Origin of the sequence: Clostridium sp. 'deep sea' (assembly GCF_014931565.1) — a bacterium.
In the GTDB taxonomy this organism is placed as follows: domain Bacteria; phylum Bacillota; class UBA994; order PWPR01; family PWPR01.
This window is the reverse complement of record NZ_CP063353.1, coordinates 115,343-173,013: the sequence shown is the minus strand read 5'-3', so window position 1 is coordinate 173,013 and position 57,671 is coordinate 115,343. Positions and strand designations below refer to the sequence as shown.

Genomic DNA, 57,671 nt, shown 5'->3' with positions numbered 1-57,671 from the left:
TATATCTTTTTGCAAAGGACATTTGCTTTTGCAAATCTAGATTAAAAGCAGTTATATTCTCTAATCCAGTTGAGGGATCAACCGTTACAAACTTATTTACTTTTTCCTCCATGGCAGTTAAACTTACTTTTAACTGTTTGATATAGCTTGAGTAACTACCCAAAGTAATAAATATTAATGGGCTAATAAACATTATTAAATAGCTACCTAAACTTATATTTATGTTCATTAAACTTAAGTACAGCAAATATGTACCATAACCTACAGCAAAAATTAATGCTGAGTAAAGTGAAAATATTTGGCCAAATAAATAAGCTAAAGTTGAACCTGTAAATATAACACTGATAAGAATAAATAACTGTCCATTCATACTAGTCTTAAATTCATAAAATAGGGTTATGGTTAAATATAACTCTACAATAAAGGCAATCAAAAACACCTCATTTATTAGTCTTTTTTTCATAACTACCTACCTTCCAAAGCAAGAATAGCCTGCAAATTATCAAATGAATATGCCTGTAAAGATACCTCATCTGCAAAGCCACCATAAACTTTGCTATTTACATTCTTTACTTGTAATTCAAGCATTTTAGCTGCCAAGTTATGATATAGTTCTATTTCATTTATTTCATTACATATCCTCATCGCAATAGCATATACAGCTGTACTTTCATATGAGTTTTTACTAGCAATACCTGTTTTGGGATTGTAGCTAGACATAATTTTACCATTATTTTTAAGCTCTTTTTTTAACCATATAATTGAATCATAATCTATCTCTTTTACTTCAGCTAAATGTAAAACAGTTAATAAAGAATCTATCATGTTAATTTGATTAACTAAAACAATGTGATCATTGCTATATGTTTTATAGTACAACGGAAAATCTTTACTTACTTTAGCCATTTTAATGATTCTTAAAGAATCATTAAAAACATTATCCCACTTTTCGCTACTATGAGTCAATAATAACATGGTGTAGAGGTCTAAATATGATAGAGTTATTTCTTTACTTTTTTTACTTTTATCATAAAAATCTACTAAGCTTTCATTAACTAAGCTCTTAACTCGTAAGTTTTTCTCTAAGTGTTGATACATTATTTTATGCTCATTTTTGTTCCAAAGCTTTATGGCATAATGAAGTGCCCTTAAAACCCTTAAATCATCAACTGAAGCAGAAATAGTTGTTTTAATACTGTTGTTATTAGTTACTCTCCAGCTTAATCCATTTTGTTTATTAAACATATTATTTTTTACGTAGATAAAACTGGTATCAAAAAGTAAAAAATCTCGATTGTATACAGCATGTAACATCATAAGTCCCTGTGATTCTGCTAAAACTTCATGACCTGTGGCATAACTTTTGCTCTCATTATAATTTAGATAGTTGGTATAAATGCCACCCTCATTATTAATCATGTTGTTTTTCAAAAAACTTAAAGCATTTTTTAAATCGATTTTATATTCAACATTTATATTAGCTTTAGGCACCTTGTTTTGAAAGTTATAATTTATTAAAATAAAAACACTAAAAATAAATAATAATGCCATAGTAAATTTTAAGATTTTATTCATGTTTAAACCTCAATTTTTAATTAAATTACCTGTATATACTATCTTAATCATTGTACCTAGTTAACTATAATTCTTTAAGTATTTATTATTAGCTATAAAAGAATTATTTTCCAATAGATAGTTAGGACTAAAAAGCTTCCGTCTGTTAAACAACATACTTATCCTCTATTTTATTTGCCTCTTTAAAACAAAAGGAGTTCAGTGATAGTTCTAGGAACTTATCAATGAACTCTTGATAACTTTATTATAAGCATTTTAGATAAAGAAATTTAACTTAATAAAATATCACCTATATATTTGCTTTTAGATAGTCTGTATGTTATATATTCTGGGTTATCCCAGCCTAGCGGATCAAAGTCTATAGGTGTAACACTTTGTTTTTTGAAATTTAGTTTATTTAACAGATTAATGGATCTTTCATTCTTAACACTAGTCCTAGCCTCTATTATATTTAATCTCATCTCCATAAAAGCATAATTAAGAACCTCTGAAACTGCTTCTTTCATATAACCTCTGTTTTGATACTCTGGTAATAACTCATAGCTTATTTCGGCGCTACATTCAGTATGAGATATATTCCAAATACATATATTACCAATTAGTCTATTGTTACGGGGTAAAGATAAGGCCCATATTATCCATTGCTCTGCTTCAATACCTTCAGCTACTTTATTAATATAATTAAATGCATCCTTCTCACTTTTGGCATAAGGACGCTGAAAAAAACTAGCCACATTTTTGTTAGACAATAGTGCAAATATTTCGTTACTATCACTATCTTTAATATTCCTTAATATTAACCTATTAGTTGTTAAAAAGGGAAATGACTGAAAATTTATTTTAACCATAAAAAGCCCCTGACTAAAATACTTGTTAATTTATAAAAAGCTTTTGTATTTATGTATTCATTATAACAGCGTTCAATGGTTTAAACAAGCCAAACATCTAACTACTAATCCATTATTAGTAATATTACTCCTTTTTTTTACTTATATAAAGCTTACCTCACCATCTTTTATCTTAACAACTTTGGGTTTTACCCAGTGATAATTAGATTGCTCATTTATAGTATTTCCATAAAGTCCACCACTTGAAAAGATAGTTATAAGAGTGTCGTTAAAATGATATCTGTAACCTTCTTCTACGGCTTCATGTCCCCTAATTAATAAATCTATATTAAGCTTATTTTTAAAGCTTTCATATTCTGCTTGAGAGTAACTAAATCTGCGATTCCCTAACCTTAACTCTCTACCTTCCCTACGAGGATCACTCCATACTAAGTTATTACATATTACTGAACCTAAAAAATCTACATTATCATTATTAGTAATATCAGCTAAACAATTAATATACTCATAAATGTCTTCCGAAAAATATTTTGGTCGTGGTATTCCAGCATGAACTACCATAATAACTTTATCGGCATTTAATATTAAAGCAACATAGGGTAGCTTATTAAAAAAATTGAGGTAACTACGTATCATTTGTTTATTAAATGTAGAATTTTTACGACTTAAGGTTAACAAATAGTGAGAATAGTACATTTCATTTTCATCTTTATCAGGTATTCGATATGTTAATGTAAAACTATCATCATCGTGCATTACGCCACCATCGTGATTTCCTCTTAATAAAAACACATTCTTAGCAAATAAAAACTGGAGTATTAGCAATAATTCAACCAGTTGTAAATGGCTGTGGCCTCGATCCACGTAATCTCCTACAAATACTAAATTAATAGCTTGTTTACTAATATACTTATTATAGAAATCACTTACTTTTAAAGCCCTTGTTAACGAGTTATAATCCGAATGAAGATCGCCTATAATAATATTTTCATAGTTTTTATTTAAGATATAAATTTTATTGGTTATAACACCGTGTTCTGCATTATGAAGTATTTTATAACAATTGATCTCATTGTTAATTAGTTTACTATTACTACTAGAGTCATTAGTATTTATAATATTACTAACATGTTTAAGTAATTCATAATGAAAGCTACTTAATTCTGTTAAATCCTGATTATATAAATCTTCGTTTACTAAATATTTGGAACCTCTCCAAAATTCATTAATAAAACTGTATATATCATTTGCTAGTTCATCACCTGTTGTATACTTCTTATTGCGTAAATTGTTTTTTATTAATAACAATTTATTAAATCTTTGTGCCATATTATTGCTCCCAAACTATATAAGATTTTCTTTTTTTAAAATACCTTGTAACAGATTAATAGATGGCTGAATTTGATTATTACCTACCAACTTGTTATAAGAATGTATTTCATTAAGATCCACCCACTCAAAGCCTATTATTTTTCGATATAACACAGATTCTTCACCCTTTTGAAATTGGCTTATATCGTTTACAAGCTGAGCAAAAGTTACATATCTTTTATATGTATCTTGGCCGTTACCTACTCTATCATCAATTAAACGTAGGTTATTGAGTTTAATATGACACTCTTCCAGTAACTCTCTTTTAATTGCAGTATGTAGATTTTCACTTGGCTCTAAATTTCCACCAGGATACATCCAGTATTCTTGTTTATTTTTAGAGTTATACTGTTTAAGAAATAGTACTTTCTTTTTATGTATTAAGATAGCTTGTACTCTTGTATGTCTCATTATCATCCCTCATATGTATTAGATTTTCTTAATTTTAGCAACTTTAAGTATTGTTTCACCTTTTTTGGATTAAGGTCTTGTAAAATTCCATAAAAGATTTCAATATCCTTTAACTGAGTTAAAGAACTATTAACATTTTTTTTTAATAATAAGGGGCAATAGGGAAATATAATGTTTTTTTTCTAATAAGTCAGAACATTAATGGCACGGTAATGAACCAAAAGGTACATGTATTACATAAAAAAAGACAGTCAGCAAATTAAAAAACTATTTGTCAACTATCTCCTTTATGTTATTAGTGTTTTTTCAACTCTCTATGTTCTTAATAAATCTAATAAACTATAATAATAGTACTTTTTATTCCTTCTTTTGTCGTCAGCATAAATAATTTTTCTTTCCACAAGCTTATTTAAGTATCTTCTACAACTACCATCGTTTATTCCAGTTAAGGTACTCATAGTCTTTACGTTAAAAATTGGATGCTTGAAAATAATATTTAGTATTTTAACAATATTATTATTTTTTTCAATACTCATAGCCTCTGCTAAATCTTGTTCGTATAACTTATTAATATTATTAATTAATTTAATATTTTTTACAGCCTGTTTATTAACACTTTCTAAAAAGAAAAGAATCCACTCATTCCATTCTGCTTTATGTCTTGTACCATTTAGCAAAGTATAATATTTATATTTATCTTTTTCTAAAGATTCACTAATAAAAAAGTTTGGCGAATTTATTATATTATTTTCATACAAGTATAATGGTATTAAAATACGTCCAATCCTACCATTGCCATCCAAAAAAGGGTGAATAGTTTCAAATTGAGCATGGATAATTGCTATTCTAACCAATGGATTTAAACTATCTGTTGGATTATTAATATAATTCTCTAAATTGGACATATGCTCATCAACTAATTGAGGTTCTGGTGGCACATACTTTGCTGTCTCTATAGTACAGTTTTCTGGACCAATAAAGTTCTGTATTCTTCGATATTCACCTGGCGAACGATTTCCACCTCTTACTCCACTACAAAGTAAAATTTCATGAAGAGATTTAAATAGTCGTGAGCAAATTGGTATTTTATGCACTTGTCTTTCACCATGTTTTAATGCACTATAATAATTTAGTACTTCTTGAACATCATTAGTTTTTTTATCTTCTATCTGTGACTCGAACACCTCATTCAATGTAGCTTGTGTGCCTTCGATTTTAGTTGACTGAAATGCCTCTTGTAATATTAATGGATTTATTAGAAAATCCTCGTTAATTTTTGAATTTTGAAGTATAACTTGAAACTTACCAATATTTGTACTTGCTTCAACAAGAGTATTTAAGAAATACAATTGATTTATATGTTGATCAAAGGGCAGTTTTAATGGGACAAATGGTTTCATATTATAAAACCCCCTATTATTATTTTCTATTATAATATAATATTATAATATACTTTCATATTTTAGGCAATTATTTTTAAAAGTATACTATTTTAAAAATAATAAGCACAAAATAGCCATATATCTATTTTGTGCTTTAGGTTATTACTGTTTTGCTCTCATTAATATTTCTTCTAATTGCTGATAATGCTCTGAAGTTAGGTTTTTATACATCTGACCTTTAAAGTCTTTATGAAAGTAGATATCTCTAAAGTAGCTATGACCTGTTATATCATTACGTTGTGAGTCAGCTTTCATTTTTTCGTAGGTCTTAGATACCACTGGTGTATAGCCAACGCTATCAACATTTGTTAGTACATTATCGGCATCTAAAAAAAAGTTGACAAATTTGTGAGCTAACTCTATATTTTTAGATGTTGTAGGTATAATCATGGCATCTACCCAAATATTTGTGCTTAATGGTGTCATAAAGTTAAATGTTAACTCATCACCCTCATCAAGTACCACATAGTATGAATCAAAAAAATCGCCGGAATAAACTAAAGCAATATCTAAATTGCCAGCAATAATCTCTCTTTTAAGGTTATCATCACCCCAAAGAGTATAGTCCATATTTTTAAGTAACTCTTCTGCTTCTGTTAATTGCTTAGTATCTGTTGTGTTAACATCGTAACCTAAATGCAATAAAGCAGCAGAAACAGAATCTCTACCTGAATTATACATACCAACCTTAGTATCATCAGGAAGAATTGATCTATCGAATAAAACCCTAAAACCATGTTCTTTTACTAGGCTCTCATATTCATTTCTATACATAATACCTATACAACCATAAAAATATGGAACAGCATTATCACTTATTTTAGCTTGCTTCATGAGATTAGCAACAATTGGCTCTAAAGTATTTTCACTTAAGTTTGGCACCATTGTTTTATCAACAGTATTTAGTAGGTTTTCAGAAGCAAGTTTTTGAATCATGTACTCACTTGGAATAGCGATATCATAAGCTGTATTTCCTGACTTAATTTTTTCATACATTACTTCATTTGAATCTACTTCATCTGTTACTACCTTAACACCAGTTTCAGATTCAAACTTTTCAATAAGTTCAGTGCTCATGTACTCTCCCCAGTTCAGTACATAAAGTGTTTGTTGATTAGAACAACCCGCAAATAGTGAAATAACTAAAACAGAGATTAAAACACCCACCAATTTTTTCATTTACAATCCTGCCTTTTTTTTGATTTTATGTTTATTGCCAAAAGTATGGCAAAAGTGACCGTAGTAATTAAAGTATTATATGCATAAGCCGCTGGCGAAAAGGTTCTTCTGCCAAGCCTAGCATAAAGCCAAATAGAGAAATTAGAGTAACCATTACCAGTAGTAAAATAACTTATAACAAAGTCATCAATGCTCATGGTAAAGGCAATTAAGCTGCCTGTTATTATGCCGCTTTTTATTGCAGGTACAATAACCTTTAACACTGCTTGCATTGTAGTACAACCTAAATCTATTGCGGCATTATACAAATCTTTATCTAAAGCCCTTAGCTTGGGTAAAACGCTTAAAACAACATAAGGCACTGAAAAAAAAACATGTGCTAACAACATGGTCGGAAATCCAAACTTAAGTTGAATAAAGGAAAACACAATCATTAAAGATAAACCAGTAACAATGTCTGGATTAACAAGGGGTATATTATTGAGTAATAAAATACGTTTTTTATCTCTTTTTCTTAAGGAATTAATTCCTATAGCAATAAATGTACCTAAAATAGTGCTAATTATGGTTGATACAACAGCTACAGTAATGGTATTTGTTATTGCCCCAAAAAGAGAGCTATTAGTAAATATTTCACCATACCATTTTAGGGAAAACCCCTTAAAAACATGAGCAAATTTAGATTCATTTATAGATAAAATAGCAATGATTATTATTGGAAAATACATTAAGAAAAAACTTATTGCAATAAGTGGCCATTTTAGGTATTTAAAGGCTTTTAAAATCATACTAACATACCTCCGTCTTCATCACCTTTATTAAATAAGCCTATAGATGCAAAAATTATTGTTATTACAAATAGAGATAAAAGACTACCTAGATTATAGTTAAATACTTTTTTAAACATATTTTCGATAACGTTACCAATTAATAATATATTACCGCCCCCTAATCTTTGGGGTAAAGCAAATGCAGTTGCACTTGGCAAAAGAGTCATTAAAACACCGCTAGCTACTCCACCAAGTGATAAAGGGAATATTATCTTAGTAAATACTTGAACAGGACTAGCTCCTAAATCTCTACTGGCCTCTAATAAAGATTTATCCATTTTCTCAAGAGAAGTATAAATAGGAAATATCATAAAGGGCAGGTAAATTGAAACCATGCCAATTACAATAGCTGTTTTTGTACCTAATAAATTAAGGCTAATACCAATAATATTTAATAAACTATTAGGTTTAAACAATTGCTCCCAAGCTATCACTCTTAAAAGCATATTAGACCACATAGGGCAAATTAAGAGGATTAATACTAACCACTTTTTTTTACTTTTTAAATTGGCAATTATATAAGCCATAGGATACCCAATTAATAAACAAATTAAAGTTGCTATAGATGATAATACAACTGAATTAATAACTGCATCTAAATAAATTGATTCACCAAGTTTTTTAAAATTGTTTAAGCTAAGTTTAGCATTAGCCAAATCTATACCTTGAGTATTAGTAAATGACAAAAATATCATTATTAAAATAGGAATCACCACTAATAAGATCATTACCCACTTATAGGGTAGAGCTAGTTTACGCAGCTCTTTCATTAGCTTACCTTCATTAAATGTATTTCATATTTATCTACATTTAGCCCGATAATATCTCCTATATTTGGGCTTTCTAAGGTGTGTACAATCAGCTCTTTATCTTCAACTATTACACATAGTTCGTAATGAACACCCTTAAATACAATATCATCAACACGCCCCGTTATTTTACCTAAATCGCTAACAACCACATCAAAATCTTCGGGTCTAATTACCACATCTACCTGTTCTCCTGCTGTAAAATCTTCATCTACACAATCAAATACAACCCCAGAAAACTCTACCTGTTTATTGCCTTTATAAACACCTGGCATAATATTGCTTTCACCAATAAATGATGCCACAAATTTATTAATTGGTTCGTTGTAAATATGCTGAGGAGCTCCTATTTGCTGAATAACACCATCGTTCATAACAACAATTTTATCCGACATTGTTAAGGCCTCTTCTTGATCATGTGTTACATAAATAAAGGTAATACCTAAGTCATGTTGCATATCTTTTATTTCATATTGCATATCTTTTCTTAATTTTAAATCAAGGGCAGATAAAGGTTCATCTAACAATAAAAGTTTAGGTCTATTAACAATTGCTCTAGCCAAGGCAACTCGTTGTTGCTGACCACCACTTAAAGCATGTATTGAGCGTTTATCATAGCCAGTTAGTTTTACCATTTTTAGTGCCTTTGTTACTCTATTTTCAATTTCATTTTTAGGTAGTTTTTTTAGTTTTAAACCAAAAGCAATATTATCGTAAATGTTTAAATGTGGAAATAAGGCGTAGTTTTGAAAAACCGTATTTATTTGTCGCTCATGGGCAGGAATATTATTTATATCTTGACCTTGAAATAATATAGTGCCACTAGTTATTTCCTCAAAGCCTGCTATCATTCTTAAAATAGTAGTTTTACCACAGCCACTTGGGCCTAACAAGGTTATGAACTGATTTTTATAGATATCTAAATTAATATTATTTACAACTAAGTTATCAGCATATTTTTTTGACAAGTTTTTTAATTCAATTAATTTTTCAGCCATATTTAGCTCTCCTAAAAAACTGGGGGTGTTGATACCCAAATAAATTTTGATGTTTTACTTGCAGCGTTAACAATATGATGTACCTTTCGGGGTCGTAAAAGATAAAAACTCTCACCACGTGATACCCTATATTTTTTTGTACCTAGCCATAACTCAATTCTGCCTGTTAGTACATAAGCAAATATTTCACCTTCGTGGGGATGTAAATCTTTGGTTCTGCCGTTCTCTGCTAGTTCGAATAATATAGGCTCCATGGCATTTTTTTGAGAGTTAGGGATTAGCCAGCTTATATTGTGTTTAAGCTCTTCTTCTTGTTTTACAAACACATCTCTTTTTTTATATACAATTTGTTTGGTTTCTTTTTCATTAAAAAATTCTTGTAAGTCTGTGCCTAGCACTAATAAAATATCTTTTAAAGTTGCTATAGATGGACTGGTTAGGTCATTTTCGAGTTGAGAAATAAAGCCCTTAGATAACTCACACCTGTTTGCAAGCTCTTCTTGGGTAAGGCTTTGTTGAAGTCTTAAATTCTTAATTTTATTACCAATATTCATAGTACCTCCAAAACTGCAAAAAGGTTTACTAATACTAAACTTATAACTTACATACTCTAAACAAATTAAAGAATACACTGCAACGTGAATTTTGTCAATATTTAATTTTAGGATATTTTATTTTAGTGGGTAAAAATATTAAAAACCCTGTTAAGACTTTCGGCAAAGTTTTAACAGGGTTTATTATCTACTTATTTATTAGGTATTTATTGATAAATTAATATGGACTAATATCATATTTTTTTAGAATATTTAGTGCTTCTTCACGATTTTTAGCTGAGGTTACAATACAGTAGCCAAACTTACTACTCCAACCACTATTATCTTGTTGTTCATAAACTAGGATTACCATTTTTGATAACAGGGGTTTACAAATCATTTTTCCGAAGTTATAATGCTCGTAATTTTCATGACCATCTGCATCTGTACCAGTTGTATACACATAAGACATAACTGCTTCATTACCTACATCTCTTATAAATTGTAGTTTTTGCATTTTCTTCGCTGTTGTTGGATATTTAGGAACAAAAATTTGACCTTTAAAAATGTTATCTTTAAATAAATTAAATCTATAACTACCTTTAATCTGTATTGTTCGTGTCTCTAAATACCCAGGATCATCGAGCTTTATTTCTACAGCTGTAAGTTCTCTATTAATTGGTATTGGCACTGTATACACCAAAATTATAGCAATAAAAAGAAAACCTACTACTCTTTTAATTAATTTATAGTATAATATTACAACCCTCTCCTTTTTATTAGATATTCCACTACTAAATTACATTATCACATATAGAATATAAGTGTAAACATATTGTGCATTTTTAAATTTCATATCTTATTTGAAATTTAGCTAAGAAAACATCATTATAAATCTGGAAAAAATGCAATGCATTATTGTTTTAATAAATATATAATTACATTAAGATATCTTATTATAGTATGGTGATTTAGATGAATAAAAAGCTGTTTAAACAACTTCAATCTGTTATTGATTATATTGAAGAAAATATCTTAGAGACTATTAAAATAACTGATTTAACTAATTTAGTTTATATGTCAAAATCATCGTTTTATAATGTGTGCTCTTTGGTATTAGGTGTGCCTATAAAAAAATACATTAGGCAACGTAAGCTTTCCCACTCTGCTTATGATTTAATATTTTCACATAAAAATATATTGAATATAGCTCTTAAATATGGCTATAGCTCGTCTGCCAGTTATTCAAGAAGCTTTAAACAGCTATATGGCTTATCACCTCAGCACTATAAAAATTTCGGTAAATATTATGATGCTTTTCCTAGGATTATTTTAATCAATCAAAATACTGGAGGGAAATTAATGAATTGTCATATCAAAAACGTTGCCATTTTAAATAGTGTAATAAGTAACTCAGCAAAAGGATATTTACTAGATATAGATATTGACCATTTTCTTAATATCAATAAAGAGTTTGGTAGTGATATAGGGGATATGGTAATAGTTAAAGTAAAGAAGAGTCTGGAAGAAGTTTTAGTAAAATATAGTATAAAATCAAAGGTAATAAGAATACATGGTGATGAATTTGCAATTGTAATAACTGATATTAACACAAACCACTTAGAACAATTGTGTAAAGACATGTTAATAGAAGTGAATAAAGGTCTTAAACATAATATTATTTTTGTACCTATCTCCATTAGTATAGGTATTACTTCAATTTCTAATGACGATAATATAGATTTAATTGATCAAGCTCAATCAGCCATGTTAGCTGCCAAAAAAGCAGGAAAAAATCAATATAAATTTGTAAAGTAACATTTATTAATATAAAAACCTCTTACCTAATAAGTAAGAGGTTAATATTTAGGCTGTCACAAACGAAAATCTACTTTTAATATCAATCGCTAAACCATTGCTCTAACAACCGTTCTACTATCGTTTTGTCTCTAATTGTTAAGCAATTATGTTTATGTAACTACTTTAACTTCTCAATTTTTTCTAGCAAATTTTTAGGGTTAACTAATAGACCAAGTTTTTCTTCATTATTGTATTTTAGTATATCCGCTGTATTGGAAGCCTCTTTCCAGAAGGTTTCTGGTGTTACATTTTCATTTACTTGGCAAGCTAAAGCATATAAACCAGCAACATATGGTACAGTCCAACTACAGCCACCAATTCTATTAAAGACATAATCATTATTACCTGTAGGACTAGCAAAACACCTAGAATCCATTGGAACGAATATTGAATCTCCATATTTTAATTTTATTTGATTTTTCCAGTGTTCATTAGAGGATTCATATCCTGTTTTTATAAGTTTTTGCAAGATTTTACCTTCTGTAAATGATGTACTATTATCAGCACTTTTTAAAGGGTCACGTCCCAGACCTGAAAATTTATTACTACCTACAAACACAGTATGAATACCCTCTTTTTCGGCTCGTTTTATTGAATTAAGTACATATTTCTTTCCTTTTCGCCCTGATTTAATACCAAATGAGATTGATATAACTCTAATCTTATTTTCATTTGGTAAAGTTCTATTGATTTCTATAATACGATCAATTGATTTTGAGTACCATTTTAGGTCATGCTCAAACCCACCTTCCTCTTTATAAACACCGTGAGTACAAGCAATATAATAGAGATCTGCTTCGGGTGCTACTCCAACAGTCTTACCAACTGCTATTGATGCCACAGCTGGGCCATGCATAGATGCTGTATCTCCGTTCAAAAGGTGAATCTCTTCATAGAGTTTTAACTGATCTTTATATTCAATGTGGTCAACTAACAGGCTCCCATCAATAATTGCAATACCAATTCCCTTACCAGTAATTCCTTTTTTATGAATATCATATAAACCTAACCCAGGATTTTTACCTAACTCCATAATTTTTTGAGGATCAAATCCTTCAGGTAAATTACTTGGCCATTGTGTTTTACTATCAAAATCAGCATGCATTAAGTCATTATAATTATTACTTAAATCAAGTTTTGTCAAATCACCACTTCTTATATCCACACTGAATGATTTTTCAGATCCATAATATTTTGGCATTTTAGTAATAACTCCACGGTTTATGTATAGGTTTTCAGGTTTAGTTACAATACTCAACTCACCGTTTTTTGAGAGTATAGTATTATACTGATCTTGGTCTTCACTACCTCTTTGGGCATTTGGTTGTTGTGTACATCCGGTTAATAGAATAGACACAACAATAAAGAAACATAATATTTTTTTCATTTTATATCCTCTCTTTTAAAATATGTTTATGTATTTCTCATTTTTATCCCACTCTAATTACCTTTTTAGTTATCATCTTCTTTTGAAACTTAACCCCTGTATACTAAAGTGTAAATTAGTGAAGAATTAAAAATCCTTATATAATAGCTGTGAGTACTACAAAAAAATGTCTCCATAATCACACCCACATCTATGGAAGCTTTTATTATTGCCATCAAAGCAAAAGAAAAATAAGCAAAAAAATATTAGTACTCTCCAATGATATTCTTATATAGTGTTATACCCTAGCATTACCTTATCTTAACAATAATCTTAAACCTTTTAAAAAGGATACGAAGAAAAAAATGAAAATTGAAAATAATATCACTCATTACAGCAACTATCACCATATATGGTTTAATTTTACATAAACCCGTGTAAGTCATTAGGAACAGTGTAATAAAAATAGAATAAAAAAGATTAGTGAAACCACGAAGAACACCAAGAACACGAAGAGTTAAGTAATTTGTAGTTCAATTTAAATATTAAAAGGCTGGCACAAGACCAGCCACTACAACATATACAACATTCGTACATCAAAGAACTTGAAATTTATACTGCGTAAAACCACCTTTAATAACAATCGTCTTACTATCGTTTATTGAAACCACAAATAATACCATAAGCTAGGCATACAAGCAATTTTTTACATGTGAATAAATCTTACAGCTGTACCGTAAACAATTACTTCAGCAGCACCCGACATCACAGCACTTGAGGCGTACCTTATATTAACTACTGCATCTGCCCCTAGCTTTTCTGCCTCTTGCACCATTCTTTTGGTGGCAATTGCTCTAGCTTCGTTCATCATTTCCGTATAGGCCGTAATTTCTCCACCTACTAGGGTTTTAAATCCACTTAAAATATCTTTACCTACATTTTTAGATTGAATTGTAGAACCCTTAACAATGCTTAACATTTCAAACTTTTTACCTTCAATATAATCAGTATTTACTAAGATCATCTTTATCCTCCCTATCAATTTCATTAAATCGCTCTACTAAAGTATAGATTAGTGAAATAATTAAAAATCCAACTACAAAAGCTGCCAATACTACAAAAAATGTTTCGATATTAAATCCAAAAAGCAAAGGTGCTTTTAGAATACTAGCTAAAGCAAAAGAAAAATACGCAATAAATATTGTCACAATTATAGTAGAAACAATTTTTTTACCCATTTTTTTGCCCCCCAATCATACTTATATATTGTTATGCCCAAATAAAACTTGTCTTTAACAACAACCTGAAGTTTTATTTAATTATATTATTAATTTATATCATTAATAACATACCATTATCTATATTAGTTGTTGTAATATTTGTTTAGCTTTCTTTTTTGTTTTAGGACTAATGCTATTAGCACATTGATATATATAGTTTAGTAGTTCTTGTTGATTAGGGTAATTATGATAGGCCATTTCCAGCAACACCAATATATCGTACTTAAGCAGTTCTAGCTGCTTATTTGAATAATCACTTTGTAAGTGAATATAAAGTAATTGGGGTATTACTGCCATAACCAAGTTACTCTTATAATTAAATATCTTAGCTAAGTTTTTAATACAACTTTTTCCTGTATTAAACTTTTTATCGTATATTAATAGTAAATACTCATTAAAAATACTATCTAGCTTTTTTTCTTGATCAACCTTTGCTAAATTAGCAAGTATTGTTAAAGCAATATCTCTATGATAAGAATTTTTATGGTATAAAAGCTTCGCAAAATTGTTAAAATAGCAGTAAAACAATTCCGGAGACTGTAGACTAGCTAAATCTACTACATAATAGCAGTGATAGTAAACCATAATATGTTCATTATTTAGTAAGTTATCTATCACTATATCCCTAGCCACTCCATTAGTAATAACTAAATTAACAAAGTACTGTTTATTAAAATCTTTTTGTTTAATAATGTCAATTAAATTTATCAAGTTCAAGTTTTCACTCCCTATTTAAAAATTATACGTTTATAGAGCTACCATAGTTCATTTTTTACAAATATTTTTAATGTTACATATATAATATAGCTTAATATAACAAAGCTAATACGACATGTGATTGTCCCATTAGCTTTTATTTATAAAACTTTTTAATAAAGTAATGTATAGTAGCAATTGGTTCATAAAACAAGATTCTAGGTCCCGAAAATCTCATTACAGCCTTTATTTTTTCTTGCATATCTTTAGCGTAACACTTTATAGTACAGCGACCACAAGAGGGTTTAGCTTGTTTTAAGGGGCAGCTATCTAATTTTAAATGACAATACTCTAAGAGTTGTAAACACTCACTACAAATATCATTTGGTGGGTGATGGTGTTTGGCACAATATATCTGTATCATTTTACTAACTAGCTGTTTCTCTGTTAGTGATTTCATGTTAGGCTCCATCTCTACGAACTTTAATAAGCTCTAACTCTTGTTTAACTAACATATCAACTTCTACCTGTGATAAACTCAATATTTGCTTAATATGTTGTTTAATAAAATCAGCTACCTTAGTTTTAAAGTGGGTTAATTGAGGTGTGTACATTAAGTACATTGCCACAATTTTTATTAAATCATTAACTATTAAGCCTTGGCAAATATCCTCAAAGTCAATGGCAACTAACTCATTATTTAAGACTAAAAAGTTTCTAAAGTTCATGTCATTAAAACATAAATAATTTTTTTTTATATAGTTTAAATTGCTAAACTGAATAATATAATCACATAGTTTTAGTAACAACTCTTTTGCTTGTTCTATCTTATTATTAGCTTCACATATCTCGAGTTTAGTTAATAAGGTCTGGGCATTTATATACTCAAGATAAAGTGTTGTATTTTCATCATCGTATTTTAGTAGCTGAGGTTTTGATATAGCTTCAAAACAACTGTTAATATAAAATTTTTTCTCTATACTGTATTTGATATTATTATTAAACTGTTTTTTTACTAGTTCTTTTCCATGATATTCTACCAAATACACCCTATTTTTTTTAGACTTAAATCTTTTTAATTCTTTCATAGTTTAGCTCTGTTTATAATTTGATTTATCGTAACCAATTTCTATTTTTATATTAGCGTTATTTTGGTAGCCATCAAGTTCACCAACTACTGCTAATACGGTTTTTTTTACTAATTTAGCCACAAAAGGAACCATTTTTATGTTATTATCGTTTATTTTTAAGGATATATTATTATCGCTTATAATACAATCACTTCGCTTTTTTTCACCCTTTATTATTAGTTCACACATTTTACGACAGTTAAAACCACAGGCTCCACAGCATTTTTCATCAAAATCTGGTAGTATTTCAAAGGCTGTTTTTTCAATTAAGTCTACCAATTCTGTGACATTTGTTAAAGCATTTATTGCTTTTAAACCTTGATATTGCTTTAACTCAGCAGATATCCTGCCAGAAATTGCGAATGCTCTATTATCTATTTTTCCATCAAGGTCCAAGGTGTTTTTGCCTGTAACAATTTTAGGAATATTTGCTTCATCATAACCCTCTACTACTAAATAATCATGGTCGTAAAAACTTGCAATTTTATAAATATCTAATTGATCTTGATATAAAATATCGGTTTCATGTAAACCACGGGCAGTAACTAATTGTGAACCTGCTAGTTTATGCCTATGAGTATTGGTGCCATCTTTATCTATTTTAAATTGCTCAAAATGAATATCTTTTACACTACCAACTGTATAATTTCTGCGCCTTAACTCTTTAATTATTTCTTCTATAGTGGTTGTTTTACCAGACTTTGTAAAGCCTGTAACTGCAAATACTTTCATAATGGCCTCCATTAAATAACTTTTAAGTTTATATAAATTATAGATATGGTAATAATTACACTAATAAACATTACAAAATAATCTAATGATTTTAACTTTAATGAATAAAGGCTTGTTCTACGGGGGTAAGCCCTAAAACCCCTTGTTTCTATAGAAATAGCTAAATACCTAGCTTTGTTTAAGGTGCTAACTATTACAGGTGTAAAAATATAACTATATACCTCTATTTTTTGTTTAAGCTTAAGTCTTTTAATATCTATACCCCGCAATTCTATTGCCCTTAAAGTATCTTGAAACTGTTCCATTAATAAAGGCACAAACTTAATGCCTATTGAAACCATAAAAGCAATGTCATAAGGCAACTTTATTTGAATTAAACCTTGAATTAAATCTCGCATACTAGAGGTAGATATAATAATACCCGATAAAAAAATAATTAAAACTCTCAATAAGTAACCTAAACCTTTTATCAAACCTATATCTGTAAGCAGCTTAAACTTGCCTAAAGCAAAAATAACATTACCATTAGTTATAAATATACTTTGCAAAAGAATAATACCTATTATTAAAAAGAGTATTTTACGCAATTTTTTAAATATAGGCAATACCTGAGCTTTAAGCATTAAGGCAAATAATATTTCTAAACATAAAATAGTTACTAAAACTGCTAGGTTTTCAAATGTTATGGCTAAAGTAGATAAACATACAATAACAAAAAGTTTAGTACGGGGATCAATTTGTGTCATTAATAATCTCCCCTTTACTTAACTCAATTGTTCTTGTTGCATGTTTATTAATAAACTCAGAATCGTGGCTAATCATAAGTGTACCTATCCCTAAACTAGTCATTTTTCCTAAAAGTATACTAAGCTGTTGTTTGCGAAGCGAGTCAAGACCAGTTGTAGGCTCATCTAAAATAAGATATTTGGGCTTATTCAGCATAATAGTAGCTAATGCCAGCCGCTGTTTTTCACCCTGACTCAAAAAATAGGTCTTAGCTTCTGTAAGGTGGTTTAAATCAAATATATTTAGCATATCATCTACCTGCTCTTTACTAATAGGCGCAGAACAAAACCTATTAACAAAGGTTAGTTCCTCTATTACGGTAGGGGCAAATATTTGGCGATTAGGGTTTTGAAATAAATAACCTATTTTTCTGCCAATGTCGGGTAATGTTAATGAGCTAATATTCTGCGAATCAATAACCACTGTGCCTTCTGCTTTAATAATAGCTACAATTACTTTACCTAAGGTAGTTTTGCCACTACCGTTATGACCAATTAATGCTGTAAACTGATCCTGAAATAGTTGCAGGTTAATATTTTTGAGAATTTGATTATTTTTTATGTTATAGTTAACATTTTGCAAGGTTATAAAACTCATTTTTTCATGTCCCCATTAAAGAGTGTGAGTTGTCCATCTTTTAGATGATACACTTTATCTGCTAAACTCAAGTTATTATAATCATGCTCCACCATTATTATGGTAGTTTTATTTTGTTTTAGTTTTTTAATAGCATTCATGATTAACTCTTTACCTTGAGTATCTACCTGAGTCATACACTCATCGAGGATTAAGAGCTTTACATTTAGACTTAAAATAGCTGCAATTACTACCAGTTGTTTTTCTCCACCGGATAAAGTGTTAGGGTTACGAGGTAATAAATGTTCAATATTTAAAAGCTGTGTTACAGATTTTATTCGTTGTTTTATTTCTGCTGGTTCTACACAAAGGTTTTCTGGGCCAAAGGCTATTTCATCTTCAACTCGTGAAAAAAACAACTGGTTATCTGGGTCTTGAAATACTGTGCCTACAATAGTAGCTAGCTCAGATAAATCTTTGCTAGCTATATTAATATTATTAATTTTAACAATACCCGTAAACTCTCCGTTAATTCTTTGGGGAATTAAGCCGTTTAAAACATGCATAAGAGTAGTTTTACCACAACCACTTAAACCAACTACTCCAATTACTTCACCTTGTTTTACTTGAAGATTTAGGTTGTTTAAAATAGGTATGTTACTGTTTTTATAATTAAAGCTAACATTATTCACATCAAGCATAATATTTTTCCTTATTTAATATCAACAGAAACAGCATACTTACACCAATGTTGACTAAACTGATCCTTACTAATTATCATTTGATACGGACCTTTGCCACCAGATTGTTTAGTCCCTATTAACTTACCTTCACGTTTATAGGCTAAGTAGACATTGCCTTCTTGATTAAGTTTTTTCATCTCTACAACAGAGGCATAACCATCTACAGCCATTACAGTTGCCATAGTTTTTCCTTCTAAAGAAACTCCCGCTTTTTCAACAATAGTTTTTAACAATACCCCTGTATATTCATATTCTATAGGAGGTTTACCATTGGTTTTGTAATTTGCTTTAAAAGTTGTCTCTCCCATTTCACTAATTTGGGGCATGGTAAATTTAGCAACCTCTTGACCATTTTCCATAACAATAAACTCGGCATTATCTATAAGGGTTTGTTTTTTTGCTGCATTATCACGGTTTAAAAATGCCATTATAGCAACAACACCTACCAATAAAACAATAGCAAATATAACTAACTTGTTGCTTTTTTTCACTAGTTTTTTCCTCCCTCAAATACTGCATAAGGAATAAATAAATCCTCTGCTCTAAACTCTCCATGGCTACCACCATCTGCTGTAGTATGCATACCATGATCAGCAACTAAAATTACTTTACCACTCCATTTTTCAACCAATGTTTTAACATAAGAATCAATTAATTTAATATTGGCTAGTGTTTTAGCGTTCATATCACCATAGTTATGACCATAGTCATCAACACTATGAAAATGTACAAAAAATAAATTATATCCTTGATCAATTTCTGCTAAAGCAGTATTATAAATTTCATCATCATTTGAGCCACTATTGTTAAGGTCAATATTTAAGGTAGGCATTAAATTAGTCTTTAAAATATTTATATTGCCCTCTATTAATATGGCTTTTTTATTTAACTCACTAGCTTTGTCAAATATGGTAGCTACCTTTAACTCCCGATAGTCTCTATTTAACACACCATTTACTTTGGGTGGTTCACCAGTAATCATTGCAGCAAAACCAGCATTGGTAACAGGTTTAAATACAGTATTTGCTTTTTTTACATTTTGCAAATTGGCAATAAACAAATCTTTATTATCCTTAATTGTTAAATACTGATTATAAGAAAATCCATCAATAAATAGTACCATTACATCGGTATTTTGTTTTAAATAATGTAGACTATCATTAAAGCAATCCATTACAGTGGTTTGAGGAGGGTTAACCATTATACCCACTATATCTCGATATGTTTTATCTTGCGTAATGTAGTTAATACCTTTATCACTTACTTCAACTAAACCATTACAAGTAATATACTCATACTCACCTTGACTATCCATAACTAACGTGCTTTTAATAGGCTCTTTAACAAAATTAGTTAGCTCTAAAACTTTACGTTGCTGCATTACATCTACTGTATATACGGCTCCATCAGCCTCTTTACGTGAGATACCATCCGAAAAATTTTGAACAGTATAGGGCATTGTTAGTAATTGACCAGTAGAGTAATGTATGGTTTTATTTGCTACAATTATATTAAGACCCTTTTCATAGTTTTTTTCTTGTGAGCTATTAACAATAATCATTTCACTGATATTTTTTATGCCACTATTTACAGGGTGTTTTTTAGATATATATACCCATTTTTTGGTAGGTGAGTAGCCTATATACGTATTACTCATGGTTTTTGCAGTTAACTTTATGGTAAATCTATCAACTGCCTTAAAATATATCTCGCTCTCTGAGCTAAGCAACTCTATTTTATTGAGTAAATCCTGTACTTTAATTGCCATTATTTTTTCGCTATTGTATTCAATTTTTTCTGTTTTAAGCTCTTCCCAAATGTCATTTAACTTTATAACTTGGCTAATATCTCCCCTAATTGTTAAGTCTGGTAAAACATCATTACTTGATTTACAACCTGTAAACAACAAGAATATGGTAATTACTATTATTAAAGTTTTTTTCATTTATTTACACCTTCGTATCGATCAAATCCTAAGTCTGCTATTTTCTTGGAGATATAATAAGCAATAATCCCGCCTAATCCTCCTGATAAAGCCCCACTAGCTAAACTCAATGTTAAAGGAATCGCTGGCAACCTGAAAAAGACTAGGTTAGATAAATATGTGCCACTTAAATTGGCAATTATACCTGCTACAAAAAAATCTAAAGGTATAGTTATTTGTCTTCTAAATACTAAAAAACATAAGTCAACCATTAAACCAGGCAATGTATAGGTTAATACACTTATCGCTCCATGGCTACCAAATGACCCCATTATCATAATCATTAATGACTGGGCAAAAGCAGTTAAGGTAGCTGCTCCTCTTTTATTAACTAAGGCAGCTGCTAACACTATCCACATCATATAAAAGCCACCTGCAACTGCACCACCCGGTATAAAAAGTGGAGCTGTAATCATATGCGCTAGGGGTACTACTATTGGCTTTGAGGCTAAACCTAAAGCCGCCATTAAGGCTATTATGACAATCTCAAATATACTAAAGTTACTAATTATACCTTTGCTTTTCATTACTCACTCACCCATTTAGTGTAGCTATTTTTTTTACAACTTTTAAAAATATCAACAGACGTAATTTTTCAATTACATCTGTTGATTGTATGTTTGTTTACTTTACAGTAACTTTATTTACACTTTTTATCCATTTTGTAGCAAACTGTGAATCTTGCACCAAACGCACTAAATCTTCATCTTTCATAGCCTCATCATTTTTGGCTACTGCAAAAATAGTATTTTCAGTTATTTCCTCTTTGCTAAACTCTAATGCATAACCATCACTAGCTGTTAAAACCAATTTATTAAAGTCTGTAACCTTTAAAAACTTTAATATATCTAACACTCGATAACCGGAATAACTATCTTTAACTTCTTTATCATTTTTAGTAATAGTTGTATCGATATTTACTAACTCTAGTTTGCGCTCAGCTCTATCACTGGTAAACTCAAAAGAGCCATCACTTAATCCCTCAAACATAATAGACCATTCACCTGCAACAGCATCTGAACCAGTAGGTGTTGAGTCGCTTTTTGCGGTAGTAGCTATCGCGTTTTTACCATCACCTTTGCTAAAGCTGTGAATATATTTAACTGTTGTAGATTTTGGCATGGTTTCATCAAATGTTATTTTATATTGACCCTTGTCATTAATATATAAAATACCATGCTCTAAGCTTTCTTTAGTTACCTCAACTGCATAACCATCATCTGCTGTTAACACATAAAACTCTTCGTTTAAATTCACTAACTTCATTACCTCTTCAAGCTTAGCACCGGTAGTGCCATTAACGTCTCGTGTTGGTAAGGTGGCAATAGCCTGTTCAGCAGATAAAAATACTTTATTATTAGTACTAACTGTAACAATATTTTTAACATGCATGCCTTTTGGCAAATCTGGTGAAAGGAATAATGGCCTTGCTTCACCCGTAATTTTAAAGAAACCAGTAGTTAAAACATTGTTTTTTTCTGTTTTAACAAAGTTTTCGGTAGCAATAATTTTAGCACTTAAATCAGCACTTACATTATACTTGGTAAACAAATCTGCTACTTTTATAGCTTTATCGGTACTCTCATAATAAGTGTAGTCGTGTTGTTCTAGATGTTTAGCCTCTGTCTCTAAAATAATGACTTTATCAACTTTCTCTACTTCGCCATTATTGGGTGCAGTATTCAATTGAATTTCAACTAAATTAGATACAAAGTACATAGAACGGACATCATCTATAGCAGGTCTTAGTGGTTGTTTCTTTTCTTCAAGAGGCTCACCATTAAATTCATAGCCTAAAATAATTTCTTTTTGTGAAATTATTTCTTTAGGAACATCTATTTGATAACCATCACCAGCTATAAATCTAATAGAATGGTAGTCCTCTCGTTTTAGGTTTTTAGTTGCTAATAAAGTGTTTAATAAAACACCTTTAACTTCACTTGTTAATTCTTCACCACTAGAGCTTACTGATTTAACTGTTTTTGTTACAGACTTCATTTTAAATATATCATTAAAAGCAATCTCAAAACTGGTATCGCCATTAACTATTTTTAGGTTACCATCATACTGAAATACTACATCTGTCTGCTTATTAGAACATGCTGCTAAAGAAAATACTAAAATAATTGCTAAAAATAAAGAAACACTCTTAATTATTCTTTTATTCATCTTTAAGTCCTCCGTAATTATCTATACATAAATTGACACCATCAACAACAGCTTGTGAAGATATTGTTGCCCCTGTAACAGCAACAACATCGTTAGCATTAACTTTATTTATTTTTATTAGATTAAGCTTGGGAGTAATAGGCAAACATAAGCGATTTAAAAACCATTGTTCTTTAATATATCCACCATAGTCCTCGGTTTCATGCTGGCTAAGTATATTTACCTTTTCTACATAATTATTATTTATAGCTACTAAAAGCTCTATTGTGCTTTTGTAACCTTCGCTATGAACTATTTGCACGATACTGCCCTCTTTAGTTTTATAGACTCGAATAATATTACTTGTTTCGGCCTTTTTAACTCTATGGACTACACTATAGCCTTGCTCTTTCATAACATCTTTATAAGAGTCTGTATTACTATAGCAAAGTATTAATACAGTAAACAATATTGTTAAAACTAAGGCAATATAAAATGGCTTTTTAGTTATGTTTCATTCCTCCCCATTAATAATTAAAACCAAAAAATCTTCCAAAAGGAAGATTTTTAACAAACAAAAAATTGCTATTTGTTTAAATTTCCTTTCCACACTGGGAGGCCTAATCGTTTCCAATTACACCCTATCGGCATATGAATCATGTGTTAAACATTTAGACTAATATGCTCGGAATCATTGATTTTTTAGTTTTAGATATCTTAATACTATAATACAATAACAAATATTATAGTATTTATTGCTTAAGTACAACGAAAAAGGAACATGTTATACAAAGCAGACATTACTATATTCTCTTTAATAACAATATTCCCTTTTAGCTTATGAGATTTTATTTATATTTAATTTTCTTTTACCGATTTATACCACAAGAATTAGCACTTACAATAGCTTATCAGCTTTTAACTCTGAGTACCACTTTGCAAACGAAGTAAATATGTCATTGCTTTGTGTTTGGTTTATACGCCAATTGTATAATTTACTTAAATTCATTCCTTTAATAAATGGGTCATAATCAATATTTATTACCCGAGGTTTACGGTAACATATTTCGTTTTCAATTAGTTTAATTATAGCTAAATAATCATCAATAAATAGCTGTTTAGTGGCTGGATTATTGGCAAAATTATGGATACCATACATTCTAACACCTATTTCATGAAAACAAGAATTGATTAAATCTTGTTCATTAATATTTGATGATATAACTACTTTTTCGGGTCCTAAGCTACTAGCCATAGATTTTGTTTGAGAGCAAAAAACAATCTCAAACTTGTTATAGGGATAACTTATGCCTAAGTCAGTTTTCCATTTACTAAATGGTTTTAGTTTATTAAGTAGCTTGCTCACTGAGTTTTGCTTTTGTAGATTTCTATTTTGATAATATATAGGGCTATAATCATTCCAGATATCTTGCAAATAATCCAAAAATTTTTCAATAATTAGTATTGCTTTACTTTTATTTAATTTTAATTTTTGATGTAAATAATTATTCCAAGGCTGAGTATACCATAACTGCCAATAGGCTGTTTTAATAGGCCAGGTCTTTAAAAAATAAGTAATTGTACAATCTTCAATATACTGTTTAATACCAGTTAAAACCTTTTCAAAGTCAGCTGGACTAGCATCTAAATAGCCCGGTATTTGATACAAAAGTGAAAAAATAGGACCACCCGCCATTGGTGATTTAAAAGCAAATTCATCACCTAAAGCAGCTAGTTGCTGTCCAAAGCTTAGGTATTGGGGAATTATGTCCGACTTAACCAAACCTGCTTGTTTTAATCCGTAATAACAACACGATACATACTGAGATGAACTAACTTTTATTATTTTCATTTATTTCACCTGCCTTATTAATTTTAGGTAATTAACTAATAAATTCATTCGAGATTTTTCCAGTGAAAATGTTACCTGTCGCCCATTTCTATAACGAGATATAATTCCAGCCTGCACTAAGGTATTTAAATGATGAGAAACTGTAGCCGGTTTTAAACTTACTCTTTCAGCAATTTCTTTGCTCTGAATTTTTGGATGTTGGCAAATCAATTCTATAATAGCTAATCTCTTTATTTCACCTAAAGCGCTAAAACCTTGAGCTATAATATTAGTTGGTGTATTTACACTTTTTTGCTTAGCAAGTCCAAGCAATATATAGGCATTATTATTAATGAAGTTAAAGCCAATTTGTGGGTAAATATACAGTGATGGTATGATAAAAACCTTTTTAGATTCTAAAATTAAATCGTAATGCTGTTTGCTAACTTTTTGACCTGTTTCATTTTCAATAAAACTAGGTACCTCAGCTATGCTATTTATGCAGGTTTCTTGCCACCACTTAATATAAAAATGTTTGTTCTTAGTTAAGGCTAAATAATTTTTATTAACCATGTTATGTAATAACGTAAGCAATTTATGTTTAGATTTTGAGTTATCATCGTTAATAAACTCCCCTTTAATAACTTCAATTAAATTTTCTTCTGCAACTTCAAGATTATTTTTAGGAATAAAACTTGATATTTCAGTTAATATACTATTATCTATTTCTTCTTCGTTTTCAAAAAATACACCTGTATTTTGTTTTGCTAATAAATACAAAAACAAGTCTAAAACAGTTGATGTTTTAAGCTCAACATGTAAATTACTAAAAATCATGACATCACTCCTTAATTAGATATTCATCTAATTATCTAATTAATTTAAAAATACTCTACCTAAAACAAAATGTCAATAATGATTGTGAATTTTTTAATTATTCTTGTATAATAATAATATCTAACACTATGAAAGTAGGAATTAAGCTTGAATCAATTTATAGAAATAATAAACCTAAAGATTAATGAGCTACCTAAACGTAAAAAACCCAAAACAGGTGATGTTAGGGCATTATCTGCAAAGATTTTTAAAACCATAGAAAATAAAAGTATAGAGAATGTTTTTAGGTTATGTGAGCAGTTGTTGGAGCAAAAAAGCTGGGCTTTAGCTGTTATTGCTTACGATTGGGCATTTAGAATGAAAAAGAGCTATAATGATAGTACCTTTAATATATTTGAAGACTGGCTACATAAATACGTAGTGGATTGGGGCGACTGTGATGACTTTTGCACCCATGCTTTTGGAGAACTGGTAAGCCAGCGTAATCAATATTTTGATAAAATACTAAAATGGACAAGCAGTGAGAACTTTGCAGTAAGAAGAGCTGCAGCAGTTGTATTGATATACCCTATCAACAAGGATAAATACCCTAGTATTAACCCTCTATTAGTATCGGATATTTTAATGCACGATACTCATTACTTAGTACAAAAAGGTTATGGCTGGATGCTAAAAGTATTATCTGTTAAAGAACCCGAAAAGGTTTATAAATACTTAAAAAAGCATAAAACAACTATGCCAAGAACTGCCTTTAGATATGCCTTAGAAAAATTAGCTAAAGATCGTAAAAAAGAGCTAATGGCTAAGTAACTAAATGTAACACACTTATGTCTATAATTAAGGGTCAGTATGCAAACTGACCCCTACAAATAATAAACTTTTAAGTGTTTTTTAATAATGAAACAAAATCTTCATAACCTTGCTCTACCATTTTTTCTAGTGGCACAAAGCGTAGTGATGCACTGTTTATACAGTACCTCATACCACCTTTAGATTGTGGTCCGTCATTAAAAACATGTCCTAAATGGCTATCACCAAACTTACTTCTTATTTCTGTTCTATTCATACCATGGCTTTTGTCTTTTTTTTCTGTTACTGAATCTTTTATTGCTCTTGTAAAGCTAGGCCAGCCACAACCTGAATTAAATTTATCTTTAGATAAAAAGAGTGGTTCACCAGTTACTATATCTACATAAATGCCCTTTTTACTAAAATTATTATACTCATTATCATAGGGTCTTTCGGTAGCATTTTGCTGGGTTACTTTGTATTGAATGTCTGTAAGTTTTTCTCTAAGTTTATCGTCACTTGGCTTATTATATTTATTGTTACTGTCTTTATCACTGATATTTGCTACTGAAGATATATCTATATGGCAATAGCCTTTAGGGTTTTTCTCTAAATACTTTTGATGATATTCTTCAGCCAAATAGTAGTTTTGCAGTGGTTTAATATCAACTACTAGAGGCTTAGTATATTTTTTTTGCTCTCGTTTAAGGGCTTCTTTAATAACAGGTAAATGAACTTCACTGTTATAGAATATACCTACCTGATACTGGGTTCCTACATCATTACCCTGCTTATTTTTAAGGGTTGGATCAATTATATTAAAAAAATGATGTAATAATACAGCTAAGCTTACTATGCTTTTATCGTATTTAACATGCACTGTTTCTACATGACCTGTACGGGCTATTTCTTCATAAGTAGGGTTTTCGGTTGTGCCATTGGCATAGCCAACTGTGGTTTCATAAACCCCCTTTACTCTGCTAAAATAAGCCTCAACACCCCAAAAACAGCCACCTGCTAGGTATATTTCTTGTTTGTTTTGTTCTTCAACCACGTAATTGTTGATTTGTTTACTTTTAGGTTTTAATCCAAAGAATTTTTTTAAATTAAACATTAGCAATCACCCCATAAATATAGTTATTCCCCGTATAGTATTTATTATAGGAGTATTATTTATGAATAATTTATGTATTACTATATAGTATGATTGTTAAATAGAATAAACCTTGAACCGTTACTGCCATCTAAAAAATTTCACCGAAATTGTAATACAAATAAATGCAATAGCTGTCATTATTACAATTGGCAGTAAAACATTATGCATGGGTAAACCTAATGATGTAGCTTTTAATATTTTAATACCCTGTGTGAGGGGCAATATGTCGGCTACTTTTTGCATATTACTGGGCATTGCTTCATAGGGAAGTGTAGCGCCCGTAAATATTAACATTGGAAAATATAACACACTAGCTACAACACTTGCTATTTTGCTATTGGCAGCAATGCCACCCACCATCATACCAATGCTAAACATACACAGCATCACCAAAAAGTAACCACCTAAAAACTGAAGCCATGACCCGCTTAGTTGATATCCATACATAATTTTAGCAGTGAAATAAACCATTATTAGTGATAATAAGGAGTAGATTGTGTAAATTACAACTTGGACTATTAAAATCATTGCTGGGCTGGTGGGTGTGACCTTAAATCGTTTGAGAATTTTCTTGTTACGATAATCCGAAACAACTAATGGTAAACCCATAACACCTCCAGCACAAATGGCAATGGTAACAACTGCACCGAATGACTGCTGCAAAAATGTATACTCTGCTCCCTCAAAAGCTGGCTTATTACCATAGATAACTCCAAGAATAACCATTACCACTACAGGAACACAGAGTGCAAAAATAACCATATCCATTCCACGTAGAGATATCTTTAACTCGCTTTTAAGCATAGTACTAAACGTTTTCATATTCTGTCTCCTCCTCTGTATACCAAAGGTAAGCGTCTTCTAATTTTTGATATGGACTATTTTCTATTGCTTGTTTTACTGATCCCGTAAATATTAATTCACCTTTTTTTAAAATAGAGATATGGTCACATAATACCTCTACCTCATCCATATAATGAGATGTAAGAAAGATAGTTAGTCCTTTTTCTTTTAATTTTAATAAACTATTCCAAATATCTCTTCTTGCTCTTGTATCAAGCCCGGTAGTTAGCTCATCTAAAAACACAATTTCAGGGTTGGGTATGAGGGCAAGGATAATAAACAAGCGTTGTTTTTGACCTCCCGATAATTCACTTACCAAGCTGTTTTTCTTATCTACCAGGGCAAATTGCTGTAATAAGCATTGATAATCTGTTGTATTTTTATAAAGAGAGGCAGTTACCTCACATAGCTCAGAAACTGTAATTTTATCTTGGTAACAGTTTTCTTGAAATTGAACAGCTACTCGCTCATAGAGTTTTTTCCTATCTTTTAAGGGATCCATGTTTAGTATGCTAACAAAACCACTATCAAACTTTTTTGTACCTAAGATACATTCAATGGTAGTACTTTTGCCTGCTCCATTAGCACCTAAAAGTGCAAATACCTCACCCCTATTAACTTTTATTGAAACATCTTTAACAGCAGTTAAATCACCATAAGACTTCACTAAATTATTTACCGTAATAACGTTTTTCATATGCAAAACCCTCCTTTAAAAAAATTATAACACCATTTAAAAGCTTGGTGTTATAGTGGAGGGTTGAGTATTTTTCTTTAGTTTTTTTAGTAGTATTAAAATTGTTTTGGCATCGATTATTGTATTTTTTAATGAAACTAACAATTTGTCACAAACTGAAATAATGTCTTCATTGCAGTTTGGAGTATTAAGAACTTGACCTATATTAACATCTACTTGCGTAGCTATACTGTTTAGCAGTCGATTAATAGCACTTAACGAATAATTGGCACATCTTAATGTGCGTATAATTTTAAGCCTAGCAATATCATAATTGTCGTAAATTCTATATCCATTTCTTGCTCTTTTAACAGTAATTAAGCCATTAAGCTCCCAATTCCGTAAGGTATCTACTGTTATATCTAGTAAATTAGCAACCTGCTTTCTTGTAAAAACAATAGTTTTATCATAACTATTAAAGCCCTGCATAATTTTCTCTACAATCACTATTGCTTGCCTTGCCTCACTTGCCTCATTTTGTAGCTTATCTATATATTGTTTTGTTTGTGATATAGCTTTATCAAAATCTCTCTTAGCTGTTAACTTAATAATATTAATAGCTTTTTTTCTAAGCCCATTTTGCAAAAGCTCACCTTTTAAAGCCAAACGAGCAATTCTCATTTGCTCAAGGTGAATTTGGGTAAACACCCGATAGCCATTTTTAAGCCTTTGTGGCTTTTCAATAAAGGCAATGCGCTCGTACAACCTCACTGTGTTAGGATGTACACCTATAATTTTAGCTATTTCATGTGTTTTATAAGTTTTCATCCAAATAATACTCCCAAATATTATTGCTATTATATTTATGATTATCTCTTAACTGGTATATTTGAAGGTTCTCCTAGTCTATCATACAATAACTACATTTACTGCCCTACTGTATTCAAAACTATTTCTAAAACAAAGCTTTTTTAAAGCTAAGAGGCGTAACCTATTGGCGTGAAGTACAGCTAATAGATATGCCTAAGGAGGCGAAGTGTAAGATTGAGTAAAGTGGCTGGTTATTTTCAATTTTAACCTCCAAGTGAATTCTTTTTTAGGGGTTGGTTTCCATGCCAACCCTTTGATTGTTAACTAGTTAAAGTATCAGTATTTCTTTTTAGGTCTTTCGTTACGTTTTATTTAGTTTTGGAACACAGATTCATTTGCAATTATATCTCCATTAAGGACATATTACATATCAACTTCTATAAATACATTATATTTACAACAAAAAAAACAAGTCTCCGTTGTGGCATGGAAGCCTCTGATGTAGCAGAGTTAGTTTTATTACAACTGTACATTTTATTTATATACTCTTTCTTCAACCTCTTCTATTGTTGGCAATGAAGCTATTCCACCTAAGCTCTCTATGCAAAGTGAGGCAGCTGCATTAGCGTATTTAAAGATTTTTGTTAAGGCTTCATTATTAATATTATTAAGATTAACTTTTTGTTCTAATATTTGGTGAACTACTGCTCCAAAAAAGGCATCTCCTGCACCAGTGCTATCTTTAACGGTAGCCTTAAACCCTGCTACTACTGCATTACCATTTTTATGGTAATAAAAAGAGCCCTGCTCAGCTAAGGTAATACAAATGAGCTTTATACCATAATCACTTAGCTTGATAGCAGCAGTTTTTATATCTTTTTCATTCGTTAATAATTGAGCTTCTTCTTGTGAGACCTTTAAAATATCTGCATACTTTAGTCCTTTTTTCATGCCCTTTATGGCACAAGCTACACTCTGCCACAAAGCAGGGCGGTAATTAGGGTCATAGGTTATTAACTTACCCTGTAATTTGGCATAATTAATTGCTTCTTCTACAGCAAACTTACTTGGTTCGTTGGTAAATGAAAGTGAACCAAAATGAACTGCTTGGGCCTTATTTATTAGGCTATAGTTTATGTCATTTTTACTTAACATAATATCAGCACAGCCTTTACGATAAAAGCTAAAGCTACGGTCATTTTGCTCATTAAGATGAACAAAGGCTAGGGTTGTATTATATTTATTATCTATAACTAAGCCACTTAAATCAACACCATGTTTTTGTAAAACATCTGCCAAAAACACCCCAAATTCATCGCTGCCAACCTTACCAATAAAGGCTGTTTTAGATCCTAAATTACTTGCCATAGTTAACATATTGCAGGGAGCACCGCCAGCGTTTTGTTTATATAAGATGCCATCTGCTGTTTTTATAGGGGTGAAGTCTATTAATAACTCCCCTAAGGCAACAATATTATACATAGCTTACTCTCCTAACACTCGTTTGTATTCATTACATAGGGGGTGTAAAATGGCTTCATCTTCTATTACTTGGGCAAACCTGCTGACCTCTTCAGCATTGTAGTTATCTATATTGTCATCATTAATTGATGATACCTCACCACAAATTAAATCTCCACAGCCCTCTTTAGCCCCAAAAAGATGATACATAAATGGTCTTAGGGTTATGCTATGTCCATTTGTTATATGAACCTCTTCTCCGGCTTGATAGATGTGTTTTAAACCATCTAAATCTACTTCAACAGGGTTATTATAATCTACACTACCATCTTTTAAGCTATTATAGAGCTTAATAGCTAGTACTCCACCAGCTCTATTAATAATATCTTCGGTTTTACTAGCATGATAATGCAAAGGCAAACGCTGGCCATCTTTTAATAAAATTAGTTTTTCAGCATAAGGTGTACCTATTTTTTGATTAGTTAAAGAGCCATTTCGTAAGGTAAAAAGCACTGCACCTAGCTCATTAAAGCTATCTCTGCCATAGTCTGTAATATCCCAGCCTAACATAAGTTCTTTTATAGTATTTAGCTTAGAGTTATTGTTTTGCCACTCACTCAACGACCAATAAGCAAAGGCCGGAAGACTAATATTATTGCTTTTTAAAAGCCCTTTTGCCCATTTTAATTCACTATTAATTAAAGATCTTTTCATTTTGCTCTCCTTATAAGATAGGTTTAATACTTACATATAATTTCGTGGTAAGGTGTGTTTGTCCTCTTTTTAGTTACTCTAATGAAAGGATACTATTATTTTAAATCAGTGGTCGATTAAGAAAAGTTAGGTTATACCTGTTAGTTGGATTTTTAAAGCTTAAAATTATGATTTGCAGTTTTTAAAAATGCTACTTTAATTTTATGCCTTACTGGTTTTGTATGACCACAAAGGACTCGAAGGATACAAAGGGGTTTGTGGTTTAGCTTTAGTTATAGCTTTATAAATGATAGTACAATTTAATAAAAAATTGAACGACACAGAGGTCGTTCACTACAGTTAAAATTTAAGTTTTAGATTTTAATCAAGTGTATTTTTTTTATACTAGGCGGTGACTTTTTTCTCTTTACTAATATTGCACCCTTTTTTGTGAAACAAAAAAGACGAATACATTACTCGTCTCCACTACGCTGTTTAATACCGAACTTCTGCTTTAACTAATACTGAGTTTTTAAGCATGAAATTGCGTATTATCATGTTTACACTGTCTGTCTCTTCATTAAGATTTACCATCATTACATCACCTTCATGTAGTGTTAATGGTTCGCTACCTATAAAGTTTATTTCTACCTTGCCTACTGCACAGTATAATACTACAGATGTATTATTAAATCCACTTAAGTATTTTAGTTTTAAGTCAGTAAGTTTAGTATCTTTAACTTCTAAAACTTCAACTTTGCCTTCACAGTTATCGGTATACATTAAGTTAAAGTCTTTTACTTTACTAAATGATTTAGTATTGATTGATCCCTTAAAGCTATATGGTTTAAAGGGTTGTAAATGAATGGGGTTATTGCTCTCATGTTGTAAAGTTAACGTATTATTAAGAGACAATATTATTCGATTTATATTTGGTAAAATAGTAAAATCTGATTGTTCAACGTCTACAGTAGCAGAACTAATTCTCCACCAAAAATCTCTCTTACTGTATACAGAGTTTTCTGGATAAATTGCTAATTCAGTAGTTGTTCCACCCGACCAATTAGCTGATACAAGCTCAGTTACTCTTTTTACATTTAATTTGTACATGCACACTACCTCCAACACTGTACTCAATTTTAATGATATATTGATGTTTTAGCAAGTATTTTTATAAAATTTATCATAAACAATAACTTTATTAATCATTTACTACTTAAAAGCAACTAATCATAAACTATAAAAATCATTTATTACTAATACCGTAACTACTCAGTTAATATTAATGTTTATCTATTTTCTTAAGGTAAACACTATATTATGTTAGAATACTCTTAGCAGTAATTAATGTAAAGGTGATTAAATGAGAATATTTATAGATGGTGATGCCTGCCCTGTTATTAAAAACACTATTAAAATTGCCAAACAATATTCAATACCAGTAGTTATTGTGAAAAATCATTTTCATGTAATAAAAGACAACTATGCAGAAATAATAAGTGTAGATTTTAGCAAAGATAGTGCAGATTATTATATTGTAAATCACCTTAAAAAGAACGACATTGTTGTATCTCAGGACTATGGTTTAGCAGCAATGGTTATAGCCCGTAATGCCTACTTTATAACTGCTTATGGTAAAGAGATTAATGATAATAATCTAGCTAGTTGTTTGAACTCTAGGTATATTACCCAAATGCTTAAAAGCCAAAACAAACGACCTAAAGCTAAAAAAGCCAAACGAAAATCTAGCGATAATATTATATTTGAAAAAATGCTTATTAATTTAATTGTTAAAGTAAAAAATAAATCATAATTAAAATAACTTTATATTTCTGCAAATTAAACATTATTTAAACATTTACGTATATATATTTTACATTACATTAAATTTTGGATTTATTAAACAATATTTATGCTTTTTTTTATAAAAAAAGTACTAAAAATTCATTTTAATATTGAAGTGCATGCTTGTCATATCATATAATTCAAGTATGAAATAATATATGAAATAAACTTGTTCTAAAGATTCTAAATTACTAAAAGAAATTTAGTGTTTTTTTATGAAATACTATAAAAATAACATAGAGCATAATAGTTTTACATAAATCGAGAGGACTTTGGAATATGAGATTTGTACCCGTTCAAAGCATTAAAGATAACTCAATATTAATGAAATCTATTTATGGTACTCATGGTGAGATGCTTTTAAATGCTGGGGTAGTGCTTAATCAGCATTATAAACGAAAGTTAATTGAACTAGGATTAAATGGGGTATATGTACATGATAATATCTCGGATAATATAGAGGTCGTTAGTGTTATTAATGATAGTTTAAAAAATAATGCTGTACAAAACATTAAAAATACCTTTATCTTTGCTGCCAAACCTAATACCTCTAAAATGGAGAAAAGAAGAAGCTTAATAAACATTTCGGATATAGTAGATAGCGTAATTGATGATATCTCTAAAAACAAAGATATGATTATTAACATGATTGACCTAAAGGTATTTGATGATTACACTTTTTATCATTCGGTTAATGTGGCCGTTTTATCTATTGTAGTTGGTATAGCCTTAAAGCTACCCCGTACTACCTTACATAATTTAGGCACTGCCGCAATTTTACATGATATAGGTAAAGTTTTTGTACCAAAACATATTCTAAACAAGAGTGGTAAACTAACCCCAGAAGAGTGGCAGATTCTTAAGAATCATTCAGCTAATGGTTATAACTACTTAAAGGATGAGTTTGAGGTACATCACAAGTGTTATCAAGGGGTATTACAACACCACGAACGTTGGGACGGCAGAGGTTATCCTTACCAACTAAGTGGTAAGCGAATTTCGCTTTTTGGCAGGATAATTGCAGTGGCAGATGTATATGATGCACTTATCTCAGACAGAGCCTACAGAAAGGGTTTTTCGCCGTTTGAGGCAATGGAATACATAATGGGTGGAGGAGGAACAATGTTCGACACCGAAATAGTTAAAATTTTCACAGAACGTGTTGCCCCATACCCAGTAGGAACTATTGTTAGCTTATCTAATGACTTAGTTGGAATAGTAGTTGAAAACCACCCCGGTAGAGCTACACGACCAGTTGTTAAGGTTGTTAAAAAGGATGGCAAAAAAATAAGACCATTTGTGCTAGACCTGTGGGATCCTGGTACAAAGGCAATAACTATTGTGGACCAAATAAAGGACTATCAAGAAAATATATTAGATTTATAATAGATAACTGTTCATTTTTATGAACAGTTTTTTTATATTGTTTTAGTGGTAGAATTTTTAATTAGTCTAGTTTAAATAGTAAGATGTTAAAACACTACGTTTTGTTTATTGCTATAGGTTAAATGAATACAAATACAAGCAACATAATTATTTTCACATATCAATTCTATATTAATCTTTTTATAGGCTAAATGTATTTTGTTTTTATCTTTAGTATCTAAAACAATCTTAAATGCTTTGTTTTGCAGGGTTTGTACTATTTTTTCCTTATGATCTCCTACCCCATAGCCATAAATTTTGAGCTCTTTATCACTAGTTTTGATATATCTTAAAATATATTTATCTAAAACATCTGGAAATCCCGCAAATTTTATAGTGGTAAGTTTATTATGGCTCTCAAAAACAGAACACCCCCAACCACCCTTAAAGCTATAGTTTTTTTCTATAATTTTTTTAATTTGCTCTGACTGTGGGTCAACTAATAACTTTGTATTAAAAGCAAGGCTGTTATTAAAAGTATGTATGTAGTTATATTTATTGCTTTCATATATAAAATAAACTGAGCTACCAACAGCAATTATAAGAAACATTACAAAAATAGTTTTTTTAATTTAAAACACCTTCTTACAAACAGTTGAACGACACAGAGATCGTTCACTACAATGATAGTATACTACATATATTAATTTAAAGATTAAAAGAAATGTAAGAGATAGGGTTGTTTTTATTAAGCAAAACTTTATAACAAACTTAGTAATATTAAAGCATTAACTGATAGTATCATTTATAAACCAATAATTAAAGCCAACCTATAACTCTTTGTGTCCTTCGAGTCCTTTGTGGTAATACAAAATCAGTAAGATATAAGAGTAAAGTAACATTTTTAAAACTGCAATACAAAGCTTTAAGGTTTAAACATCAAACTAACAGGTATAACAATAGTTTTTTTGATAAACCACGAAGAACACCAAGAACACGAAGATATTTTTTTCGAAGAAAATAAAGAACCTTACAAATAAATGAAAGAAACTTTGCTGTTAGTTAAACATAACTAAGCAACAAAGTCCCTAAAAGCATTAGTTAAATACAGGAAGTATCATTTAATAACAATAATTAAATCTAACCTATACTCTTCGTGTCCTTCAATTCCTTTGTGGTAAAATATAATGCGACAGTTTTATCACTTAAAATAATTCTTCTAGTTCAGTGATTAATCCGCCAACATAATTAACAGCTTTTCTAATGGGCTCAGGTGTGGTCATGTCTAATCCAGCAAGCTTTAATAAACCATGAGGAGTTAAAGTTCCACCGGCTTTTAGTACCTTAGTCCATCTATCTACTGCAGGCTGTCCCTCTTCACTTATTTGCTGAGCTATAGCTGTAGAGGCTGTTAAACCAGCTGAGTATGAATAAGGATATAAACCCATGTAATAGTGTGGTTGACGCATCCAAGTCATACCTGCTGCATCGTCAATATCTACGCTATCACCCCAGAATCCTTTAATAACTGCTAGCTTAGTTTCACACAGCATTTTTGCTGTTAAGGAAACACCCTTTTCAGCAGCCCTGTAAACTCTACGCTGGAACTCGCCCTCTAATAAATGGGTAACAAAGTTATGATAATATGTTCCTAATAGCTGTAATATTACCCAACGCTTCATTTCAGGTGTATCATATTTTTTTATTAAGTGTTGGCCAACCAATAACTCATTCATAGTAGAAGGAGCCTCTACAAAGTACATAGATGGTCGGGTATTAAAGACACGCTGTTCATTATTAGCATAATAGAAATGACCTGCATGACCTAACTCATGGGCTAATAAAAAAGCTGAGCGCATATTGTTAGTAAAGGTAGCTAAAACATAGGGATGTACACCATATGGAGATGAGCAGAAAGCACCTGTGGATTTACCTACGTTATCACTATAGTCAATCCAACGGCTATCAAAGGCTGTTTTTAACATACTTTGATACTCTTCTCCCATTACCTCTAAGCCCTCTAAAATAGTTTGTTTAACGCTTTCAAAAGTAGCAGGCATATCTACACCAGCATTTATAGGTGCTTTTAAATCGTGGAAACAAATTTTGTCTAAACCTAATAGCTTTTGCTTTAGCTTTGCATAACGCTGCATATGAGGAGCTAATTCTTTGTAAATTATATTTAGCTGATTTTCATACATCTCTAAGCTAACTTTTTGATCTACTAATAACATCTCTTCGGTAGATTTATGGCCCCTTAATTTAGCCTCTGCTACCTGCTTTTTAACCTCGGTAGAGTATACCGCAGCATAAGTATTTACATACTGTTTAAGAGTTTTTACAAATGAGGCATAGGCATTTTCTCTCACAACTTTACTCTCTGATTGCTCATATTTACTCTCAAATAAAGCAAAAGAGTTTGGTAGCTCTTCACCTTTTTCATTCACAAATGAATCAAATTTCATATCAGCGGCTTTGCTAATAGAGTAAATGCGATATGGAGATTCAGTTAACTCTCCTAAAGAAGCCAATACCTGTTCAGTCTCTGGTGTTAACATATATTGTTTTTTATCATGAATGTCTTTTAAGTAAATTTTAAATACCTCAAGACCCTCTTCTTGTAGTAAATTATTAAATTGTTTATCACTTAAAGCAACTATTTCAGAATCTAAAAAAGACGCAGCAGCCTGAACCTTAGTATTTATTGCATCAAATACCATGCTATCTTCTTGGTTTACGGGGTCTGTACCGTCGCCAGCTTGTTTAAGGCTAGCATATGTACCTAATTGAATAATTTTTATGTAGGCTTTTTCAATTTGTAATACACACTCTAATAGTGTTTTACCACTCTCACAAGAGCGACCTTTAAAAGCTGTAATATTGCCAATATCGCCTTCTAAATCTTTTAAACCCTTTTGCCACTCTTCACGTGTTTTAAATAAATCAGTTAAATCCCAAGTCATTTCTACTGGAACTTCAGAACGTAATAATCTCTTTGCCATAATATACACCTCCATTAACTTTTTCTTCTAAATTATACACTTAATTTGTAAACTTTTGAATAGTTATCTAAAAAAACCTAAATATTTAGACTAACTAATTAACTAAGTAGTATCTCTACTGGCGGTCTCTAATGAAATATTTACTACTACTTAATAAAAAAACTTACCAAAGAATTAACACTCTAGCAAGTTTTTTAGCTACTTATTAAATTATTAATCAGCTATTTTTTCATAAACACGATAGGTCCAATCTACTAATTCCGAAATAGATATTTGCTCAATTGTTCTTACATAGGTTTTAAGGTTATTACCTAGTGGCTTTACCCACTGCTCTGGTAAACCACTTTTATGGTTTATAATTCCCACTATATTACCAATTTGTGCGGCATTGCAGTCTACATCTAACCCAGCTTTGGCCACTATTCTCATGGTTTCGGTAAAGTCTGTTTTACCAAAATACAGGGCGACTACTTCTATTGCAGCATTGGGTAGGGCATGTACTAAGTTATATTGCTGGTACTGCTCTTCAATAAAGTCTAGTACTAAATCTTCGTTGTTTAACTCTTGGCACTTCTTAAAGCAGGTTTCAACTACGCTATAATACAAGCTATTATTCGGTATATAGCTAATAGCTAACCTTATAAGCTCTTTTATATCACTAATCTCAAAGGCTAGTGAAGCCAGTACAGCATTAAACACTTCACCCAAAATACCATTATTAAAATGAGATATTTCACCATCCATCCAAGCAATTTTAGCCGCTAACAACGGATTATTTGGGGCTAACATACCACAAATAGTGCCTCTCATTTGGGCACCTATCCACTCTCTATAGGGGTTAGAGACTATACCACTATGGGGTGGATATATTCCTAAGCGGAGATTTTTTAGGGCAATATCTTCAGCCGACCAAGCAAATGGTATTAGGGCTACCCACTGCTCGGCAATATGATGAGAGTTTGTTTTTTTACCATGTTCATCAAACGCCTTTAGTAAAGCCAGTTCAAAGGTAATATCATCGTTATAGGTACTAGGTTGTTTTAAATAGCTAGTAACCTCTCCAAAAAAAGACTCTATACTCTGCCTATTATAACCCTCTAAGGCTGTTCCGAAGGCACCAGCCGCAATTTGGCCGATAAAACCCCATTTTATTTTTTGCTTTATGTTATCAGTGTTAATAACTTCATGATTTACTATTTGTTGTTTTATTTGCTGCTCATACTGCTGCCAGTTAGTATAACAACAGTAGTTCCAGTAATCTGCACTTTTATTGATTGGGGCATTGTTTAGTTCATAAAAGATTTTAGAAAGGTATTGATTAAGTTTAGGTATATTGTTTAAATCTGTTATGGCCTCAAAAAAAAGTTTCTCTGCTTTAGTGACATCATAACCGAGGTTTTGGCTTGCTTGAATAGCTCCAGCTAAAACCGAGCTTGGGGCACCAGAACCTGGAGCCTCACTTTGCCAAAGAATTTGGGTACGCTGATCATCTATTTTTTGAGATACACTTTGAGTCCAATCTTCTTCTGTTTCATGTACAAGCCTTACGGTAGCATTAGCAACCAACTGCTTGTTGTACTCAATTATATTCATAATGACTCTCCCTTGTTAGCTACATGTGTTATCTAATTTACTAAAAGCATCAAAGAGTAGTTGTACAAAAAACTCTCTATCTATATCAAGCAATACCTTTACATTAGGCTCATGGGCAGGCTTTGGGCGATTATCGGCTAAGGTTTGCCCCCTACAGCTATCACTATCTGTTATTACTTGTACATACAAATCTTTTGCCTTAAATAACTGGGGCTGTAACAAATAAGCTATGGCACAGGGGTCATGCATAGCGTTGCCTGTATATCCAAAGCGCTTACCATAAATAGAATAAAAGTCTAATAATTCGCATACAAAGTTACTTATTTTGCCTTTACTGCGTAAGGATTCGTACTCGGTATTTAAGATATAGGCTTTATTGGTAACATCTAAGCCACTCATTATAAGAGGAAGTCCACTCTTAAAGACAATAGCCGCGGCCTCTGGGTCAACATAAATATTAAACTCTGCCGCACTCGTAACATTACCCTGATATAAACCACCACCCATTAAAGATATTAGCTCTATCTTATTAAGTAAATGGGGATATGACTTAATAAATAAGGCAATATTTGTTAACGGACCAAGAGGTACTAAGGTTATTTTATGCTTAGAGTTTTGCACTACCTCTGCCATACGTTTTACTGCATGAACAGCACTTGCTTGTAACTGAGGGTTAGGTAAAATAGGTCCATTCATGCCTGTATCACCATGGGCCTCGGGAGCAATTGTTAAGGGTCTCACTAAGGGTCCTAGCTGACCTTTAGCTACCTCAATGTTATTATTAGTAAGCTCTAATACTTTTAGGGCATTTATTGTTACTTTATTAAGACTTTGATTTCCACCAATAGTAGTAATAAGCTCAATTTTTAGTTCATTTTTATGGGCCAGTGCTAAAAGTAGGGCTATAGCGTCATCGTGCCCTGGATCACAATCTATTATTATATGTTTCATAACGACAGCCTTTCTTTACTTCTTTTTTATATTTTTTTTGCGGCTTGCTTTAATAGAGTAAAAAGTCAAACCCAATACAGTTGCCAAGTAGGGAACTGTGTATACTAACTCGTTAGGTAAGTTAATAACCTGTAGGGCATTAGATATAGCCTTAGCAAAACCAAATAGTAGTGATGAAAGGGTGGTTCCGATAATAGTTCCCCTACCCATTGCCTCTGCCGCAAGGGCTATCCAACCCCTGCCTGCCGACATATTGGCTGTAAAAATTGAGACATATCCCATAGATAAAAATGCCCCACCCATGCCAGCAAATAAACCACTTAGCAGTAATGCTAGGTACTGAATTTTACGTACGTTTATACCCACAGATTCGGCTGCATGATAGTTTTCACCAACAGCCCGTACTTTACGACCAAGTGCAGTTCTATTAAGCATTAAATACAATGCTATTGCTGATAAAATTGCTAAATAGGTTATTAAATGATGTCCCGAAAGTATTGCTCCTAGGATAGGTATATCTTTTAATAAAGGGATATCAATATTAGGCAATACCTTAGATGCTAAGGCTGCTGATGTTCCTTTATCTCCAGTTACTAAATACAAAATAAATACCGATCCACCACTAGCTAATAGGTTTAGAGCTATACCACCTAGGATTACTTGGGTTTTTAACTTTAAGGTAAAATAGGCCAAAATAAATGCCATAAATACTCCGGTTAACAAAGCAAAAATAAAGCCAATTAACGCACTACTAAAATAAGCACTAAAAATTACTCCTGCTAAAGCCGCCATGAGCATAATGCCCTCTAAACCAATATTAGCAATACCCGCTCTATCGGATATTAGGGCACCTAAAGCAGCCAATAAGATGGGTGTTGTTACCCTAATAATGGTGTATATAAAGCTAGTTGAAAAGATAATAGTAAATAGGGTTTTCATACTACTTAGCCTCCTTTAAGAGCATTTTATGGCGCCAGTAGAATAAAAATCTTTCTGCTGATATTAATAAAATAATTACCGCCTGAATAATAGCTACCATTTCCGCTGGCACATTAGTTAAACGAGCCATGAGGTCTGCTCCTATGCGAATATAGGCTAAAAATAGGGCTGCCCCCACAGAGCCAAAGGGTTTATTTTTGCCTAACATAGCTACCAAAGCACCGTCGAAACCCAGCCCTGGTAAGGCTGTCCATCTAAAACGAGTATACATTCCTAATACCTCTACTGAGCCACCTATGCCAGCAATTAAACCAGCCAACAAATGAGCATAAATAATTACTCTAAATGTTTTAACACCCGAATAGTTGGCAAACTTTTGGTTGATACCTGTCATTCTTAGGGCATAACCCCATTTTGTTTTATAAAGAAATAAATACACTAAAATAGTTACAGCTATTAATATAAATATACCTGCATGAATACGGGTACCCGGTACTACTTTTGCTAACCTAGCAGATAACGGAAACTTAGAAGACACTATAGCAACCTGTGAAGCATCTCTAAAATAGTAATTAAGAATATATAAACCAATACCAAAATATATGCTATTAAACATCAGTGAGGTAACCAAAACATTGGCATTCCACTTCGCCTTTAAAAACCCAGGTATTACACCCAATAACATCGAGAGCAAAGCAGCAGCAATAATAGCAACTGTGGGCAGTAAAAATCCTGTAAGAGGTAGCTTTAATACCACTATAGTAGCAACTAAACCACTAATGTAAAACAAGCCCTCTGAGCCAAGGTTAAAGAGGTTTGTTTGAAACAAAATTGAGGTAGCTAAGCCCGCAAAGGCCAATGGTATTGCCGCCTCTATAACATTGCCAATATATCGTTTATTGGTTAAAGGGCCTATAATAAAAGCCCTAATTGTAGCTAAAGGGTCGTCGGAAACAAAAAGGATAATTGCAAAAGCAATAAGCAAGGCTATAGCAATAGCCAGCAAGGTTCTTATTAATTGATATCTTCGCTCGCTAATCATGGTATGCTCTCCTTATTAATTCTGGCGTATGCCTTTCTATACCTAACATAGCCATTCCTAGTTTCTCTTCGGTGAGGCTTTTGCTGTCTTCAAAATAGGCCACAATTTCTCCTTCGTACATCACAATTATTTGATCACTAAGCTCCATAACTTCGTTTAAATCGGCTGAAACTAATAAAATTGCCGTATTGTTTTTACGCATTTCTAATAGCTTATGATGAATAAACTCAATAGAGCCTACATCTACTCCACGGGTTGGCTGCTCTGCTATTAATACCTGAGGGTTTATAGAACACTCTCTGGCTACCACTACCTTTTGAATATTACCACCCGAAAGGCTATTAACAGCTTGGTTTTTAGAACTGCATAATACCGAATACTGCTCTATTAAAGAGTTAGAAACAGCTGCCATTTGTTTACCCTTTAACAACACTTTTTTTGCCATTTTATTGGCTAAAATTCTATTTGTAATTATATTCTCTTCTATTGAAGCGCTGCCAGCTATACCCAATGACATACGGTCTTCGGGTATATACGAGAAGCCTTTGTTTCTTAAAGAAATTATATCTAAATTGTTAATTAGTTCATCATTAACAAATACTTTTCCACTTTGAATAGCTTTATTTCTGGTAATCATGTTAATTAGCTCAGTTTGTCCATTGCCTTCTACTCCTGCAATACCTAGGATTTGACCAGCCTTTACAGAAAAACTAATGTCTTTTAATATCTGCTTATTATCATTAGAAACAAAGCTTAAATTGTTGACTCGTAATTTTACATCTCCTGTTTTTTGAGAGGGTTTATCGTAAGATAACACTACATCTCTACCCACCATTAGGTTAGAGATTTTACGCTCGCTTACCTCACTTATCTTAAAGGTACCTTTTGTTTGCCCTTTACGAATTATTGTTACTCTATCGCTTATCTCTTTAACCTCTTTTAGTTTATGAGAGATAAAAATTATGGTATGTCCCTCTTCTTTGAGCTTTTTTAACTGCACAAATAACTCCACTGTTTCTTGGGGAGTTAACACAGCTGTGGGCTCATCTAAAATAATTATTTTTGCACCCCTCAATAACACCTTTAGTATCTCAACCTTTTGTTTCATTCCAACAGTTAAGTCCTCTGCTTTAAGATCGGGGTCGATTTTAAAGTTATACTTCTTAGCTAAATCAAGGCTTATTTGTTTGGATTTTGCTAGGTCAATAAAGAGGCCTTTGTTAGGCTCTAATCCTAACAAAAGATTTTCACTTACAGTAAACGAAGGCACTAACATAAAGTGTTGATGAACCATACCTATGCCTAACTCTATGGCTTTATTGCTATCATTTATCACAGTTTTTTGACCGTTTAATAAAATCTCTCCACCGTTTGGCTGTTCCATACCAAATAGAATTTTCATGAGAGTAGATTTTCCTGCTCCGTTTTCACCAACTACGGCGTGTATTTCGCCTTTTTTTAAAGCAAAATTTACATCTTTATTGGCTACTACACCATTTCCATAAACCTTAGTAACATTTTTTAATTGTAATATATATTCACTCATAAGCTTTCCCTCACAAACAAAGTTATAGCTTTGTAATTGCATTTTTAACTGGCTTAACAAACTGTTACTGTTAGTATTTTATAAGTAATTGGAGGACATAAAGCCCTCCACTACATATTTTTACGAATCTAAACTATATTAGTAATTAAAATAAATAATATGTTTTTATCCTTATTTCTTTTTTTATTAATTTACTGGCTTAACTGAATCTCTAATATCTTTTACTTCCTGTGTTGTCATACCAAAGGCAGAGCTAATGGTAATTTCACCATTGGTAACAGCCTTTTCAACCTCTTCAATTTTAGCTTTTGCTTCATCTGTTAAAAGGTTATTGTAGTATTCGTTTTTAGCTAAACCAACACCATTTTCTTTTAGTCCCATTTCCTCATGTGTACCATAAGCTAATGTACCTTCAACATGCTTTTTAACGGCTCTTAAAATAGCTTTGTCTAAGTATTTAACAGCAGAGGTTATAATATGGTCAGCCTTTTCTGGGGCTGTATCTTTAAACATTTCGGCTTGATCTGAGTCTACACCTAAGGCATATTTATTTGAATCTTTTGCGGCTTCAATAACGCCTAGTCCAGTTTTACCTGCTGCACTAAATACTACATCTGCGCCAGCATTATATTGAATTGTAGCTAACTCTTTACCTTTAGCAGGATCAGCAAAATCACCTGCATAAGAGATATACATTTTAATTTCAGGATTAATATACTTTGCACCCTCAATATAACCAACTAAAAAGTCGTTGATACCAGGTAAATCCATACCACCTAAAAATCCAATAGTAGATTCTTCATTGGCTAACTCCATGTTAGAATCGGTAACTAATGCAGCACATACACCTGCCATAAATGATAGTTGATTGGTGCTATAAAACATTGAATAAACATTATCAGGATGCTCAGTAATTGATGTATCAAAGTTAATAAAGCGCTCTTCTGGATATTCACCTGCTAAGCGATTCATTAATTCTGTAGTACTGTTACCAGAAATGATAACATCATAATCACCATCAATTACGTCTAAGAAATATGGCTCCCACTTTGTAGAATCTGTGCCCATTTCAAAAACCTTGGTGTCAGCATTTAACTCAGTTTTAACTAATTCTAAACCCTTATTAGCCGCATCAAAAAAGGACTTATCTCCTAAAGTACCGGCAATTAAAAGGGCTACTTTTAGTTGATTCTCGGGTGCTTCTGCTTTTGGAGTACAACCAGCAACAGTAAAGACTAATACAGACAACAATAAAGCTAATACTAAAGTCTTTTTCATGTTTTTCTCCTCTTCAACCACTTAATTATCTTTTTATTAACATTCTCTCAGAAACCCCTACTTTGTTTACAAACTCACTAACCTCTTGGGCAGTGGGCATTGCTGTTTGGGCACCTAATTTTAAGGTGCAAAGCGCTGCCGCTGCTTGGGCGTTTGTAATGGCCTCTGGAAAAGAATATCCTTGTGATAAATAATACAGTAATGCTCCATTAAAGGTATCTCCGGCACCTGTGGTATCCTCGGCATTAACCAAATAACCTTTATAGTGATAAACTTCATTTTGATAAAAATGCAATACCCCATAACTACCAATTGTAATGATTAAATTTTTCACACCCTGTGTTAAAATTTGCTGACCAACTGCTACTAAGTTATTAATATTGGTCGTATCAGTATTTAAAGCTTTATTAACTATTTGATAAGCCTCAGTTTCATTAGGTGTAAGAACATATAATTTACTTAGTAACTCTGGGTTTAGTTTTTGGCAGGGTGCGGGGTTTAAGATTATTTTTTTACCCTTTTGATAAGCCAAAGAAATAATCTGCTTTACAGCCTCTAGTGGTATCTCTAGCTGTAATAAAATAAACTCACATTGGTCTATTAGCTTTTCATAAGCTAATACATCATTAATAGTAATCTCTTTATTAGCATTTTGCATAACCACTATATTGTTATGGGCTTGTTCATCTACGGTAATAAAAGCTAACCCTGTTCCTGAGCTTTTGCTAACAATTACCCCTTGGCAATCTATATTATGTTGATTAAAGTTATTTAGATAAGCTTGACCAAACTTATCTGCACCAACTCTTCCTATAAAGGCACACTCAGCCCCTAACTTTGCACAAGCAATGGCCTGATTTGCACCTTTACCACCAAAAAAGTATTCTCCACTACTCGCCAATATTGTTTCACCTACCTTAGGTAAGTGATTAACCTTTGCTACTATATCTTGATTTATGCTTCCTATTACAAGTATCACAGTGATAATCCTACCTTTCAAAAGAGCCAGGAGTGGTGGTTATTAATTAAAAAGGCTTTTTATTTTAATCATAACTATTAAAACTTTGGCTCTTACAGAATATAACTAGACCACTCCTTGTATTTATAACTTTTAATTTGTTGAATTTCGTATAATTAGTTTAGCTTTAAGGGTTAAGTCTTTGATATTTGTATCTTTGTTTTTTATTGAATCAAAAAGTATTTTGGCAGATTGCCTACCAATTTCATAGGACTCTTGCCGTACGGTTGTTAACTCTGGGTGTAAGTAGCTAGCTAAGGTAATGTCATCAAAACCAATAACCGAGACTTGATTTGGAACCTTTATACCTTTTTTGGCTAAGCCTTTTATAACCCCAGCTGCTATTAAATCGTTACCACAAAAAAATGCCGTATAATCTCTATTTAACATATCAATAGCCTGTTCTCCCCAAGCAGGGTCGAATTGACCAATATAAATATCGCTATCTGAGGCTTCTAAGCCAGCATCTCTACAGGCTGTTAAGTAGCCTCTTTTTCGTTCAACAGAAGGCATAATGTTTATTGGGCCTGAGATAAAGGCAATCTTTTTATGATTTTTAGCTATTAAGTATTGTACTGCTTCATACGAGCCAGTGTAGTTATCGGTAATAACCCTGCCCACTATGTTAGAGTAATTGGCCTCACGATCTATTGTTACCATAGGAATTTTGGTAGTAAGCTTAAGCTCTTGTTCATTATCTCGAATAATAGCAGGTACAATAACAATTCCCTCCACCATTTTTTCGTTTAAGGCTTGTACACTAGCTATTTCTTTGGCTAAGCTTTCATCGGTATTACAAAAAAACACACTATAAGCCTCTCTGCCAGCCTCATCCTCAACACCCCGAGCCAACTCTGGTAAAAAGGGGTTGCAGACATCGGGAATAATTAAACCAATGGTATTTGAGCGTTTGGTAACCATGCTGCGGGCAATATTACTAGGTATATAATTGTATTCATTAATAAAACTCATAACTTTATCACGAGTTTTTTGGCTAATATTGTTATCTTTTTTATTGATAATTTTAGAGACAGTAGTTGTGGAAACTCCAGCCATACGTGCAATATCTTTAATAGTAATTGCCATAATACACTCCATTGTTATTTTTAGGTAAACGTTTTAGTAAAACGTTTACCTAAGCATTATATCAACCCCCTAAAAGTTAGTCAATACTTTAACTTTTATACTTTACAATATTTCTTTATAAGCAACTGGTAAATCCCACAGGCATTTAATTAATTGTGATATAATTAATTTTACTTATTATAGTAGGAGAAATATTATGAAACGTAGATATGCAGATTATAGAGAAACTGCAATTGCTAAAAAACGAACTATGCTTACTTATATGCAAAAGCCAGAGTTTACCGGCTGGGCTTATCTATTATGTATAGATGAAATAGCTAGCCCCATGATTGATGATAATATTGGCATAAAAATGTGTATTGCAGATAATGGCTATGTATATATTCGCTACTTTCCGGATAACGAAAACTACTGTATAATGGCTATTTTTAATGAAAAACACCAAGCTGTAGAGTGGTATATTGACATAACAACAGGTACCCAATTTACAGAAGATGGTCTGCCATTTTACGATGATATATACCTAGACATAGAGGTTTTACCAAGCGGAGAAATCTTTTATTTAGATGAAGATGAGTTAGAAGATGCCCTAAACACAGGTGATATAACCCAAAACCAATATAACAAAGCTATAAAAGATGGTCAGAGTTTGTTAACTAAAATAGTTAACAATGAATATCAGCTACTAGCAAAAAGCCAAGAACATTTAGTGGAGTTGTTACAAGAAGTTAATAACAGCTTGTAATTTTAAAAACACTTATTTTAATAAAAAAATAATGGGAGTTGAAATATGAAAAGAAAATACGGAGATGCCCGAAATCTTAGTAAAATTACAAAAAAACGTGTTTACCTAAAACACTTTAATAATACCGATTTTAAAGGGCATATTTCTTTAATTTGTGTAGATAACATAACCGAGCCAATAAACGTTAATATTATTAATAAACAAATGTGTTTAGTTAATAACGGTTATTACTGGCTTTTACAATACCCTAAAAATGAAAACTACTGTTTAATGAGCATGTATAATGATAAAAAACAAATTATTCAATGGTACATAGATATTCATAGTGGCTATGAAATTGGCCCAGATAATGTGCCTAATTACAATGATTTATATCTAGATATAGCTATTTTAAACTCTGGCGAAATTTTATTATTAGATGAAGATGAACTAGCAGAGGCGTTAGAGAGTGGAGATATTAATGAGGAATTATATAATTTAGCTAATAACGAAGCTCATAAAATCATGCAAGATATTATAAATAAAAAGTTCAGTATTGTTAATACCACAGCCAAGTATTTAGAAATCATGCTTGAGGAAGTTGAGAAGTAAGAGCTTAGTTTTTTTAGTATTACCATAAAGGTTTGAGGGATATATCTTATAAAAACATAATTTCCCTTAATACTGCGGGAGCATAAAATGCTTCCCCTACCCTCAGGTTACGTTATTTTGAGTTGTAGTTTTAAAAATGTCACTTTATTCTTACACCTTACTGGTTTTGTTATTACCACAAAGGACTCGAAGGACACAAAGGGGTTACTGGTTTGGCTTTAATTATTGCTTTATAAATGATGTTTGCAGTTAATGTAACACCTCTTTTTCTTTTCTTCGTGTTCTTGGTGTTCTTGTGGTTTATTAATAAAAGTTAGGTTATACCTGTTAGTTTGATTTTTAAACCTTAGGTTTTGAATTGTAGTTTTAAAAATGTCACTTTATTTATATCTTAGTAGTTTTTTATTACCACAAAGGACTCGAAGGACACAAAGAGGGTTTGTGGTTGGCTTTTATTATTGCTTTATAAATGATGTTTGCAGTTAATGTAACACCTCTTTTTCTTTTCTTCGTGTTCTTGGTGTTCTTGTGGTTTATTAATAAAACTTTGTTATACTTGTTAGTTTGATTTTTTAAGCCTAAATTATGATTTACAGTTTTAAAAATGTTACCTAAATCTTATACCTTACTGGTTTTGTTATTACCACAAAGGACTCGAAGGACACAAAGAGGGTTTGTGGTTGGCTTTAATTATTGCTTTATAAATGATGTTTGTAGGTAATTCTTTACATTAACAAAAAACGTCTATATAGACGTTTTTTTAGATCTCTTCTTCTTCGTTATGACGAGGGTTGCTTGATACTGTATCTATGGCTTTTGTTATGGCTCTTGTTACGTCTGCATTAAATTGCATTAAGAATTGATTTAAACGCATAAATACTTCGCCTTTTTCGCTGGCGTAGTACATGGGTTTGAGGTGGTTTAGGGCATAGGCTTTCATATCATCAATACATGTTTCACATTTACAAATATCATCGTAATCATCGAGTACTTTAGGTAATAGCTTATCTACTACTAACTCCATATAATTTATTACCACTATATTCAGCTCCCTTTAATAATAATTAAGTTACAGCTCTATTTCGCCAGCCCATTTTAATGCCTCAACGTATAGCTCCATAAAGCGGTCGTTTTCTACGTTAAATGTGCCTTTATTTTGCAACTCATCCCACTTTGCTTTTTCGAAGCTATTTATTTTATCTAAAGTTTTTGCTATATCGCTTCCGTCTTTTAATAAGGCATCTTTAATGCTTGACGAAAACGGTATCTCACTAACAATTTCTTTCATTTCTTTGCATAATAATACATCTATTAAAGAAAATAGTCCTGTTACAAAGTACTCCTCCGACCTACGTCCTAAACCGGCTTCTTTGGCCAGTAACTCCATTAATTTGCCTCTTATTAAGCTGTTTTTAATTACCTCATTATTTTGTTTATCACGTGTGTCTTTAAACATCATTAAATAAACCCATTTTTTGAGCTCATCTACGCCTAATACGGCTAAAGCATGTTTAATTGATTTTACCTCATAACGTGTTCCGTATTGCACATAGTTAGAAATTTTTAAAATTTTGTAGGTAAGGTCAACATCATGTTCACAAATTTCAGTAATTTTATTAAAGTCCACAAACTGTTTATTAAGCTCTGTGGCAATGCGTAATAAAGAGGTATTAAGAACTTTGCGTTCATTGCTTTTTACAATTATAGGTTTGCTAAAAAAGTAACCCTGAAAATAGTCGTACCCCATATCTCGAGCTATTTTATATTGCTCACGGGTTTCAACTTTTTCGGATAAAAATTTGGTTCTTCCTTTAAAGGCTTTTATAATTCTTTTTTGAACTTCAATATCAATTTTACCATATTCAACTTTTATGATATCTGCTAGTTCAATTAAACTTAAATATTTTTGGTTAAAATTAAAGTCATCTAAAGCTAAAATATAGCCCTGTTCTTTTAAATTTTTACATGCCTCAATTACTTCGGGGGTAGGGTTAACTCTCTCTAAAATTTCAATTACTACTTCATCTTTGGGCAAAGCAAGGGGTATACCTTTAACAATTAAATCTTCAGAAAAATTGATAAACGCCCGTGAACCAAAAGTAAGGTCTTCGAGTTGCATTGTTAAAAATACATTGTTAATTAACTCCGAGGTTGCTTGATTATCTTCTATTCCCTCAAAGTAGTTTTTAGTACCGCCTCTATAGAAAAGCTCATAACCATACACCCTCATTTTACGGTCAAAAATAGGTTGTCTGGCAACATATACGTGCATTAAGCTGCACCCCCTTTTGTGGTATAGAGCTAATACTAATTAGTTCCTAAATTTAATAATATTTATAAGTAGCCTGTTACATTTATCAAACAGTTTTTAATAAAAAATAAAATTATAATATCAATAAAATACAAATACTAATAAAACATTAAGTAACAAGCTCTGTAATAAAATTACTAATATAATTATACACGTTTTTTTATTACTAGTTCAAGAAAAATTATAAATTTTTTACTATAACTGCAATTAAAGCAAGGGAGCAATCCCTTGCTTTAATTAGTTGTTTAATTAAGGTTATTAATTAACTATCTTAATAACTGTAAAACGCCTTGAGGAGCTTGGTTAGCTTGAGCCAACATAGATTGAGCAGCTTGCTGTAAAATGTTTAACTTAGTATAGTTCATCATTTCACTAGCAATGTCTACGTCTCTAATGCGAGACTCAGAAGCCTGTAAGTTCTCAGTTGTTGTGTTGAGGTTATTAATTGTATGCTCTAAACGGTTTTGGTAAGCACCTAATTTAGAACGCTCAGCAGAAACCTTAATAATAGCATCTTCAATTGTTGTGATAGCTGCACTTGCTGCAGGTTGACTAGATATGTTTACACCAGCTGCTGTGTGAGCACCTTGATCTAATTCACCAGCTGCAAATGTTGCTGCGCTTGCTGAGTCTAATTTTATATCTACTGTAGCATCTACAGTACTATCTAATGTAGTACCATCAAAATTCAATGTAACACCATTGTTTGCTGCACTTGTAAAGGTTACAGACTCTACATCATTTTTAACAACCATTTCTTCACTATTAAATGTAAGTTTAACTTCACCTGCACCTACACCTAAAGTTGTAGCAGCAACATCATTTTTATCTGTAACTCCAGCTGCACCAGTACCCGCAGCTGTTAAATCTATACCTGCATTAGTCATAGCAGTATTTAAAGCAGCAAATGCTTGGTTATTTTCTAGCGTTAAAGTAATTGTTTTTGCATCATGATCAATAGAAGCAGCAACAGCAGCACCGCCAACAATATTTATTTTATAATCATTATATAGTGAAGTATCGTTAGTTGATGCTAGAGCTAATGTTCCATTTCCTAAAGATGCAATATCCCACTCAGCTTTATCTGGGCTATTATCTGCAGTTAACGCAAGAGAAGCACCATCTACAACAGCTGTACCAGTTGTTGTTCCTAATTCAACAGAAGAAACTTTTACAGCACCAGCTGCCACTGTAGCACCCAATACATCTCTAGAAACGCCTAATGTTTTAGCATCCATAGCACTTAATGATAAAGAAATATCTTGACCTGTGTTAGCACCAATGTGGAATTTAACTTCGCCGATTTTACCGTCTGTTAATCCACCATTAGAGATTTTTTTGCTATTGAACTCGGTATTGTTAGCAATACGAGTAATCTCTTTAGCTAATTCGTCAACCTCTTTTTGAATTTCATCACGCTCAGATTGAGTGTTTGTATCATTTGAAGATTGAACTGCTAATTCACGCATTCTTTGAAGAATACTGTGAGTTTCTTGTAAGGCACCCTCAGCTGTTTGAATTAAAGAAATTCCGTCTAAAGCGTTATCAGAAGCCTGCTCTAAACCAGAAATTTGGGCACGCATTTTTTCAGAAATAGCTAAACCAGCAGCGTCATCAGCAGCTGTGTTAATTCTTAAACCAGAACTGATTTTTTCTAAAGATTTAGACTGTTTTGAACCAGTTGCACTTAAGTAACGATTGGCATTCATTGCCATAAGATTGTGATTAATTCTCATTATAAATTACCTCCATGTTTTAAGTATAAACATCCGTGTTTATACTGTTTTTCAGGTTTTTAAGCCTTCATAATTTATATCGGTATTGATTTATTTTACTTTAATATTTTTTCATTTTAAAAGCCAAACAAGCATAAAAATGAGGGGAATCATAAAGGCACAAGTCCAGGCTACGGCTTTAAGTAATCTGTTATCTTTTTCTTTTAGGGTTGTTGGTTTTTCTTTGGCTATGGGCTGTAGCTGTTTATTTATTAAAACGGAAGCATATTCGTTGATAGCTAGCTCAGCTTTGGGTTTTTCGTTTACTTTGTGATGGGTTAAGTTTTCAGTAAAAACAAAAGTGGTGTTTTTAGTTAAATCTTTTTTTACTTTTGTTTTTAACATGTTTTTGCGGACCATGTCATAAATAAGATGATCTCTAGTGGCAGACTGGGCAAACTGCTGCATTAGTTTATAGAGGTCTTTGCTTATTTCGGGCACCTCTTTTACGGCATTGGGGTTGGGCATGTTTTGGGCAAGTTTGGGGTTTTGAGTTTTATTAAAATACTGTTTTACTTGGGGGTTGTTTAAATAACCAATTAATTGCTCATAGCTGGTAATCTGCAAAGTACTAAAAAGAGCTAAAAGCTGATTAGTTTGGTTTTGGTTTAAACTAAAGTTTTGTAACAATTTATTATTAACAGCTGTTTGTTTATTAGCCACATTTGCTGTAACTGTAGACTTATTAAAGGTAAAGTTACGAATTTTCATCTTTACCACCCCCTGTTACCTTTATGTTCGGTGAGTTAGTTATTTTCTTTAATTTAGTAATGTTTGTAATTAAGAAAAATGTCGATATGTTTTTTTGTAACCACTAAGTTTGTAAAAGTTTTTAAGATTTTAAACTAATGTAAATATTTAAATATAAGCTTTAAAAATCATACTTCACAATTAGCTAAAATAATTTTTAACCGCTAAGGGCGCAAAGGGCACGAAGAGGTTTTTGGATTTAACTTAATTGGTGGTTTAAAAATGAAGCTTTGCATTAAATTTTCTGAAAATGGATTGACTATAAAGTAAGATGCTGAGGCGTAAAGATTACTATTAAGCAATACCATCTTCTTTTCCCTTCGTGCACTTTGTGGTACTAAATCATTAACTATCTACTTTAAGCTCAATTTTTAAACCTCAATATTTCTAATTTACTAACAGCTTTAAAAATCACACTCCCCAATTAATTAAAATAAATTTTTAACCACTAAGGGCACAAAGGGCACGAAGAGGTTTTGGAATTTAACTTAATTGGTGGTTTAAAAATGAGTCTATATAAAAAGATTTAAAAAAATGGATTGACTATTAATGAAGATGCTGAGGCGTAAGGATTACCATTAAGCAATACCACCTTATTTTCACTTCGTGCACTTTGTGGTACTAAATCATTAACTATCTACTTTAAGCTCAATTTTTAAACCTCAATATTTCTAATTTACTAACAGCTTTAAAAATCACACTCCCCAATTATATTAAAATAATTATTTAACCACTAAGGGCACAAAGGGCACTAAGAGGTTTTTAGATTTAACTTAATTGGTGGTTTAAAAATGAAACTATATAATAAAACTTAAAAAAAATAGATTGACTATAAATTAAGATGCTGAGGCGTAAGGATTATCATTTACCTGCCACACCTTCTTTTCCCTTCGTGCTCTTTATGGTATTAAAAACATTACCTATTAACTTTAAGCTCAATTTTTTAAACCTCCATATTTCTAATTACTAACAGCTTTAAAAATCACACTCTCCAATTAGATTAAAATAATTATTTAACTACTAAGGGCACAAAGGGCACGAAGAGGTTTCTGGATTTAACATAATTTGTAGTTTAAAAATGAGTCTATATAATAAAAACTTAAAGAAATGGATTGACTATTAATTAAGATGCTGAGGCGTAAGGATTACCATTCAGCAATAACACCTTATTTTCCCTTAGTGCACTTTGTGGTATCAATCCCTTAACTATTTTCTAAGAACTCGATTTTTAAACCTCAAGTGAGATCTTACTCAGGCGAACACAAGATTCGCCCCTTGTATAATTAAGATATAAAAAATGAATAAGGATTAAAACGAATAATAGTTAGGTATTCAGAAGTATTGTTTGTGATTGAATAGAAGTTCAACCACTTAACCTTACTCTAAATTCATAGTAACATAATGCTATGAGAGATATACGTACGCCCCTTGAATGACTCTTAAGAGTTTATATTCGTGACGTAGTCTGTAATTATGTGAGTTTCATTGGTTTAGCTGGTTGAATTTCTCTTGATCATAAGCAAGAGAACTATTCGGGTAACGAACAAGGTTAATGACTCACAATATTACTCTCATTTTGGATAGAAAGGAACTTACTATGGCTAATTATTATAACGTACCTGTTGCTGGAATTGATGTTGCTGCAAACTTCTCAGTTGTTACAATTCTATCTCCTAATGGAGATATTTATAAAAAAAATTTGAAGTTTCATCATAATCTTGATGGACTAACCAAGCTTGTAAATCTTATTAATAAAATAGAAGAAGAGTTTGGTGATAGTCCCAAGTTATTTTGTGAAAGCACGGGAATATATCACTTAACTCTTCTTCATTTCCTTAGAAAAAACCAGAAGGATATATCTGTGATAAATCCTCTGATATCTAATTCTAACAGGAATTTTAATATTAGAAAAGTGAAAAATGATAAAAGAGACTCTCTTTCTCTTGCAAAGCTTGGTAAATTCGACAATGTTAAAACTTCAATGGATATTCCAGAAGATTTTTTGCACCTTAAATTTTTAGTTAGAGAATATTATAACCGGATAGATGATAGGGCTAATGTTAAAAAAGAGTTTTCTAATTCCTTGAATGTTTATTACCCTGGGTTAAAGAAAGCTTTCTCTAATATATGTTCTAAGACAGCTCTCGCTTTTTTTGAAAACTATCCTACTCCTCAAAGTTTTATTGATGCAGTGCAAGATGATGTAATTCATTTACTAAGAACAACTGCAAAATGTGGCTTAGAATGGTCTAACAAAAAGTATCTAGAACTACTTCAAATAGCTAATGAGGCTCTTTTTTAGGCATTAACTCAATTTTTTTGCTCGTAAGGTTACACGTTTTCTTGCTAGTTATAAGTTCCATACTGAACTGATTGATGATCTTTATGCTGAAATTAATGTTTATATTAATGATGCTGATTTTGGAGCTAAATTCCATGAGGATTTAGACCTATTATCTTCTTTTAAAGGTCTAGGTTCAATGACTGCTATTACCTTACTTTCGGCTATAGGCTCTATTGATAATTTTTCTAAACCACAGCAATTAGTTGCCTTTTTTGGTGTTGATCCTAGTGTTAATGAATCTGGTAAGTTTAAAGGTGACAAAAATAAGATGTCTAAAAGAGGTACTTCTATTGGTAGAAAGGTATTATATTCTTTTTCTCTACACTGTATTAGAAAAAGCCCTAACCAAAAACCTGTAAACTCTACTCTTCATCATTATTACCATGAGCAATTAAAGCATAAGAAAAAGAAAGTTCGCGTTGTTGCTGTTATGAATAAGTTACTTAGATATGTTTTTTCTGTTCTTAAGAATAGAAATCCTTATGTTGTTAGAGACCCTAAAATTCATAAAAGGATGTTTGTTGAAAACAATTCTAAGAAAAATATCTTAGCTGCCTAATACTATACTTCATTTTTTATTGTTCGGCTTTTTCGGAAGCCTTATTAAGTGTACTCTTATACCTACTCTTATTTTTTTTATTTCTTATTGACTAATGCTAGCTGGACTACGTGTAACAGTATCTTTTTAACTATTACATTAAGCTTTTAAAATCACACTCTCCAATTAGTTAAAATAAATTTTAAACCACAAAGGGCACAAAGGGCACGAAGAGGTTTTTGGATTTAACTTAATTGGTAGTTTAAAAATGAAGCTTTTCATAAAATTTTCTATAAATGGATTGACTATTAATTAAGATGCTGAGGCGTAAAGATTACCATTAAGCAATACCACCTTATTTTCCCTTCGTGCACTTTGTGGTACTAAAAACCATTAAATATTAACTGCAAACTTGATTTTTAAATCTCTAATACTTGTAATATAATTAAAGCTTTAAAAATCATACTCTCCGGTTAGTCTAAATAATTTTTTAACCACTAAGGGCACAAAGGGCACTAAGAAGTTTCTGGATTTAACTTAATTGGTGATTTAAAAATAA

Annotated in this window: 58 protein-coding genes and 1 riboswitch (1 of these 59 cut by a window edge); of the genes, 8 read left to right on the top strand and 50 right to left on the bottom strand. The window is 31.5% G+C overall.

Features of this window, described 5'->3' with window-relative positions:
• From IMX26_RS00870 to IMX26_RS00815, 12 genes are all read right to left on the bottom strand, one after another.
• Positions 1-463 carry the 5' portion of a diguanylate cyclase gene (locus IMX26_RS00870; protein ID WP_195159841.1) on the bottom strand. It extends 380 nt beyond the left edge of the window, so the window shows 463 of its 843 coding nt (coding positions 1-463); it begins with the start codon at positions 461-463; the stop codon falls past the left edge of the window.
• 2 nt (positions 464-465) lie between these two features.
• Positions 466-1,575 (bottom strand): glycosyl hydrolase family 8, encoded by a 1,110-nt coding sequence (locus tag IMX26_RS00865; protein WP_195159840.1) that lies wholly within the window; start codon positions 1,573-1,575, stop codon positions 466-468.
• Positions 1,576-1,844: 269 nt separating this feature from the next.
• Positions 1,845-2,423 (bottom strand): GNAT family N-acetyltransferase, encoded by a 579-nt coding sequence (locus tag IMX26_RS00860; protein ID WP_195159839.1) that lies wholly within the window; start codon positions 2,421-2,423, stop codon positions 1,845-1,847.
• 141 nt (positions 2,424-2,564) lie between these two features.
• Entirely contained in the window at positions 2,565-3,752 is a 1,188-nt protein-coding gene (locus IMX26_RS00855) for a metallophosphoesterase family protein (protein WP_195159838.1), read from the bottom strand.
• Between the two features lie 15 nt (positions 3,753-3,767).
• Complete coding sequence (locus IMX26_RS00850; protein ID WP_195159837.1) at positions 3,768-4,205, bottom strand: NUDIX domain-containing protein; 438 nt, start codon at positions 4,203-4,205, stop codon at positions 3,768-3,770.
• 314 nt (positions 4,206-4,519) lie between these two features.
• The gene (locus tag IMX26_RS00845) at positions 4,520-5,605 is read right to left on the bottom strand and encodes a Fic/DOC family N-terminal domain-containing protein (protein WP_195159836.1); all 1,086 of its coding nucleotides are present in this window, start codon (positions 5,603-5,605) and stop codon (positions 4,520-4,522) included.
• 144 nt (positions 5,606-5,749) lie between these two features.
• Entirely contained in the window at positions 5,750-6,826 is a 1,077-nt protein-coding gene (locus IMX26_RS00840; RefSeq protein WP_195159835.1) for an extracellular solute-binding protein, read from the bottom strand.
• Complete coding sequence (locus IMX26_RS00835) at positions 6,823-7,614, bottom strand: ABC transporter permease (protein WP_195159834.1); 792 nt, start codon at positions 7,612-7,614, stop codon at positions 6,823-6,825. The genes IMX26_RS00840 and IMX26_RS00835 overlap by 4 nt, the downstream gene beginning before the upstream one ends.
• On the bottom strand, positions 7,611-8,426 hold the full coding sequence (locus IMX26_RS00830; protein ID WP_195159833.1) for an ABC transporter permease: 816 nt from the start codon (positions 8,424-8,426) through the stop codon (positions 7,611-7,613). The genes IMX26_RS00835 and IMX26_RS00830 overlap by 4 nt, the downstream gene beginning before the upstream one ends.
• On the bottom strand, positions 8,426-9,463 hold the full coding sequence (locus IMX26_RS00825) for an ABC transporter ATP-binding protein (protein WP_195159832.1): 1,038 nt from the start codon (positions 9,461-9,463) through the stop codon (positions 8,426-8,428). The genes IMX26_RS00830 and IMX26_RS00825 overlap by 1 nt, the downstream gene beginning before the upstream one ends.
• An 11-nt stretch (positions 9,464-9,474) precedes the next feature.
• On the bottom strand, positions 9,475-10,017 hold the full coding sequence (locus tag IMX26_RS00820) for a helix-turn-helix domain-containing protein (protein WP_195159831.1): 543 nt from the start codon (positions 10,015-10,017) through the stop codon (positions 9,475-9,477).
• Between the two features lie 217 nt (positions 10,018-10,234).
• A complete protein-coding gene (locus tag IMX26_RS00815) occupies positions 10,235-10,687 on the bottom strand; it encodes a hypothetical protein (protein WP_195159830.1) in 453 nt (150 codons plus the stop codon).
• A 284-nt stretch (positions 10,688-10,971) separates the two neighbouring features.
• On the opposite strand from IMX26_RS00815, the gene IMX26_RS00810 reads away from it, so the two are divergent.
• On the top strand, positions 10,972-11,814 hold the full coding sequence (locus tag IMX26_RS00810; protein WP_195159829.1) for a diguanylate cyclase: 843 nt from the start codon (positions 10,972-10,974) through the stop codon (positions 11,812-11,814).
• Positions 11,815-11,974: 160 nt separating this feature from the next.
• Here IMX26_RS00810 and IMX26_RS00805 read toward each other — a convergent pair whose 3' ends face one another.
• The 17 genes from IMX26_RS00805 to IMX26_RS00725 form a co-directional block, all read right to left on the bottom strand.
• On the bottom strand, positions 11,975-13,243 hold the full coding sequence (locus IMX26_RS00805; protein WP_195159828.1) for a S8/S53 family peptidase: 1,269 nt from the start codon (positions 13,241-13,243) through the stop codon (positions 11,975-11,977).
• Positions 13,244-13,928: 685 nt separating this feature from the next.
• The gene (locus IMX26_RS00800) at positions 13,929-14,246 is read right to left on the bottom strand and encodes a YbjQ family protein (RefSeq protein WP_195159827.1); all 318 of its coding nucleotides are present in this window, start codon (positions 14,244-14,246) and stop codon (positions 13,929-13,931) included.
• The gene (locus IMX26_RS00795) at positions 14,227-14,460 is read right to left on the bottom strand and encodes a hypothetical protein (RefSeq protein WP_195159826.1); all 234 of its coding nucleotides are present in this window, start codon (positions 14,458-14,460) and stop codon (positions 14,227-14,229) included. The genes IMX26_RS00800 and IMX26_RS00795 overlap by 20 nt, the downstream gene beginning before the upstream one ends.
• A 120-nt stretch (positions 14,461-14,580) precedes the next feature.
• Positions 14,581-15,219: a hypothetical protein gene (locus tag IMX26_RS00790; protein WP_195159825.1), complete on the bottom strand. Its 639-nt coding sequence runs from the start codon at positions 15,217-15,219 to the stop codon at positions 14,581-14,583.
• A gap of 136 nt (positions 15,220-15,355) precedes the next feature.
• Positions 15,356-15,658: a nitrous oxide-stimulated promoter family protein gene (locus IMX26_RS00785; RefSeq protein ID WP_243259268.1), complete on the bottom strand. Its 303-nt coding sequence runs from the start codon at positions 15,656-15,658 to the stop codon at positions 15,356-15,358.
• A 1-nt stretch (position 15,659) separates the two neighbouring features.
• Complete coding sequence (locus IMX26_RS00780) at positions 15,660-16,286, bottom strand: hypothetical protein (RefSeq protein WP_195159823.1); 627 nt, start codon at positions 16,284-16,286, stop codon at positions 15,660-15,662.
• Positions 16,287-16,289: 3 nt separating this feature from the next.
• On the bottom strand, positions 16,290-17,060 hold the full coding sequence (gene mobB, locus IMX26_RS00775; protein ID WP_195159822.1) for a molybdopterin-guanine dinucleotide biosynthesis protein B: 771 nt from the start codon (positions 17,058-17,060) through the stop codon (positions 16,290-16,292).
• Positions 17,061-17,071: 11 nt separating this feature from the next.
• Positions 17,072-17,806, bottom strand: a complete 735-nt coding sequence (locus IMX26_RS00770; protein WP_195159821.1) for an energy-coupling factor transporter transmembrane component T — start codon at positions 17,804-17,806, stop codon at positions 17,072-17,074.
• Positions 17,793-18,443, bottom strand: coding sequence for an ABC transporter ATP-binding protein (locus IMX26_RS00765; protein ID WP_195159820.1), 651 nt, complete (start codon positions 18,441-18,443; stop codon positions 17,793-17,795). Before IMX26_RS00765 ends, IMX26_RS00770 begins: the two co-directional genes overlap by 14 nt.
• On the bottom strand, positions 18,440-19,123 hold the full coding sequence (locus IMX26_RS00760) for an ABC transporter ATP-binding protein (protein ID WP_195159819.1): 684 nt from the start codon (positions 19,121-19,123) through the stop codon (positions 18,440-18,442). The genes IMX26_RS00765 and IMX26_RS00760 overlap by 4 nt, the downstream gene beginning before the upstream one ends.
• An 11-nt stretch (positions 19,124-19,134) precedes the next feature.
• Complete coding sequence (locus IMX26_RS00755) at positions 19,135-19,656, bottom strand: hypothetical protein (protein WP_195159818.1); 522 nt, start codon at positions 19,654-19,656, stop codon at positions 19,135-19,137.
• Positions 19,656-21,110, bottom strand: coding sequence for an alkaline phosphatase family protein (locus IMX26_RS00750; protein WP_195159817.1), 1,455 nt, complete (start codon positions 21,108-21,110; stop codon positions 19,656-19,658). The genes IMX26_RS00755 and IMX26_RS00750 overlap by 1 nt, the downstream gene beginning before the upstream one ends.
• Complete coding sequence (locus IMX26_RS00745) at positions 21,107-21,676, bottom strand: ECF transporter S component (RefSeq protein ID WP_195159816.1); 570 nt, start codon at positions 21,674-21,676, stop codon at positions 21,107-21,109. Before IMX26_RS00745 ends, IMX26_RS00750 begins: the two co-directional genes overlap by 4 nt.
• A 97-nt stretch (positions 21,677-21,773) precedes the next feature.
• Positions 21,774-23,318 (bottom strand): molybdopterin-dependent oxidoreductase, encoded by a 1,545-nt coding sequence (locus tag IMX26_RS00740; protein ID WP_195159815.1) that lies wholly within the window; start codon positions 23,316-23,318, stop codon positions 21,774-21,776.
• On the bottom strand, positions 23,311-23,712 hold the full coding sequence (locus IMX26_RS00735; RefSeq protein ID WP_195159814.1) for an FMN-binding protein: 402 nt from the start codon (positions 23,710-23,712) through the stop codon (positions 23,311-23,313). The genes IMX26_RS00740 and IMX26_RS00735 overlap by 8 nt, the downstream gene beginning before the upstream one ends.
• A 168-nt stretch (positions 23,713-23,880) precedes the next feature.
• A riboswitch (molybdenum cofactor riboswitch) is annotated at positions 23,881-24,000 on the bottom strand.
• Positions 24,001-24,195: 195 nt separating this feature from the next.
• The gene (locus IMX26_RS00730) at positions 24,196-25,149 is read right to left on the bottom strand and encodes a hypothetical protein (RefSeq protein ID WP_195159813.1); all 954 of its coding nucleotides are present in this window, start codon (positions 25,147-25,149) and stop codon (positions 24,196-24,198) included.
• Positions 25,150-25,965, bottom strand: a complete 816-nt coding sequence (locus IMX26_RS00725) for a metalloregulator ArsR/SmtB family transcription factor (RefSeq protein ID WP_195159812.1) — start codon at positions 25,963-25,965, stop codon at positions 25,150-25,152.
• Between the two features lie 147 nt (positions 25,966-26,112).
• Between IMX26_RS00725 and IMX26_RS00720 the strand changes: the two genes are divergently transcribed.
• Complete coding sequence (locus tag IMX26_RS00720) at positions 26,113-26,775, top strand: DNA alkylation repair protein (protein ID WP_195159811.1); 663 nt, start codon at positions 26,113-26,115, stop codon at positions 26,773-26,775.
• 70 nt (positions 26,776-26,845) lie between these two features.
• On the opposite strand, the gene msrB is transcribed toward IMX26_RS00720, so the two are convergent.
• The 7 genes from msrB to IMX26_RS00685 form a co-directional block, all read right to left on the bottom strand.
• The gene (gene msrB, locus IMX26_RS00715) at positions 26,846-27,868 is read right to left on the bottom strand and encodes a peptide-methionine (R)-S-oxide reductase MsrB (protein ID WP_195159810.1); all 1,023 of its coding nucleotides are present in this window, start codon (positions 27,866-27,868) and stop codon (positions 26,846-26,848) included.
• Positions 27,869-27,988: 120 nt separating this feature from the next.
• Positions 27,989-28,732, bottom strand: coding sequence for an ABC transporter permease (locus tag IMX26_RS00710; RefSeq protein WP_195159809.1), 744 nt, complete (start codon positions 28,730-28,732; stop codon positions 27,989-27,991).
• Positions 28,719-29,450 carry an ABC transporter ATP-binding protein gene (locus tag IMX26_RS00705; RefSeq protein WP_195159808.1) on the bottom strand — a complete coding sequence of 244 codons (732 nt, stop codon included), beginning with the start codon at positions 29,448-29,450 and terminating at the stop codon, positions 28,719-28,721. Before IMX26_RS00705 ends, IMX26_RS00710 begins: the two co-directional genes overlap by 14 nt.
• Before the next feature lie 36 nt (positions 29,451-29,486).
• Complete coding sequence (locus IMX26_RS00700) at positions 29,487-30,257, bottom strand: MerR family transcriptional regulator (RefSeq protein ID WP_195159807.1); 771 nt, start codon at positions 30,255-30,257, stop codon at positions 29,487-29,489.
• 516 nt (positions 30,258-30,773) lie between these two features.
• Entirely contained in the window at positions 30,774-31,721 is a 948-nt protein-coding gene (locus IMX26_RS00695; protein WP_195159806.1) for a carbohydrate kinase, read from the bottom strand.
• A 3-nt stretch (positions 31,722-31,724) separates the two neighbouring features.
• Complete coding sequence (locus IMX26_RS00690) at positions 31,725-32,414, bottom strand: D-lyxose/D-mannose family sugar isomerase (RefSeq protein ID WP_195159805.1); 690 nt, start codon at positions 32,412-32,414, stop codon at positions 31,725-31,727.
• A gap of 474 nt (positions 32,415-32,888) precedes the next feature.
• A complete protein-coding gene (locus IMX26_RS00685; RefSeq protein ID WP_195159804.1) occupies positions 32,889-33,503 on the bottom strand; it encodes a HutD family protein in 615 nt (204 codons plus the stop codon).
• 253 nt (positions 33,504-33,756) lie between these two features.
• Here IMX26_RS00685 and IMX26_RS00680 point away from each other — a divergent pair, with 253 nt between their 5' ends.
• Entirely contained in the window at positions 33,757-34,206 is a 450-nt protein-coding gene (locus tag IMX26_RS00680; protein ID WP_195159803.1) for a DUF188 domain-containing protein, read from the top strand.
• Between the two features lie 311 nt (positions 34,207-34,517).
• The gene (locus IMX26_RS00675) at positions 34,518-35,624 is read left to right on the top strand and encodes an HD-GYP domain-containing protein (RefSeq protein ID WP_195159802.1); all 1,107 of its coding nucleotides are present in this window, start codon (positions 34,518-34,520) and stop codon (positions 35,622-35,624) included.
• Between the two features lie 86 nt (positions 35,625-35,710).
• Here the strand turns inward: IMX26_RS00675 and IMX26_RS00670 are convergent, their stop codons facing one another.
• From IMX26_RS00670 to IMX26_RS00625, 10 genes are all read right to left on the bottom strand, one after another.
• Positions 35,711-36,214, bottom strand: a complete 504-nt coding sequence (locus tag IMX26_RS00670) for a hypothetical protein (RefSeq protein ID WP_195159801.1) — start codon at positions 36,212-36,214, stop codon at positions 35,711-35,713.
• Between the two features lie 594 nt (positions 36,215-36,808).
• Complete coding sequence (gene pepF, locus IMX26_RS00665; RefSeq protein WP_195159800.1) at positions 36,809-38,605, bottom strand: oligoendopeptidase F; 1,797 nt, start codon at positions 38,603-38,605, stop codon at positions 36,809-36,811.
• Positions 38,606-38,818: 213 nt separating this feature from the next.
• Complete coding sequence (locus IMX26_RS00660) at positions 38,819-40,198, bottom strand: ADP-ribosylglycohydrolase family protein (protein WP_195159799.1); 1,380 nt, start codon at positions 40,196-40,198, stop codon at positions 38,819-38,821.
• A 15-nt stretch (positions 40,199-40,213) separates the two neighbouring features.
• Positions 40,214-41,149: a nucleoside hydrolase gene (locus IMX26_RS00655; RefSeq protein ID WP_195159798.1), complete on the bottom strand. Its 936-nt coding sequence runs from the start codon at positions 41,147-41,149 to the stop codon at positions 40,214-40,216.
• Positions 41,150-41,164: 15 nt separating this feature from the next.
• Positions 41,165-42,088 (bottom strand): ABC transporter permease, encoded by a 924-nt coding sequence (locus tag IMX26_RS00650; protein WP_195159797.1) that lies wholly within the window; start codon positions 42,086-42,088, stop codon positions 41,165-41,167.
• Position 42,089: 1 nt separating this feature from the next.
• On the bottom strand, positions 42,090-43,130 hold the full coding sequence (locus IMX26_RS00645; protein ID WP_195159796.1) for an ABC transporter permease: 1,041 nt from the start codon (positions 43,128-43,130) through the stop codon (positions 42,090-42,092).
• Positions 43,123-44,676 carry an ABC transporter ATP-binding protein gene (locus IMX26_RS00640; RefSeq protein ID WP_195159795.1) on the bottom strand — a complete coding sequence of 518 codons (1,554 nt, stop codon included), beginning with the start codon at positions 44,674-44,676 and terminating at the stop codon, positions 43,123-43,125. The genes IMX26_RS00645 and IMX26_RS00640 overlap by 8 nt, the downstream gene beginning before the upstream one ends.
• Positions 44,677-44,862: 186 nt before the next feature.
• Complete coding sequence (locus IMX26_RS00635; protein ID WP_195159794.1) at positions 44,863-45,954, bottom strand: BMP family ABC transporter substrate-binding protein; 1,092 nt, start codon at positions 45,952-45,954, stop codon at positions 44,863-44,865.
• A 25-nt stretch (positions 45,955-45,979) separates the two neighbouring features.
• On the bottom strand, positions 45,980-46,933 hold the full coding sequence (rbsK, locus tag IMX26_RS00630) for a ribokinase (RefSeq protein WP_195159793.1): 954 nt from the start codon (positions 46,931-46,933) through the stop codon (positions 45,980-45,982).
• Positions 46,934-47,065: 132 nt separating this feature from the next.
• Positions 47,066-48,058 (bottom strand): LacI family DNA-binding transcriptional regulator, encoded by a 993-nt coding sequence (locus tag IMX26_RS00625; RefSeq protein ID WP_195159792.1) that lies wholly within the window; start codon positions 48,056-48,058, stop codon positions 47,066-47,068.
• Positions 48,059-48,254: 196 nt separating this feature from the next.
• On the opposite strand from IMX26_RS00625, the gene IMX26_RS00620 reads away from it, so the two are divergent.
• Positions 48,255-48,803: a DUF402 domain-containing protein gene (locus tag IMX26_RS00620; protein ID WP_195159791.1), complete on the top strand. Its 549-nt coding sequence runs from the start codon at positions 48,255-48,257 to the stop codon at positions 48,801-48,803.
• 45 nt (positions 48,804-48,848) lie between these two features.
• Positions 48,849-49,394: a DUF402 domain-containing protein gene (locus tag IMX26_RS00615; RefSeq protein WP_195159790.1), complete on the top strand. Its 546-nt coding sequence runs from the start codon at positions 48,849-48,851 to the stop codon at positions 49,392-49,394.
• A 760-nt stretch (positions 49,395-50,154) separates the two neighbouring features.
• On the opposite strand, the gene IMX26_RS00610 is transcribed toward IMX26_RS00615, so the two are convergent.
• From IMX26_RS00610 to IMX26_RS00595, 4 genes are all read right to left on the bottom strand, one after another.
• Entirely contained in the window at positions 50,155-50,433 is a 279-nt protein-coding gene (locus IMX26_RS00610; RefSeq protein WP_243259266.1) for a late competence development ComFB family protein, read from the bottom strand.
• Between the two features lie 30 nt (positions 50,434-50,463).
• Complete coding sequence (locus IMX26_RS00605; protein WP_195159789.1) at positions 50,464-51,666, bottom strand: HDOD domain-containing protein; 1,203 nt, start codon at positions 51,664-51,666, stop codon at positions 50,464-50,466.
• A gap of 305 nt (positions 51,667-51,971) precedes the next feature.
• Entirely contained in the window at positions 51,972-53,441 is a 1,470-nt protein-coding gene (locus IMX26_RS00600; protein ID WP_195159788.1) for a flagellin, read from the bottom strand.
• 111 nt (positions 53,442-53,552) lie between these two features.
• Positions 53,553-54,191 (bottom strand): hypothetical protein, encoded by a 639-nt coding sequence (locus IMX26_RS00595; protein ID WP_195159787.1) that lies wholly within the window; start codon positions 54,189-54,191, stop codon positions 53,553-53,555.
• A 1,615-nt stretch (positions 54,192-55,806) separates the two neighbouring features.
• Here IMX26_RS00595 and IMX26_RS00590 point away from each other — a divergent pair.
• Together IMX26_RS00590 and IMX26_RS00585 are read left to right on the top strand one after the other, a co-directional pair.
• Positions 55,807-56,532, top strand: coding sequence for a transposase (locus IMX26_RS00590; protein WP_195159241.1), 726 nt, complete (start codon positions 55,807-55,809; stop codon positions 56,530-56,532).
• 67 nt (positions 56,533-56,599) lie between these two features.
• The gene (locus tag IMX26_RS00585) at positions 56,600-57,133 is read left to right on the top strand and encodes an IS110 family transposase (RefSeq protein ID WP_347707918.1); all 534 of its coding nucleotides are present in this window, start codon (positions 56,600-56,602) and stop codon (positions 57,131-57,133) included.
• Positions 57,134-57,671 lie beyond the last annotated feature (538 nt).

What these genes read in the sequence shown, in the direction of transcription:
- IMX26_RS00865 (WP_195159840.1), bottom strand. Translation starts at nt 1,575, where the DNA reads ATGAATAAAATCTTAAAATTTACTATGGCATTATTATTTATTTTTAGT.
- IMX26_RS00860 (WP_195159839.1), bottom strand. Translation starts at nt 2,423, where the DNA reads ATGGTTAAAATAAATTTTCAGTCATTTCCCTTTTTAACAACTAATAGG.
- IMX26_RS00855 (WP_195159838.1), bottom strand. Translation starts at nt 3,752, where the DNA reads ATGGCACAAAGATTTAATAAATTGTTATTAATAAAAAACAATTTACGC.
- IMX26_RS00850 (WP_195159837.1), bottom strand. Translation starts at nt 4,205, where the DNA reads ATGAGACATACAAGAGTACAAGCTATCTTAATACATAAAAAGAAAGTA.
- IMX26_RS00845 (WP_195159836.1), bottom strand. Translation starts at nt 5,605, where the DNA reads ATGAAACCATTTGTCCCATTAAAACTGCCCTTTGATCAACATATAAAT.
- IMX26_RS00840 (WP_195159835.1), bottom strand. Translation starts at nt 6,826, where the DNA reads ATGAAAAAATTGGTGGGTGTTTTAATCTCTGTTTTAGTTATTTCACTA.
- IMX26_RS00835 (WP_195159834.1), bottom strand. Translation starts at nt 7,614, where the DNA reads ATGATTTTAAAAGCCTTTAAATACCTAAAATGGCCACTTATTGCAATA.
- IMX26_RS00830 (WP_195159833.1), bottom strand. Translation starts at nt 8,426, where the DNA reads ATGAAAGAGCTGCGTAAACTAGCTCTACCCTATAAGTGGGTAATGATC.
- IMX26_RS00825 (WP_195159832.1), bottom strand. Translation starts at nt 9,463, where the DNA reads ATGGCTGAAAAATTAATTGAATTAAAAAACTTGTCAAAAAAATATGCT.
- IMX26_RS00820 (WP_195159831.1), bottom strand. Translation starts at nt 10,017, where the DNA reads ATGAATATTGGTAATAAAATTAAGAATTTAAGACTTCAACAAAGCCTT.
- IMX26_RS00810 (WP_195159829.1), top strand. Translation starts at nt 10,972, where the DNA reads ATGAATAAAAAGCTGTTTAAACAACTTCAATCTGTTATTGATTATATT.
- IMX26_RS00805 (WP_195159828.1), bottom strand. Translation starts at nt 13,243, where the DNA reads ATGAAAAAAATATTATGTTTCTTTATTGTTGTGTCTATTCTATTAACC.
- IMX26_RS00800 (WP_195159827.1), bottom strand. Translation starts at nt 14,246, where the DNA reads ATGATCTTAGTAAATACTGATTATATTGAAGGTAAAAAGTTTGAAATG.
- IMX26_RS00795 (WP_195159826.1), bottom strand. Translation starts at nt 14,460, where the DNA reads ATGGGTAAAAAAATTGTTTCTACTATAATTGTGACAATATTTATTGCG.
- IMX26_RS00785 (WP_243259268.1), bottom strand. Translation starts at nt 15,658, where the DNA reads ATGAAATCACTAACAGAGAAACAGCTAGTTAGTAAAATGATACAGATA.
- IMX26_RS00780 (WP_195159823.1), bottom strand. Translation starts at nt 16,286, where the DNA reads ATGAAAGAATTAAAAAGATTTAAGTCTAAAAAAAATAGGGTGTATTTG.
- mobB (WP_195159822.1), bottom strand. Translation starts at nt 17,060, where the DNA reads ATGAAAGTATTTGCAGTTACAGGCTTTACAAAGTCTGGTAAAACAACC.
- IMX26_RS00770 (WP_195159821.1), bottom strand. Translation starts at nt 17,806, where the DNA reads ATGACACAAATTGATCCCCGTACTAAACTTTTTGTTATTGTATGTTTA.
- IMX26_RS00765 (WP_195159820.1), bottom strand. Translation starts at nt 18,443, where the DNA reads ATGAGTTTTATAACCTTGCAAAATGTTAACTATAACATAAAAAATAAT.
- IMX26_RS00760 (WP_195159819.1), bottom strand. Translation starts at nt 19,123, where the DNA reads ATGCTTGATGTGAATAATGTTAGCTTTAATTATAAAAACAGTAACATA.
- IMX26_RS00750 (WP_195159817.1), bottom strand. Translation starts at nt 21,110, where the DNA reads ATGAAAAAAACTTTAATAATAGTAATTACCATATTCTTGTTGTTTACA.
- IMX26_RS00745 (WP_195159816.1), bottom strand. Translation starts at nt 21,676, where the DNA reads ATGAAAAGCAAAGGTATAATTAGTAACTTTAGTATATTTGAGATTGTC.
- IMX26_RS00740 (WP_195159815.1), bottom strand. Translation starts at nt 23,318, where the DNA reads ATGAATAAAAGAATAATTAAGAGTGTTTCTTTATTTTTAGCAATTATT.
- IMX26_RS00735 (WP_195159814.1), bottom strand. Translation starts at nt 23,712, where the DNA reads ATGAAAGAGCAAGGCTATAGTGTAGTCCATAGAGTTAAAAAGGCCGAA.
- IMX26_RS00730 (WP_195159813.1), bottom strand. Translation starts at nt 25,149, where the DNA reads ATGAAAATAATAAAAGTTAGTTCATCTCAGTATGTATCGTGTTGTTAT.
- IMX26_RS00725 (WP_195159812.1), bottom strand. Translation starts at nt 25,965, where the DNA reads ATGATTTTTAGTAATTTACATGTTGAGCTTAAAACATCAACTGTTTTA.
- msrB (WP_195159810.1), bottom strand. Translation starts at nt 27,868, where the DNA reads ATGTTTAATTTAAAAAAATTCTTTGGATTAAAACCTAAAAGTAAACAA.
- IMX26_RS00710 (WP_195159809.1), bottom strand. Translation starts at nt 28,732, where the DNA reads ATGAAAACGTTTAGTACTATGCTTAAAAGCGAGTTAAAGATATCTCTA.
- IMX26_RS00705 (WP_195159808.1), bottom strand. Translation starts at nt 29,450, where the DNA reads ATGAAAAACGTTATTACGGTAAATAATTTAGTGAAGTCTTATGGTGAT.
- IMX26_RS00700 (WP_195159807.1), bottom strand. Translation starts at nt 30,257, where the DNA reads ATGAAAACTTATAAAACACATGAAATAGCTAAAATTATAGGTGTACAT.
- IMX26_RS00695 (WP_195159806.1), bottom strand. Translation starts at nt 31,721, where the DNA reads ATGTATAATATTGTTGCCTTAGGGGAGTTATTAATAGACTTCACCCCT.
- IMX26_RS00690 (WP_195159805.1), bottom strand. Translation starts at nt 32,414, where the DNA reads ATGAAAAGATCTTTAATTAATAGTGAATTAAAATGGGCAAAAGGGCTT.
- IMX26_RS00685 (WP_195159804.1), bottom strand. Translation starts at nt 33,503, where the DNA reads ATGTACAAATTAAATGTAAAAAGAGTAACTGAGCTTGTATCAGCTAAT.
- IMX26_RS00680 (WP_195159803.1), top strand. Translation starts at nt 33,757, where the DNA reads ATGAGAATATTTATAGATGGTGATGCCTGCCCTGTTATTAAAAACACT.
- IMX26_RS00675 (WP_195159802.1), top strand. Translation starts at nt 34,518, where the DNA reads ATGAGATTTGTACCCGTTCAAAGCATTAAAGATAACTCAATATTAATG.
- IMX26_RS00670 (WP_195159801.1), bottom strand. Translation starts at nt 36,214, where the DNA reads ATGTTTCTTATAATTGCTGTTGGTAGCTCAGTTTATTTTATATATGAA.
- pepF (WP_195159800.1), bottom strand. Translation starts at nt 38,605, where the DNA reads ATGGCAAAGAGATTATTACGTTCTGAAGTTCCAGTAGAAATGACTTGG.
- IMX26_RS00660 (WP_195159799.1), bottom strand. Translation starts at nt 40,198, where the DNA reads ATGAATATAATTGAGTACAACAAGCAGTTGGTTGCTAATGCTACCGTA.
- IMX26_RS00655 (WP_195159798.1), bottom strand. Translation starts at nt 41,149, where the DNA reads ATGAAACATATAATAATAGATTGTGATCCAGGGCACGATGACGCTATA.
- IMX26_RS00650 (WP_195159797.1), bottom strand. Translation starts at nt 42,088, where the DNA reads ATGAAAACCCTATTTACTATTATCTTTTCAACTAGCTTTATATACACC.
- IMX26_RS00645 (WP_195159796.1), bottom strand. Translation starts at nt 43,130, where the DNA reads ATGATTAGCGAGCGAAGATATCAATTAATAAGAACCTTGCTGGCTATT.
- IMX26_RS00640 (WP_195159795.1), bottom strand. Translation starts at nt 44,676, where the DNA reads ATGAGTGAATATATATTACAATTAAAAAATGTTACTAAGGTTTATGGA.
- IMX26_RS00635 (WP_195159794.1), bottom strand. Translation starts at nt 45,954, where the DNA reads ATGAAAAAGACTTTAGTATTAGCTTTATTGTTGTCTGTATTAGTCTTT.
- IMX26_RS00625 (WP_195159792.1), bottom strand. Translation starts at nt 48,058, where the DNA reads ATGGCAATTACTATTAAAGATATTGCACGTATGGCTGGAGTTTCCACA.
- IMX26_RS00620 (WP_195159791.1), top strand. Translation starts at nt 48,255, where the DNA reads ATGAAACGTAGATATGCAGATTATAGAGAAACTGCAATTGCTAAAAAA.
- IMX26_RS00615 (WP_195159790.1), top strand. Translation starts at nt 48,849, where the DNA reads ATGAAAAGAAAATACGGAGATGCCCGAAATCTTAGTAAAATTACAAAA.
- IMX26_RS00605 (WP_195159789.1), bottom strand. Translation starts at nt 51,666, where the DNA reads ATGCACGTATATGTTGCCAGACAACCTATTTTTGACCGTAAAATGAGG.
- IMX26_RS00600 (WP_195159788.1), bottom strand. Translation starts at nt 53,441, where the DNA reads ATGAGAATTAATCACAATCTTATGGCAATGAATGCCAATCGTTACTTA.
- IMX26_RS00595 (WP_195159787.1), bottom strand. Translation starts at nt 54,191, where the DNA reads ATGAAAATTCGTAACTTTACCTTTAATAAGTCTACAGTTACAGCAAAT.